This window comes from Dehalococcoides sp. UCH007 (assembly GCF_001010485.1).
In the GTDB taxonomy this organism is placed as follows: domain Bacteria; phylum Chloroflexota; class Dehalococcoidia; order Dehalococcoidales; family Dehalococcoidaceae; genus Dehalococcoides; species Dehalococcoides mccartyi_A.
Window position 1 is genome coordinate 1 of sequence record NZ_AP014722.1, and the last position, 56,893, is coordinate 56,893.

At 49.7% G+C, this 56,893-nt stretch carries 57 protein-coding genes and 2 rRNA genes (1 of these 59 cut by a window edge); 32 read left to right on the top strand and 27 right to left on the bottom strand.

Annotated features, from left to right (window positions below; all coding sequences use genetic code 11):
• Positions 1-258 precede the first annotated feature (258 nt).
• The 3 genes from dnaA (at position 259) to nadD (ending at position 3,799) form a co-directional block, all read left to right on the top strand.
• Entirely contained in the window at positions 259-1,596 is a 1,338-nt protein-coding gene (gene dnaA, locus UCH007_RS00005; RefSeq protein WP_046960709.1) for a chromosomal replication initiator protein DnaA, read from the top strand.
• 326 nt (positions 1,597-1,922) lie between these two features.
• Positions 1,923-3,197 (top strand): GTPase ObgE, encoded by a 1,275-nt coding sequence (obgE, locus tag UCH007_RS00010; protein WP_046960710.1) that lies wholly within the window; start codon positions 1,923-1,925, stop codon positions 3,195-3,197.
• Positions 3,185-3,799, top strand: a complete 615-nt coding sequence (gene nadD / locus UCH007_RS00015) for a nicotinate-nucleotide adenylyltransferase (RefSeq protein ID WP_046960711.1) — start codon at positions 3,185-3,187, stop codon at positions 3,797-3,799. Before obgE ends, nadD begins: the two co-directional genes overlap by 13 nt.
• 81 nt (positions 3,800-3,880) lie before the next feature.
• On the opposite strand, the gene gyrB is transcribed toward nadD, so the two are convergent.
• Positions 3,881-5,809 (bottom strand): DNA topoisomerase (ATP-hydrolyzing) subunit B, encoded by a 1,929-nt coding sequence (gene gyrB, locus UCH007_RS00020; protein WP_023651681.1) that lies wholly within the window; start codon positions 5,807-5,809, stop codon positions 3,881-3,883.
• Between the two features lie 203 nt (positions 5,810-6,012).
• The gene (locus UCH007_RS00025) at positions 6,013-8,199 is read right to left on the bottom strand and encodes a RelA/SpoT family protein (protein ID WP_012881365.1); all 2,187 of its coding nucleotides are present in this window, start codon (positions 8,197-8,199) and stop codon (positions 6,013-6,015) included.
• 110 nt (positions 8,200-8,309) lie between these two features.
• On the opposite strand from UCH007_RS00025, the gene hisS reads away from it, so the two are divergent.
• Entirely contained in the window at positions 8,310-9,584 is a 1,275-nt protein-coding gene (gene hisS, locus UCH007_RS00030; protein ID WP_231854701.1) for a histidine--tRNA ligase, read from the top strand.
• Entirely contained in the window at positions 9,581-10,744 is a 1,164-nt protein-coding gene (locus UCH007_RS00035; protein ID WP_046960713.1) for a saccharopine dehydrogenase family protein, read from the top strand. Before hisS ends, UCH007_RS00035 begins: the two co-directional genes overlap by 4 nt.
• Here UCH007_RS00035 and UCH007_RS00040 read toward each other — a convergent pair.
• The 5 genes from UCH007_RS00040 to pyrF all read right to left on the bottom strand — a co-directional run bounded on the left by UCH007_RS00040 (position 10,741) and on the right by pyrF (position 14,709).
• Positions 10,741-11,379, bottom strand: a complete 639-nt coding sequence (locus tag UCH007_RS00040; RefSeq protein ID WP_082111127.1) for a glycerol-3-phosphate acyltransferase — start codon at positions 11,377-11,379, stop codon at positions 10,741-10,743. The genes UCH007_RS00035 and UCH007_RS00040 overlap by 4 nt on opposite strands.
• Positions 11,380-11,399: 20 nt before the next feature.
• Positions 11,400-12,320, bottom strand: coding sequence for a branched-chain amino acid transaminase (locus UCH007_RS00045; protein ID WP_046960714.1), 921 nt, complete (start codon positions 12,318-12,320; stop codon positions 11,400-11,402).
• 144 nt (positions 12,321-12,464) lie between these two features.
• Positions 12,465-13,637, bottom strand: a complete 1,173-nt coding sequence (gene dinB, locus UCH007_RS00050) for a DNA polymerase IV (protein ID WP_046960715.1) — start codon at positions 13,635-13,637, stop codon at positions 12,465-12,467.
• Positions 13,637-13,825 (bottom strand): DUF951 domain-containing protein, encoded by a 189-nt coding sequence (locus tag UCH007_RS00055; RefSeq protein WP_023651688.1) that lies wholly within the window; start codon positions 13,823-13,825, stop codon positions 13,637-13,639. The genes dinB and UCH007_RS00055 overlap by 1 nt, the downstream gene beginning before the upstream one ends.
• A 71-nt stretch (positions 13,826-13,896) precedes the next feature.
• A complete protein-coding gene (pyrF, locus tag UCH007_RS00060; RefSeq protein WP_023651689.1) occupies positions 13,897-14,709 on the bottom strand; it encodes an orotidine-5'-phosphate decarboxylase in 813 nt (270 codons plus the stop codon).
• A gap of 147 nt (positions 14,710-14,856) precedes the next feature.
• Between pyrF and UCH007_RS00065 the strand changes: the two genes are divergently transcribed.
• Genes UCH007_RS00065 through UCH007_RS00075 form a run of 3 tightly spaced genes read left to right on the top strand, consistent with a single transcriptional unit; the run spans position 14,857 to position 17,717 of the window.
• Positions 14,857-15,552, top strand: a complete 696-nt coding sequence (locus UCH007_RS00065) for a GIN domain-containing protein (protein ID WP_046960716.1) — start codon at positions 14,857-14,859, stop codon at positions 15,550-15,552.
• 38 nt (positions 15,553-15,590) lie between these two features.
• Positions 15,591-16,385 carry a GIN domain-containing protein gene (locus UCH007_RS00070; RefSeq protein WP_023651691.1) on the top strand — a complete coding sequence of 265 codons (795 nt, stop codon included), beginning with the start codon at positions 15,591-15,593 and terminating at the stop codon, positions 16,383-16,385.
• Positions 16,386-16,436: 51 nt separating this feature from the next.
• Positions 16,437-17,717 carry a bifunctional folylpolyglutamate synthase/dihydrofolate synthase gene (locus UCH007_RS00075; protein ID WP_231854703.1) on the top strand — a complete coding sequence of 427 codons (1,281 nt, stop codon included), beginning with the start codon at positions 16,437-16,439 and terminating at the stop codon, positions 17,715-17,717.
• A 12-nt stretch (positions 17,718-17,729) separates the two neighbouring features.
• Here the strand turns inward: UCH007_RS00075 and UCH007_RS00080 are convergent, their stop codons facing one another.
• Positions 17,730-17,945 (bottom strand): hypothetical protein, encoded by a 216-nt coding sequence (locus UCH007_RS00080; protein ID WP_023651693.1) that lies wholly within the window; start codon positions 17,943-17,945, stop codon positions 17,730-17,732.
• A 13-nt stretch (positions 17,946-17,958) separates the two neighbouring features.
• Complete coding sequence (locus UCH007_RS00085) at positions 17,959-18,222, bottom strand: hypothetical protein (RefSeq protein WP_012881376.1); 264 nt, start codon at positions 18,220-18,222, stop codon at positions 17,959-17,961.
• Positions 18,223-18,522: 300 nt separating this feature from the next.
• Here UCH007_RS00085 and dtd point away from each other — a divergent pair, with 300 nt between their 5' ends.
• On the top strand, positions 18,523-18,984 hold the full coding sequence (gene dtd / locus UCH007_RS00090; RefSeq protein WP_023651694.1) for a D-aminoacyl-tRNA deacylase: 462 nt from the start codon (positions 18,523-18,525) through the stop codon (positions 18,982-18,984).
• A gap of 51 nt (positions 18,985-19,035) precedes the next feature.
• The gene (locus UCH007_RS00095; protein WP_023651695.1) at positions 19,036-19,464 is read left to right on the top strand and encodes a Fur family transcriptional regulator; all 429 of its coding nucleotides are present in this window, start codon (positions 19,036-19,038) and stop codon (positions 19,462-19,464) included.
• Positions 19,465-19,515: 51 nt separating this feature from the next.
• Here UCH007_RS00095 and UCH007_RS00100 read toward each other — a convergent pair whose 3' ends face one another.
• Positions 19,516-20,268 carry a hypothetical protein gene (locus UCH007_RS00100; protein WP_046961502.1) on the bottom strand — a complete coding sequence of 251 codons (753 nt, stop codon included), beginning with the start codon at positions 20,266-20,268 and terminating at the stop codon, positions 19,516-19,518.
• 102 nt (positions 20,269-20,370) lie between these two features.
• Here UCH007_RS00100 and UCH007_RS00105 point away from each other — a divergent pair, with 102 nt between their 5' ends.
• Positions 20,371-20,757 (top strand): PH domain-containing protein, encoded by a 387-nt coding sequence (locus UCH007_RS00105; protein ID WP_041917596.1) that lies wholly within the window; start codon positions 20,371-20,373, stop codon positions 20,755-20,757.
• Between the two features lie 82 nt (positions 20,758-20,839).
• Here UCH007_RS00105 and UCH007_RS07770 read toward each other — a convergent pair whose 3' ends face one another.
• The 9 genes from UCH007_RS07770 to UCH007_RS07810 form a co-directional block, all read right to left on the bottom strand.
• Positions 20,840-20,980: a hypothetical protein gene (locus UCH007_RS07770; protein ID WP_010935833.1), complete on the bottom strand. Its 141-nt coding sequence runs from the start codon at positions 20,978-20,980 to the stop codon at positions 20,840-20,842.
• Between the two features lie 56 nt (positions 20,981-21,036).
• On the bottom strand, positions 21,037-23,424 hold the full coding sequence (locus UCH007_RS00110) for a DNA internalization-related competence protein ComEC/Rec2 (protein ID WP_046960718.1): 2,388 nt from the start codon (positions 23,422-23,424) through the stop codon (positions 21,037-21,039).
• A complete protein-coding gene (locus tag UCH007_RS00115; protein ID WP_046960719.1) occupies positions 23,421-23,921 on the bottom strand; it encodes a helix-hairpin-helix domain-containing protein in 501 nt (166 codons plus the stop codon). Before UCH007_RS00115 ends, UCH007_RS00110 begins: the two co-directional genes overlap by 4 nt.
• Before the next feature lie 166 nt (positions 23,922-24,087).
• A complete protein-coding gene (locus tag UCH007_RS00120; RefSeq protein ID WP_023651700.1) occupies positions 24,088-24,753 on the bottom strand; it encodes a potassium channel family protein in 666 nt (221 codons plus the stop codon).
• 4 nt (positions 24,754-24,757) lie between these two features.
• Positions 24,758-25,162 (bottom strand): potassium channel family protein, encoded by a 405-nt coding sequence (locus UCH007_RS00125; protein ID WP_023651701.1) that lies wholly within the window; start codon positions 25,160-25,162, stop codon positions 24,758-24,760.
• Between the two features lie 3 nt (positions 25,163-25,165).
• Entirely contained in the window at positions 25,166-25,594 is a 429-nt protein-coding gene (locus tag UCH007_RS00130; RefSeq protein WP_012881384.1) for a universal stress protein, read from the bottom strand.
• Positions 25,595-25,670: 76 nt separating this feature from the next.
• Positions 25,671-27,116, bottom strand: a complete 1,446-nt coding sequence (locus UCH007_RS00135) for a TrkH family potassium uptake protein (RefSeq protein WP_046960720.1) — start codon at positions 27,114-27,116, stop codon at positions 25,671-25,673.
• A gap of 3 nt (positions 27,117-27,119) precedes the next feature.
• Positions 27,120-28,484: a Trk system potassium transporter TrkA gene (trkA, locus tag UCH007_RS00140; RefSeq protein WP_012881386.1), complete on the bottom strand. Its 1,365-nt coding sequence runs from the start codon at positions 28,482-28,484 to the stop codon at positions 27,120-27,122.
• Between the two features lie 202 nt (positions 28,485-28,686).
• Complete coding sequence (locus tag UCH007_RS07810) at positions 28,687-28,998, bottom strand: cation transporter (RefSeq protein ID WP_231854704.1); 312 nt, start codon at positions 28,996-28,998, stop codon at positions 28,687-28,689.
• A 185-nt stretch (positions 28,999-29,183) separates the two neighbouring features.
• Here UCH007_RS07810 and UCH007_RS00150 point away from each other — a divergent pair, with 185 nt between their 5' ends.
• Positions 29,184-29,813 carry a DUF47 domain-containing protein gene (locus UCH007_RS00150; protein ID WP_023651703.1) on the top strand — a complete coding sequence of 210 codons (630 nt, stop codon included), beginning with the start codon at positions 29,184-29,186 and terminating at the stop codon, positions 29,811-29,813.
• Positions 29,806-30,807: an inorganic phosphate transporter gene (locus UCH007_RS00155; protein ID WP_023651704.1), complete on the top strand. Its 1,002-nt coding sequence runs from the start codon at positions 29,806-29,808 to the stop codon at positions 30,805-30,807. Before UCH007_RS00150 ends, UCH007_RS00155 begins: the two co-directional genes overlap by 8 nt.
• On the opposite strand, the gene UCH007_RS00160 is transcribed toward UCH007_RS00155, so the two are convergent.
• Both UCH007_RS00160 and UCH007_RS00165 read right to left on the bottom strand, forming a co-directional pair.
• Positions 30,804-31,421: a guanylate kinase gene (locus UCH007_RS00160; RefSeq protein WP_023651705.1), complete on the bottom strand. Its 618-nt coding sequence runs from the start codon at positions 31,419-31,421 to the stop codon at positions 30,804-30,806. The two genes, UCH007_RS00155 and UCH007_RS00160, sit on opposite strands and share 4 nt — an antisense overlap.
• Positions 31,402-31,692 (bottom strand): DUF370 domain-containing protein, encoded by a 291-nt coding sequence (locus UCH007_RS00165; RefSeq protein WP_010935846.1) that lies wholly within the window; start codon positions 31,690-31,692, stop codon positions 31,402-31,404. The genes UCH007_RS00160 and UCH007_RS00165 overlap by 20 nt, the downstream gene beginning before the upstream one ends.
• A gap of 208 nt (positions 31,693-31,900) precedes the next feature.
• Between UCH007_RS00165 and UCH007_RS00170 the strand changes: the two genes are divergently transcribed.
• Positions 31,901-32,749 (top strand): sulfide/dihydroorotate dehydrogenase-like FAD/NAD-binding protein, encoded by an 849-nt coding sequence (locus UCH007_RS00170; RefSeq protein WP_012881391.1) that lies wholly within the window; start codon positions 31,901-31,903, stop codon positions 32,747-32,749.
• A complete protein-coding gene (gene gltA / locus UCH007_RS00175; RefSeq protein WP_046960722.1) occupies positions 32,742-34,139 on the top strand; it encodes an NADPH-dependent glutamate synthase in 1,398 nt (465 codons plus the stop codon). The genes UCH007_RS00170 and gltA overlap by 8 nt, the downstream gene beginning before the upstream one ends.
• Here gltA and UCH007_RS07815 read toward each other — a convergent pair.
• The 4 genes from UCH007_RS07815 to UCH007_RS00195 form a co-directional block, all read right to left on the bottom strand.
• Positions 34,136-34,474 (bottom strand): hypothetical protein, encoded by a 339-nt coding sequence (locus tag UCH007_RS07815; RefSeq protein ID WP_231854705.1) that lies wholly within the window; start codon positions 34,472-34,474, stop codon positions 34,136-34,138. The genes gltA and UCH007_RS07815 overlap by 4 nt on opposite strands.
• Positions 34,459-34,983, bottom strand: a complete 525-nt coding sequence (locus UCH007_RS00185) for a nuclear transport factor 2 family protein (RefSeq protein ID WP_046960723.1) — start codon at positions 34,981-34,983, stop codon at positions 34,459-34,461. Before UCH007_RS00185 ends, UCH007_RS07815 begins: the two co-directional genes overlap by 16 nt.
• Positions 34,984-35,053: 70 nt before the next feature.
• Positions 35,054-35,656 carry a class I SAM-dependent methyltransferase gene (locus UCH007_RS00190; protein ID WP_023651709.1) on the bottom strand — a complete coding sequence of 201 codons (603 nt, stop codon included), beginning with the start codon at positions 35,654-35,656 and terminating at the stop codon, positions 35,054-35,056.
• 10 nt (positions 35,657-35,666) lie between these two features.
• Positions 35,667-35,861, bottom strand: a complete 195-nt coding sequence (locus UCH007_RS00195) for a superinfection immunity protein (RefSeq protein WP_012881396.1) — start codon at positions 35,859-35,861, stop codon at positions 35,667-35,669.
• A 141-nt stretch (positions 35,862-36,002) separates the two neighbouring features.
• Between UCH007_RS00195 and UCH007_RS00200 the strand changes: the two genes are divergently transcribed.
• Positions 36,003-36,374: a metallopeptidase family protein gene (locus tag UCH007_RS00200; RefSeq protein WP_023651710.1), complete on the top strand. Its 372-nt coding sequence runs from the start codon at positions 36,003-36,005 to the stop codon at positions 36,372-36,374.
• A 131-nt stretch (positions 36,375-36,505) separates the two neighbouring features.
• Positions 36,506-36,952, top strand: coding sequence for a C-GCAxxG-C-C family protein (locus UCH007_RS00205; protein WP_046960724.1), 447 nt, complete (start codon positions 36,506-36,508; stop codon positions 36,950-36,952).
• Here UCH007_RS00205 and ychF read toward each other — a convergent pair.
• Positions 36,949-38,052, bottom strand: a complete 1,104-nt coding sequence (gene ychF, locus UCH007_RS00210; protein ID WP_023651712.1) for a redox-regulated ATPase YchF — start codon at positions 38,050-38,052, stop codon at positions 36,949-36,951. The two genes, UCH007_RS00205 and ychF, sit on opposite strands and share 4 nt — an antisense overlap.
• Positions 38,053-38,073: 21 nt before the next feature.
• Entirely contained in the window at positions 38,074-38,316 is a 243-nt protein-coding gene (locus UCH007_RS00215; RefSeq protein ID WP_023651713.1) for a hypothetical protein, read from the bottom strand.
• Positions 38,317-38,445: 129 nt separating this feature from the next.
• On the opposite strand from UCH007_RS00215, the gene holA reads away from it, so the two are divergent.
• The 15 genes from holA to cysS all read left to right on the top strand — a co-directional run.
• Positions 38,446-39,474, top strand: a complete 1,029-nt coding sequence (gene holA / locus UCH007_RS00220) for a DNA polymerase III subunit delta (RefSeq protein ID WP_046960725.1) — start codon at positions 38,446-38,448, stop codon at positions 39,472-39,474.
• A gap of 1 nt (position 39,475) precedes the next feature.
• On the top strand, positions 39,476-40,087 hold the full coding sequence (locus UCH007_RS00225; protein WP_041330342.1) for a VTT domain-containing protein: 612 nt from the start codon (positions 39,476-39,478) through the stop codon (positions 40,085-40,087).
• Between the two features lie 33 nt (positions 40,088-40,120).
• On the top strand, positions 40,121-41,125 hold the full coding sequence (locus tag UCH007_RS00230) for an ROK family protein (RefSeq protein ID WP_046960726.1): 1,005 nt from the start codon (positions 40,121-40,123) through the stop codon (positions 41,123-41,125).
• A 121-nt stretch (positions 41,126-41,246) separates the two neighbouring features.
• Positions 41,247-43,862 (top strand): alanine--tRNA ligase, encoded by a 2,616-nt coding sequence (alaS, locus tag UCH007_RS00235; RefSeq protein ID WP_046960727.1) that lies wholly within the window; start codon positions 41,247-41,249, stop codon positions 43,860-43,862.
• A gap of 40 nt (positions 43,863-43,902) precedes the next feature.
• Positions 43,903-44,310, top strand: a complete 408-nt coding sequence (gene ruvX / locus UCH007_RS00240; RefSeq protein ID WP_080663210.1) for a Holliday junction resolvase RuvX — start codon at positions 43,903-43,905, stop codon at positions 44,308-44,310.
• Between the two features lie 20 nt (positions 44,311-44,330).
• Positions 44,331-45,509: a tRNA guanosine(34) transglycosylase Tgt gene (gene tgt, locus UCH007_RS00245; RefSeq protein ID WP_046960729.1), complete on the top strand. Its 1,179-nt coding sequence runs from the start codon at positions 44,331-44,333 to the stop codon at positions 45,507-45,509.
• Between the two features lie 91 nt (positions 45,510-45,600).
• Positions 45,601-46,743: an iron-containing alcohol dehydrogenase gene (locus UCH007_RS00250; protein WP_046960730.1), complete on the top strand. Its 1,143-nt coding sequence runs from the start codon at positions 45,601-45,603 to the stop codon at positions 46,741-46,743.
• Positions 46,744-47,008: 265 nt separating this feature from the next.
• Positions 47,009-49,959, top strand: a 23S ribosomal RNA gene (locus UCH007_RS00255).
• 100 nt (positions 49,960-50,059) lie between these two features.
• Positions 50,060-50,177: ribosomal RNA gene (gene rrf, locus UCH007_RS00260) — 5S ribosomal RNA — on the top strand.
• Between the two features lie 180 nt (positions 50,178-50,357).
• On the top strand, positions 50,358-52,832 hold the full coding sequence (locus tag UCH007_RS00265) for an ATP-dependent Clp protease ATP-binding subunit (RefSeq protein ID WP_023651721.1): 2,475 nt from the start codon (positions 50,358-50,360) through the stop codon (positions 52,830-52,832).
• 122 nt (positions 52,833-52,954) lie between these two features.
• A complete protein-coding gene (locus tag UCH007_RS00270; protein WP_023651722.1) occupies positions 52,955-53,344 on the top strand; it encodes a hypothetical protein in 390 nt (129 codons plus the stop codon).
• Positions 53,345-53,406: 62 nt separating this feature from the next.
• Entirely contained in the window at positions 53,407-54,795 is a 1,389-nt protein-coding gene (gene radA / locus UCH007_RS00275) for a DNA repair protein RadA (RefSeq protein WP_012881409.1), read from the top strand.
• Entirely contained in the window at positions 54,782-55,465 is a 684-nt protein-coding gene (locus tag UCH007_RS00280) for a 2-C-methyl-D-erythritol 4-phosphate cytidylyltransferase (protein ID WP_023651724.1), read from the top strand. Before radA ends, UCH007_RS00280 begins: the two co-directional genes overlap by 14 nt.
• A 5-nt stretch (positions 55,466-55,470) precedes the next feature.
• The gene (gene ispF, locus UCH007_RS00285) at positions 55,471-55,944 is read left to right on the top strand and encodes a 2-C-methyl-D-erythritol 2,4-cyclodiphosphate synthase (protein ID WP_046960732.1); all 474 of its coding nucleotides are present in this window, start codon (positions 55,471-55,473) and stop codon (positions 55,942-55,944) included.
• Between the two features lie 3 nt (positions 55,945-55,947).
• Positions 55,948-56,893: the 5' portion of a cysteine--tRNA ligase gene (cysS, locus tag UCH007_RS00290; RefSeq protein ID WP_046960733.1), read on the top strand. It continues 428 nt past the right edge of the window; 946 of the gene's 1,374 nt are visible here — the first part of the coding sequence; its start codon is at positions 55,948-55,950; its stop codon lies off the right edge, out of view.

Below are 56,893 nucleotides of genomic sequence, written 5' to 3' on the forward strand. Positions count from 1 at the left end.
AACTTTATTTTGATTTATGCACCTATGATGGCAGAAAGAGGCTAAAAACAGACATATCAGTGAGATTTGGAGAGTAAGGGAGTGTCAAGTGACCTTCTATCCCTGCCACAGGCACCTTGCTTGTTGTCAACCGCCATTGTTACTATTTATCTAGTCTTTAACAGATTGGTACTTATTCTTACAGGGGTGGATCATTTTCATGGCAGAGTGCTTACCCCCTTGATTTCAAACACGGTTTAATTACTGGGAGGGATATTTTTGTCTATTCGGCCTGCACAAGAACTGTGGGAAACAGCCCTGGGGGAAATTGAACTTCAGGTAAACAAGCCCAATTTCCGCACCTGGTTTGCCAAAACTGTCGGCCTTAAGTACGACGGCAGTGAGTTTATTATAGGCGTTCCCAATACTTTTGTAGCCGAATATCTAGAGATCAATCAGCGTTCGCTGATTGAAAAAACCCTGATAAATATTACCCACAGCCCGGTTGAGCTGGGTTTCCAGCTTGTCCAGTCCGCTCAGGTGCCGGCTGCCGCTCCTCAAACAGCCAGAGAGAAAACTATTTCTCCTTTTAATCCCCGTTATACCTTTGAATCCTTTATTGTGGGTTCCTGCAACCGCCTGGCTCACGCCGCTTCACTAGCGGCCGCCCAGAATCCCGGCAAGAGCTACAACCCGCTTTATATCTACGCAGAGGCAGGTTTGGGCAAAACCCATCTTTTACAGGCTATCGGCCATCTGGCAAACTTAAACCGCCGCAAGGCTCTGTATGTGAGCGGAGAACAGTTTACCACTGATTTTATATCATCTATCCGAAACGGCCAGACCGAAGAATTCCGTGCCCGTTACCGGGATGTAGACCTGTTGCTGCTGGATGATGTCCAGTTTATCGGCGGCAAGGAGCAGACCGAAGAATGCCTGTTCCATACCTTTAATGACCTGCATAACTCCAACCGCCAGATAGTTATTTCAGCGGATTCACCCCCCAAGTCACTGCCCCAGCTGGCCGAAAGATTGCGTTCCCGTTTTGAGTGGGGGCTGACTATTGAGATTGAACCGCCTGATGAAAAAACCCGCTTTGAGCTTTTACAGCTTAAAGCCGAGCAATCCGGTGCCGAACTTAATATGGATACCCTGGAGTATCTGGCACAGGAAGTAAAGCATAATATCCGTGAATTGGAAGGCAGCCTTAACCGGGTGCTGGCTTATGCCCGCCTGTTAAGGGCAACCATTACCCCTGATCTGGCCGCCAGAGCCCTTTCAGATATCGGCTCACGCCCGATCAGGGAAAACAGCCCTCTCCGTCCCGGTAATATAATTTCAGCCGTATCCCAGGTATTTCAAGTACCGACAACCGAACTTTTGGGTGCCGCCCGTGACAAAGATACGGCTCTGGCTCGTCAGTTTGCCATGTTTATGCTCAAGCAGCAAAATTCGGCCTCTCTGGTAGAAATAGGCCAGTCCCTGGGGGGAAGAAGCGCTTCCACCGTCAGCCACGCCTGCGATAAAATCCAGCTGGAGCTGGAAAACAGCACTTTTCTTCGCCTGAAAATGTCCGAGGTTCAAAACCACCTTTCCCAGCAGCGCCTTTCTCGCTGATATTAACCCTTTTCGCCGTACCGCTTTTCCTTATCCTTATATTTTTCTTTATTTTCATTCTGCCAGCAGGGTGCTTTTGCCGGTTTTTCTATTCTTTTTAGACAGTCTTTCTATAACTTTGTTATATTTTTCGATAACCAGGTTGAATTTTCGATAACTTTAAGGGAACTTTGCTTTGAAAATAAGGCCGGAGGACAGGAATAGCGATTTTACTCGTAAAGCTTTATTATTAGTATTTCTGATATACTTAAAAAATAAACTAGTTAAAGTTTACAGGTTTTCGACAACTCAAGAATTAGATAACTTTTTAGATAAGGTGTTTTTATATGTTTGACAGAGTGGAAATACGGATTAAGTCCGGAGACGGCGGCAGCGGCAAGGTCAGTTTCCGCCGCGAAAAATTTGTGCCTTACGGCGGGCCGGACGGGGGCGATGGTGGGGATGGGGGCAATGTATATCTGGAAGCGGACTCAGGGCTTTACAGCCTTTTAAATTTTAAACATAAACGGGTGCATAAGGCGGCTAATGGCGAGAATGGTATGGGCAGCCGCTGTACAGGCCACAACGGGGCTGACCTGGTGATAAAAGTGCCGGTTGGTACGGTTGCTACTATTGTGGAAGAAAACGGCCAGAAACGGGTTCTGGCTGATTTGGCCGCTGACGGAGACCGTACTCTGGTAGCCCGCGGGGGACAGGGCGGACTGGGTAATACCCACTTTGTTTCATCCACCAACCAAGCCCCCATGCTGGCTCAGAAAGGCCAGCCGGGCGGCGAATATGAGCTGATACTGGAACTGAAACTGATTGCCGATGTGGCTATTATCGGCTATCCGAATGTGGGTAAGTCTTCACTGCTTTCACTGCTTACTGCGGCCAAACCCAGGGTGGCTAACTACCCGTTTACTACACTGTCACCGGTGATGGGTGTAATTCAAAGGCCGGAGGGTGCCTTTGTTATGGCGGAAGTACCCGGCCTTATTGAAGACGCCCATCTTGGCAGGGGGCTTGGTCATGACTTTTTGCGTCATATTTCCCGTACCCGCATGGTTATCCACCTGCTGGACGGGACTTCGGATAACCCCATAGATGATATGATAAAGGTCAACAGTGAGCTGTACCTTTATGACGCCTCTTTGTCGGAACGTCCACAGGTGGTGGCGGTAAATAAAATAGATGACGAACTGGTACAGCTTAGACGGGAAGAGTTGACAGAGATCTTTAAAGAAGCCGGGCTGGAGGTATTTTTTATTTCTGCCCTGACAGGCGAAGGGGTGGAGGTGCTTTTAACTAAAGTAGCTGAAAAGCTGGCTATTCTTAAAGCGGCAGATGCACCTGAAACAGAAACTGACCATGAAATCAAGGTGTTCAGGCCTGCCCCCAAGGGGAAAATGGGTTTCCGTATAACCCGCCTGGAAGACGGCTGGCAGGTTGAAGCGCCTGAAATTGAACGTATTATTGAGCACTCTGATATTGAAGATTTGGAGGTCAGGCGGCAGATAATGGTGCTTCTAAAACACCGGAATGTCCAGCAGGCCTTGATAAAGGCCGGGGCAGTTATCGGCCAAAAGATTATAACCGGCAGGATGGAATGGTATCTTTAAAAACAGGCATATTGGGGGGGACTTTTGACCCCATTCATACCGGCCACCTGATACTGGCCGAAGAAGTAAAAAGCAGGCTGGGGTTGGATGAGATTATTTTTATACCCACCGGCCAGCCATATTACAAAGCGGACAAGACTATCAGCCCGGCAACAGACCGCCTGAACATGGTTAAACTGGCCATATCAGGCAAGCCCTATTTCAGGGTTATGGATATTGAAATAAAACGAAGCGGCCCTACCTATACGGCAGATACCTTAAACGACCTGAAGCTTATTCTGCCCGAAAAAACCGAACTTTACTTTATATTGGGCTGGGATAATCTGGAGGCTTTGCCGCGCTGGCATAAAGCTCCGGAAATAATACGGCTCTGCCAGCTGGTGGCTGTACCCCGGATAGGGCAGGTGAAACCGGATGTAGACGAACTGGATGATAAACTGCCCGGTTTGCAGCAGAGCCTTATTATGCTGTCCAAGCCGGAGGTAGATGTCTCTTCGTCTCTGGTAAGGGAAAGGGTGGAAAACGGACAGGGCGTGGAACATCTGGTGCCGGCGGCGGTTGCTGCTTATATCAAAGAGCACGGTCTGTACCATAGGCAATAAAGCCGCTATTTTAACGTCAGACAAAAAATAAGGGGCTTCTTAAGAAGCCCCTTAGCTGTTTTCAAAGGCTTTATTTCAGCCTTAGATATCCAGATTCTTAACTGTTTTGGAATGGGACTGGATAAAGGCCTTGCGGGGAGCCACTTCACCGCCCATCAGCAGGTTGAAAATCTGGTCAGCCTTGGCGGCATCTTCCACTTTTACTTCAAGCAGGGTGCGGCTTGCGGGATCCATGGTAGTCCTCCAGAGTTGTTCGGCACTCATTTCACCCAGACCTTTATACCGCTGGATATCTACTTTGGTGCTCTTGGTTTGGGAAAGCAAAGTTTCTTTTTCGGCATCATTGTATACCCAGTGTTCGGTGCTGCCTATTTTTATTTTGTAAAGAGGCGGCTGGGCAATGAACAAATGGCTTTCGGTGATAAGGCGGGGCATATGGCGGAAGAAAAAGGTCAAAAGGAGTGTCCGTATATGTGAGCCGTCCACGTCAGCATCTGTCATGAGTACCAGGCGGTTGTAGCGCAATTTTGCGGGGTCAAAATCATTATCTATGCCTGCAGCCAGAGCGGTAATGATAGCCCTGATTTCTTCGTGGGCCAGCATCTTGTCCGGTGAGGCCTTTTCTACGTTTAAAATTTTACCCCGTAATGGGAGTATAGCCTGGAAGCGGCGGTTACGGCCCTGTTTGGCTGAACCACCGGCCGAGTCACCTTCTACCAGAAAGAGTTCACACAGTGAAGCATCCCGTTCCGAACAATCCGCAAGCTTGCCCGGCAGGGTGCCTGTATCCAGAGCACTCTTGCGGATAATAAGATCGCGGGCCTTGCGGGCGGCTTCACGGGCCTTGGCGGCGGTGATACATTTTTCTAATATGCGTTTGGTATCATCAGGGTGTTCTTCCAGATAAAGGGAAAGCTGTTCGGCAACGGCGCTTTCCACGAAGCTCTTTATTTCAATATTGCCCAGTTTGCCTTTGGTCTGTCCTTCAAACTGGGGTTCGGGCAGTTTGACGCTGACAATGGCTACTATGCCTTCGCGCACGTCATCACCCATCAGGTTCGGGTCTGTGTCTTTAAGGAATTTTGACTTGTGGGCGTAGTCATTGAAAGCTCGGGTCAGGGCGGAACGGAAACCGGTAAGATGAGTGCCGCCGTCAATGGTATTTACACAGTTGGCAAAGGTAAGGGTAGAATCCGAGTAGCCGTCATTGTACTGGATGGCTACTTCCAGAATGGTGCTGTCTGATTTTTTGGTTATATAAATGGGCTGGCGGTGGCGCACTTCGCGATTGCGGTTTAAGTGACGGACGAAGCCGGTGATACCGCCCTCAAAATAATACGTACGCTCCTGGTCAGATTGTTCGTCATAAATATATACTTCAAGCCCTTTGTTGAGGTAGGCTATTTCCCGCAGGCGGTCGGTTAGGATCTCAAAGTCATATTCCGTAGTGGAAAATATCTGTGAATCCGCTTTAAATATAGTGGTGGTGCCGGAACCGTCTGATACACCTATTTCTTCCAGCGGGGTGCTGGGCTTGCCGCGTTGGTAGCTTTGCTGGTAGATTTTGCCGTTGCGCCTGACCTTGACCGTAGTCCATTCGGCCAGAGCGTTTACTACTGACGCACCTACCCCGTGCAGACCGCCGGATACCTGATAGGTCTTGCCGCCGAATTTGGCACCGGCGTGGAGTACGGTCATAACCGTTTCCAGGGCGGAAATCTTGGTTACGGGGTGAATGTCCACCGGGATACCGCGGCCGTTGTCTTCAACGCTGACGCTGCCGTCTTTAAACATGATAACCTTAATCCGGTCGCATACCCCAGCCATAGCTTCATCTACGCTGTTATAAACAATTTCATAAACCAGGTGATGCAAACCGCGCTGGTCAGTAGAGCCGATATACATGCCCGGTCTTTTGCGGACAGCGGCCAGACCTTCCAGTACCTGGATATCACTGGCGGTATAGTTTTCTGAATTTGCACCCGGTTTGGCTTTATTTACATCTAACATAATTTCATTTCATCCTGTGGCTTAAAATACATAAAGGAGAGGAGGCAGAGACAAAGGCTCCGTGAAAAGAGACAAAAAAAGAGAGGTTTCAGAGGTGGATTTTGACAGACTCTAAAAGCTTTCATTAGATATCCAATTATAGCACAGAGGGTTAAAGGGGTAAAGAAATCAGCTACAGGCCAGCTTTGGACGGCAGCTGAAAATCAACCGGACCTTGAGCCGTCAGTACCCACCCGGTTGATACTGATTATGCCGCGTATACCCTCCAGTTTGGCCATTAATCTGGTCAGCTGGGAAAGGCTTTTTATCTGGGCTGTCATGGAAAGAGTGGTAGTTTTATCGTCATTTTCAGTTACGGTCATGGAAAGGATACTGATTTTCTCTTCGGCTACCACAGTAGAGACATCCCGTACCAGACCTACCCTGTCCCATGCCTGAATACGCATAGATGCCGGATAAAGTTCCTCTTTGGGCATACCCCAGTCTACGCTCACCAGTCTCTCCCTTTCTTCCTCGTGGAGAATATTGTGGCAGTCTTGGCGGTGTACTGTAACACCCCGGTTACGGGTTACATAACCTATTATATCGTCACCGGGTACAGGGTTGCAGCATTTGGCAATATTGGTTAAAAGAGAACCGGTGCCCATCACTGAAACACTGCTCTGGGAGGAAGGCTTGGCCGTCTGGAGAGGGGGTGCGACCACCCGCGGCTGCTCCTGCTGGCTGAGGAGTTTCATGGATACCTGATGAACTGAAACTGCTCCGTAGCCTATAGCTGCCAGAAATTCATCTGCATTTTCGTATTTGAAGGCTTTGGCCAAAGCCTCACGGTCAACTGTTTTTATGCCGATATGCTTAAGCTCTTTTTCCAGCAGCTCCCGTCCGCGTTCCAGGTTTTCAGTCCGTTCCTGTTTCTTGAACCAGGCCAGTATCTTTTCGCGGGCGTGATGGGTTTTTATATAACCCATATTGGCATTCAGCCAGTCACGGCTTGGGCCGCGGTCCTTTTTGGTGGTGACTATTTCCACTACCTCACCGTTTTTAAGCTGGTAGTCCAGCGGTACCAGCCGCCCGTTTGCTTTGGCACCTATACAGCGGTTGCCCAGTTCGGTATGGATACGGTAGGCAAAGTCTATGGGGGTAGCCCCTTTGGCCAGGTCTTTTATTTCGCCTTTGGGGGTAAAGACAAAGACCTGGTCGTTGAAAATATCGGTCTTGACGGATTCCAGAAATTCTTCGGCACCGCGCATATCCCTATGCCACTCAATAAGCTGTCTCAGCCAGCCGATACGGTCTTCAAAGTTTACGTCTTCTTTACCGGCGGTTTTATAACGCCAGTGGGCGGCCACACCGTATTCGGCAATATGGTGCATCTGGTAAGTGCGTACCTGAACTTCAAGCGGGGTAGTGCCTAAACTCATAACGGCGGTATGCAGGGACTGATAGCCGTTCGGTTTGGGGTTGGCTATATAATCATCAAACGCACCCGGTATGGGGTGCCACAAACTGTGCACAATGCCTATGGCATGGTAACAGTCCGGGATGTCATTTACCAGCACCCTCAGGGCGAGTACGTCATAAATATCTTCAAACTGTTTGCCCTGGGAGGCATATTTTTCCATTTTCTGATAAATGCTGTAAAGGTGTTTGGGGCGGCCGGAAAGTTCCACCTTCAGCCCGTTTTTCTCAAATTCGCTCTGGAGAATGGCACTTACATGTTCAATATAATTTTTACGCTGGGCAAGTTTTGAATCTACCAGATTGGCTACCTGGCGGTAATGGCGGGGGTCAAGGTAACGGAAGGCCAGGTCTTCAAGCTGCCATTTCAGTTCCCATATGCCTAGGCGGTGAGCAAGGGGGGCGTAGATTTCCATAGTTTCTTTGGCAATACTGCGGCGTTTTTCAGCCGAAAGTGCCTGAAGGGTGCGCATATTGTGAAAGCGGTCTGCCAGTTTTATAAAGACCACCCGCAAATCTTCGGACATGGCCACCAGCATTTTGCGCAGGTTTTCAGCCTGACGCAGACTGGCATTGCCGCCGGGGCGGCGGGCGTCTTCTATAGCCGGACCAAGTGCCAGCTTGCTCAGTTTGGTTACCCCGTCAACCAGTTTGGCTACGTCTGGACCAAACTTTTTATCTATCTGCTCCAGACTGATGTTGGCATCTTCGGGTACGTCATGGAGCAGGGCAGCCGAAAGGGTAGAAACATCCAGCTGGAGGTCAGCCAAAGTCAAGGCTACATTTAAGGGGTGTTCAATAAAGGGTTCGCCGGATTTGCGCATCTGGCCGGTATGGGCTGCGGCGGCATAGTTATAGGCTTCCTCCAGAAAAACCAGTTTTTCCGGGGGAAGGTATTTGGATGCCTTTTCTTTAAGATCGGCGAATTCCATCTTGAAATACCGCCCTTGGTTTAATAACTAAAAGTATAGCGCACTGGCAGCGGTGTATACAAAATCTGGCGTCGGGCCTAACTAAAGGCTATAATAGAGAACACTTACAGTTGAAGGAGACAGATAGCTTGTACCAGTCACCCAGAGGTACAGAAGATATACTGCCTGAAGACCAGCCTTACTGGCATTTTGTCAGGCAGCAGGCCGCCCGTATTGCCGCTCTTTACGGCTACCAGCAGACAGATACACCCGTTTTTGAAGATGCCGGGTTGTTTGTGAGGAGTGTTGGCGAGGGGACAGATATTGTTTCCAAGGAAATGTATACCTTTGAAGACCGGGGCGGAGACAAACTGACTTTGCGGCCTGAAGGGACTGCCCCCATTTGTCGGGCTTACCTTGAGCATGGTATGCAGACCCGCACCAAGCCGGTCAAGCTTTATTATCTTAGCTCTATTTTCCGTTATGACCGCCCCCAGGCCGGGCGTTACCGCCAGCACCACCAGTTTGGTTTTGAGGCTATAGGCGAGGCTGATGCTTCGCTGGATGCCGAAGTTATAGAAATGGCCTGGCGTCTTTACAATCTGCTGGGTATCAATGACCTTTCGCTGGAGTTAAACAGCATAGGCTGCCGTGAGTGCCGCCCTGCCTATATTTCGGCACTTAAAGCTTATTACCAGAGGTATGAGGGCAAGCTTTGTTCAGACTGTAAAACCCGTCTGGATAAAAACACCCTGCGTCTGCTGGACTGCAAGCGGGAGGAATGCCAGTGCGTGGCTGAAAATGCTCCCCGCAGCGCAGATTACCTTTGCCCGGACTGCCTTGCCCACTATAACCGTCTGAAGGAGTGCCTGACGGTAGTGGATTTGCCCTTCCATGAAAATTTCCGTCTGGTAAGGGGTCTTGATTACTACAGCCGCACTGTTTTTGAAATCCAGCCCAGTATAGAGGGCGCCCAGAGTACCATTGGCGGCGGCGGGCGTTATGACGGGCTGATAGAACAGCTTGGCGGAGAGTCTACCCCGGCCATAGGTTTTGCTACCGGTATTGAGCGGATTATTTTAAACCTGAAGCGGCAGGGTATTACCCCGCCGTCATTGCCTTCTCCTTCTGTTTTTCTGGCCTATATGGGAGAGGCCGCTTCTCTGGCTTCGGTTGCTTTGGCATCAGACCTGCGTAAAGCGGGTATAGGTATATATCAGACATATGCCCAAAAGAGTATCAAAGCTCAGCTCAGGCAGGCCAACAGTCTGGGTGCAGATTGGGCGGTGATACTGGGTGAAGAAGAACTGAAACAGGGCTGTGCCGTCCTTCGGAATATGAAAGAGGCCGGTCAGGCAACCATACCCCTTGACCAGCTGATTTGTGAGATAAAAAAACAGATATGACAAAGAATATACTAATTATTGGCGGTTACGGCAATGCCGGCAGCTGTATAGCTATGCTCCTCCTTCAGGAGACAGATGCCCGTATTTTTCTGGGCGGCAGGAATCTGGAGAAAGCCAAGTATATAGCCGAAGGCCTGAACCAGTTGGAAAGCATCCAGCGGGTAGAGGGTGTAAAGCTCAATGTGGAAGACCCCCAGAGCCTGAAAGAGGCTTTCTGCGGTATGGACATAGTGGTGGTGGCTTCCAATACGCCCGAATATGCCCGCCAGATTGCTTTTGCTGCTTTGGAAGCTAAAGTTGATTATATTGATATCCAGTATTCAGATCGCAAGCTGCATCAACTGAAGCTGCTCTCCCAGAAGATAAATAATGCAAATCTCTGCTTCATAACCGAGGCCGGCTCGCTGCCGGGTCTGCCTTCGGCTTTGGTGCATTTCAGTCACCAAGATTTTACTACCCTGGAAAAGCTTTCGGTGGGGGCTATTATCTGCCAGAACTGGAAATCAGCCATATCTGAAGAGCGCACCAACGAAGTGATGTGTCAGCTTTCCGATTACCAGCCGTATGTTTACAAGGATTACCATTGGAAACGTCTGGGCTGGTTTCGCCCCGGCACTTCGCGTACCTTTAATTTCGGGCCTTTCGGTCGTTTTTCCTGCAGCCCTATGACACTTGAAGAAATGCGTTCGCTGCCCGGTATGTATCCAAATCTCAAGGAGCTGGGTTTTTATCTGGGCGGATTTAACTGGTTTACCAACTGGATAAGCATACCCCTTTTGAACCTTGGGCTTCGCTTTTTAGGCAAAGAGGCCAAACGCTCTTTGGGCAGACTGATGGTCTGGGGGCTGCGCAATTTTGACAGCCAGCCTTACGGTATGGCTATTAAAGTTTCCGCCAGAGGCGAACGGGGCGGGGTAAGGGAACGGCAGGATATATTGCTTTCCCACAAAGATGCATATATGTTTACGGCTATACCTCTGGTAGCCTGCCTTAAACAGTATATAGACGGCTCTGCCCGCCGTTCCGGCCTGCATTATATGGGACATCTGGTAGATTCCAAGCGTCTGGTGGCAGATATGGAAAAAATGGGTATGACCATCCGTTTTCAAACCCAGCTGATGGACAAACCTCCGGTAGAACGCCCCCGGGTAGAAGCCTAACTGCCCTTATCCGGCCGTTTCCAGTGGTCAACTATCAAATTGCGGCGGTTAGCCGGGTTACGCAGGCTTTTCCTGTTATCCAGTACGAACTTGATGCCTATCATCAAAAAGAGCAAAACGGATATCAGGGTAGCAAATTCGGAATAGCTGCCGTACCAGACTAAAAATGGCAGGCTGAAAAGAGCTATTCCTGTGGCCAAAGCTACGTTTCGGGTAATGGCTAAAGGTATAAAAACTAAAAGTGCCAGTATAAGCAGTTGTTGGGGAAGCCCGTACACAGGCAGTAAAAAGAGCATTGCCCCGAAGGCCGGCCCCAAACCTTTGCCGCCTTTGAAATCCAGCCAGATGGGCCAGTTATGACCAATTACCGCTATAAGTCCGGTCAGGATAACCCACTGGGCGTTTTGGGCAAGCAGGTAATAAGAAACTGAAACCGCCAAAGCGCCTTTGGCCATATCCATCAGCGCTACAGTAATGCCGGCTCCCGCGCCTACTTCGCGGAAGGTATTTAAGCCGCCCACATTCCCCCCGCCCATTTGGCGTATATCCCGCCCGGCTATACGGCGGGTGACCAGATAAGCAGAGGGGATAGAACCCAGCAAATATCCTATCAGGAGTGACAGAACGGTATACATAGTGCCCTCCCAAGGGTTATTTACAGGTTATAAACCGGGGTGCACCAGCTTGAATATTTGGCTATATTGCCCTTTATGGCTTCAAAATATAAATCTTTAAGTTTAGCGGTTAAAGGCCCGATTTCGCCGTTACCCACCTTGCGGTGGTCAATTTCGGAAACGGGGGTTAAATGGGCAGCTGTGCCGGTCAGGAAACATTCCTCCGCCATATAAAGCTCTACCCGGTCAATGCTTCTTTCAAGCACCTCCAGCCCCAGCTCTTTTTCGGCCAGTTCCATAACAGAGTTACGGGTAATGCCGTCCAGTATGCTGTCACAGATGGGCGGGGTGATAAGCTTTCCCTTTCGGACTATAAACAGGTTTTCGCCGCTGCCTTCGGAGACATGCCCGTCAGGGGTCAGCATGATACCTTCGTCAAAGCCGTTTTCCACGGCTTCGGTCTTGGTAAAAGCGTTATTCAAGTAGATGCCGGTTGATTTCAGCTGGGGAGGCATGACGTTATCGTCAGGGCGGCGCCAGGTTGAGACACAGCAGTGGCAGGTGTCCTTGTCTATATATCTGCCCCAGGGTATGGCCACAATCAGCAAATCACATTCCAGATTGTGCAGCCTGACCCCGAAGGTTTCGGAACTTTTATAAGCTAAAGGGCGGATATAAATATCTTCCTTGAAGCCGCACTTTTTTATAAGGTCAATAGTTATCTTGCAAAGCTCGTCCACAGTGTAGGGCAGGTTCATCTTGAGCACTTTGGCACCGGTCAGCAACCGGGTATAGTGCTCCTTCAGGCGGAAAATGTACATCTGCTTCTTTTCATTATTCCAGTTGCCGCGGATACCTTCAAATACCCCGGTGCCGTAGTGCAGGGCGTGGGTCATTACCCCTATCTTGGCATCCTCCAGCGGTATTATCTGTTTTTTAAAGTAAGCATATGACGTTCCCATATTGCGGACTCCTTTCTTTGAAAATAGATTATAGTCCGCCCGGTATTAAAGGACAAGCCGCGTTTGGCTATGGGATTAATCAGGGGAAGATTATTTCAGGTAATAGGGTAAGAGGCAAATACCCGCTCTATGAATAAAAACTTTCTAAAACAAATCTTTCAGCTTGTAAGTCCGCCCGGTTTGGACTGAACCAAAACCGTATTTCTGGCGGATTTTATCCAGAGAGGCGTCCAGTTTTTCCAGCCGGGCTCTGGCCGGGTCTATTTCCAGCTGTTTTTCGGGGCCGCAGAAATCGCTTATACCTACGCCCAGCAACCTGACCGCCTGACGGTCTGAAGTAAGTAGGTTGTTCATCAGCGTAAGTGCGGTTTGGAATATTTCCTGATTGCCTGAGCAGGGGTGATTAAGGTGCTTTTGGCGGGTAAGGGTGGTGAAGTCCGCAAAGCGTATTTTTATCTGAACTACCCGTGTTTGTTTGCCACGTTTACGCAGGGTGGCGGCAATTTTTTCAGACAGATAACCCAGCTTTGCTTCCAGAAAGGTAAGGTTTCGGGTATCAGTCTCAAAGGTGGTTTCACGGCTGATAGATTTGGCTTCGGCAGGCATTTCAACCGGGCGGTTGTCTATTCCCTTGGCGGCATTTGAAAGGTATGGGGCGTATGCACCCAGACTGCTTTTTAAAAATGAAGCAGGCAGCGCAGCCAGCTTACCTAGAGTATCTATACCCAATGATTTCAGGTGATATTCGGTCTTTTTGCCTATGCCCGGCATTACGGATATATCCAAAGGGGCTAAGAAAGCAGCTTCTTCACCTGCAGGTACTTCACACTGTCCATTGGGTTTGGCATGTTCGGTGGCTATTTTGGCCACTACTTTGGAGTTGGCAATGCCGATACTGGCGTTTATACCCAGTTCAGCTGTGATGCGGCGGCGGATTTTACAGGCCATTTCGCCAATACTGCCGTGCAGGGATTCAAAACCGGTTACTTCAAGATAGGCTTCATCCAGCCCCATCGGCTCAAGAAAGGGTGAGAAGTCTGCGAGTATTTGCATGAATTTTTCCGAATACTCACGGTAAAGCTGGTGGGTGCCTTCAATAAATATAGCCTGAGGGCAGAGGTGTTTGGCGGTAAGAAGCGGCATTCCCGAATGGATACCGAGTTTGCGGGCTTCATATGAAGCGGCCGCCACCACGCCCCGCCGTTCGGGTTTGCCTCCTACGATAACCGGTTTACCTTTGAGCTCAGGGCGGATGGCCTGTTCCACTGAAACAAAAAAGGCATCTAAATCCGCATGCATTACCCGCCGGATGGCCATCATTCACCGCGCTTTATCAGACATTTAACCTTTTTTTCAAATAAGGGACGGGGTAACAGCAGATGGTGGCTGCAACACAGACAGGTAATACCTATGTCCGAGCCCGCAAAATCCACCTTCCAGTCCGTGCCGCCGCAGGGGTGGGGCTTACGCAGCTTGTATACATCTCCGGGGAGTATTTCCAGCATTTTACTTCCATGGGGCAGGTGCATTTATCCGGTGTACAGATTGATATAAAAGCAGCTGCCACTTCCGTATATTAAAAACGTTTCCTGTAATGATTTATGGCATCACGCATCTGGTTGGCGGCTTCGGCTGCTCCTTGGGCGAATTCACTGCCGCTTCGGGCATAAAGTATGCCGCGGGAAGCACAGATAAGAGCCAATTCGCCGTTGGGGTTAGTTCCGTTTTCTACGGTAGCTTTCAGATCTCCGCCCTGAGCGCCTATGCCCGGTATAAGAAAAGGCAATTTGGGGTAGCTGAGGCGGAGATTTTTCAGCTCTTCCTGCTGGGTTGCACCCACTACCAACCCTATATTCTCATAGCGGTTCCACTGTAAGGCCTTGTCTGCCACTACTTCATACAGAAAGCGTTTTTGTCCCAGATATTCGGTTTTGAGCATCTGAAAATCTGTTGAGCCCTGGTTGGAAGTGCGGCAAAGAATAAATATGCCCTTATCCTGATATTCAATAAACGGTTCAAGGGAGTCATATCCCAGATAGGGGCTGACTGTTACGCCGTCACAGCCCAATTCGTCAAATACAGCTCTGGCATAGGCTTTTGAGGTGTTGCCTATATCTCCCCTTTTGGCATCCGCTATGGTCAGAAGTTCCGGCGGAATAAGATTGCAGGTTTCGGATAACATTTCCCAGCCCTGTTTGCCCAAAGCTTCGTAAAAAGCCAGATTTAGTTTGTAGCCGCAGACAAAAGGTGCGGTGGCGGCGATAATCTCGCGGTTAAATTCCAGTGCCGTCATGCCCACCGGCATAAGTTTCGGGTCAGGGTCTAATCCCACGCAAAGAAGGCTTTTATTTCTGTTTCCAGCCTGTTTCAGTTTTTCTAAAAACTTCATGTGTTAAGTCCTCTGGAAAGGATATTATCAACAGTAATGCCTTACAGTCAAGAGAATAAAGTCAGTAACTTTGTTCTCCGGTATATTTAAATGCCCTTTACAGGGTGGTAACATAAAACGGGAGAATAAACATGGAGGTATATGTCCATGAAGAAGGAATTTGCGAATAAAGATTTTCGGCAGATAGAGGCCGGGCATGGTTTTGAGATAAACCTGATACGGGCAGATAGTTTTGAAATATGGCTGGACGCACCTGAGGACGGGTTTAAGAATATTGAAATAAAACAGGAGGGTGATAAACTGTGGCTGATGTACAGCCCCAGTATTTTCAGCCTGAAAAACCTGCTGCCGGGCTGGTATCTGCCCAGAGCTACGGTAAAGATGCCCCTGTTAGGCGGGCTTTACGTAAACGGGGCAACCCGAGCCAGACTGGAAGGCTTTGATACCGACGGAAAACTGGAAATACGGCTAAGCGGTGCCAGCCAGCTTGAGGGTGAAGTGAAGGCCGGAGAAGCCTTGATAAAGGCTGAAGCGGCTAGCGAGATAAAGCTCAAGGGTGTTTTCAAAAAACTGAAGCTGGAACTGGAGAGCGGCAGTAAGGTGCAAATGGAAGGCTGGGCGGAGGAACTGGAGGCAGAAGCCATAGGAGTAAGCCGTATTGTACTGGACGGTATGGTCTGTAAGCATGCCAAAGTAAAACTGGAAAATGCCAGTCAGGCAGAACTGCGGGTTGAAGAAGTGCTGAACGTGAAACTGAATGGTGCTTCCGAATTAAAATATGCCGGAAGCCCATGCTTCAACGAAGTGGAAATAAAAGGTTCATCCAGCCTGAGCAAAAACTGATAAAATGGTATAATCAATCTCCTTCAAGGAGGTTTCAGGTGAAAAAAGCAGGTCTGTTGTGGTTGTCTATATTTCTTGTATTAACACTTGCTTTGCTTGGGGGAGGGTGTATTCCGGGGGTTGACGGATTTATTACGGGCAACGGTGCGGTAGAGAGCCGGGCCTTTGATTATACTGATTTCAACCGGGTAGAAATATCAAATGTTATTACGGCTGATATCTCCTGTTCAGATTCTTTTGAAATATCTGTTTCAACCCATGAAAATATTTTTGAATATCTGGAACTGGAGAAAAGCGGTCAGACTCTTAGGATTGGTCTGAAAGACCACTTCAGCTTTACAAATGTAAAAATAGAGGCCAGTATTTGCCTGCCGGAGCTGGTGGGGCTGAATATTTCAGGTGCTTCCGAGGCTGTTGTAAGCGGATTCAATTCAGTGAATGATTTTACGGCTCTGGTTACCGGCGCTAGCCGCCTTGCTCTGCGTAATATGAGGGTAGGGCAAAGCAGTTTTTACATAAACGGTGCCAGTGTTGCCAGCGGAGATTTGGTTTGCGGCAATGCCGGTATAGAGGTGTCCGGGGCTTCCCGCTTGGAACTTTCGGGGCAAGGCGGTGATATAAATGTGCTGGCTGAGGGTGCCAGCACTGTTAATCTGGAAAAGTTTCTGGCGGCAAGTGCCATAGTTGAGGCTGCCGGTGTAAGCAATATACGGGTATACACCAACGGTGATTTGTACATAAAGGCCAGCGGTGTCTCTTCGGTAAAATATTTCGGTACTCCGGTTATCAAAAATATAGATATCTCGGATATTTCTTCAGCAGGCAAAGGTTAGGGGGATACTCTGGAAGAGAGTTACCGGCAGGCTTTAAACTTTATACTGGGGTTGACAGATTATGAATCTGCCACCAGCCGGGCGGCTGCCAATTATGATCTCCGGCGGGTGGTGGAGCTTTTAATGAGGCTCAGAAACCCTCATATGGGTATTCCGGCTGTTCATCTGGCCGGTACCAAGGGCAAAGGCAGTACGGCTGCCCTGATTGCTTCGGTTATGTCTGTGGCCGGTTACCGTACCGGTCTGTACACTTCGCCCCATCTGCTGGATTTCCGCGAACGTATTCGTCTGGATGGCAAGATAATTTCCAAAGCCCATTTGGTGCGGCTGATGGCTTCCATCAGCCCTCTGGTAGAAGAAATGAATGACCATGCCTATCTGGGTAAGATAACTTCGTTTGAGGTTATGACTGCGCTGGCGTTTGAATTTTTCCACCGCCAGCAGGCTACTTTTCAGGTAATTGAAACCGGGCTGGGTGGCAGGCTGGATGCTACCAATGTTATTACCCCCAGCCTTTCTGTTATCACCCCTATAAGTCTGGACCATACCGAAGTGCTGGGTGATAGCTTGGAAAAAATATCTGCTGAGAAAGCCGGCATTATTAAACAATCTGTGCCGGTGGTGTCTGCCGCCCAAAGACCGGAAGTTATGGCAGTTATCCGCGAACGCTGCTGTAAAACCGGCTCAAAACTTATTGAGGTGACTGACGGCTACAAGGCCGAACTTTTAGGTTACACTGCCCAAGGTCAGTCACTCAAACTTAGCGGTCGTCAGGCTGAATACCGGCTGTGTCTGCCGCTTTTAGGGCATTACCAGCGTCAAAACGCCCTTACCGCCCTGGCATCTCTGGAGGCGCTGGTAGAAGAGGGCTTTAAAATAAGCCCCGAAGATATAACCGAGGGGTTCGGGCAGGCCAGATGGCCGGGGCGGTTTGAGGTTATCAAGGGCAATCCTCTGCTGATTATTGACGGCGCCCACAATCAGGAAGCCGCTGCCGAACTCCTGCTTTCACTGCAAGAATATCCCCCGGCTGCCAAAGTAGAAAAAGAAAAAAGGGTGCTGGTCTTCGGCACTTCCTTTGATAAAGATGCCGGTGCTATGGCGGATTTGCTTTCCGGGTATTTTGGAACAGTGATACTGACCCATTCCCTCCACCCGCGGGCTATGAAACCGGATTTGCTGAGGAAAGCCTTTGACGGGCGTGGGCTTAAGGTACTTGAGGCAGACAGCGTGCCTAAAGCTTTGGAACTGGCAGGCAGGATAGCTCTGGCAGATGGTCTGGTATGTGTTGCCGGTTCTCTCTTTGTTGCCGCCGAGGCTTTAAAAGGGTAGAGCCAGCCCCGCTCAGGAACTGGCTCTGAGTAACTCTATCAGTTTACTTTTCTTGTCCGGATAGGGGATAACCTCTTCCTTCAGTTTTTTCCAGGTCTCCGGGCAGCTTTTGTATTCTATTCCCAGAAACTGGTGGATTATTTTATCCAGTTCCTTTCGTTTTTCTCCCTGCGGGTCTACCCCGGCGGCCAGAAAAATATCCCCTATATGCCTGAAATAGCAGGACATGGTTTGCTCCTTGTTAAGGCAGTTCGGCAAATACGTTGCTTAATGCCTCGTCCGGCAGCATATTCTCCAGTACTTTTTCCATAGCCATAGTATGGCTGCACATACCCCAGGCGGCAAAGAAATTACAGGTGCAGTGCCATTTACCGTTAATATATTCGGTGGTGTGGATATCGTTTTCTCCGCGGAATTGGACGGATAGCTGGTTAAACCTTATGCGGTCTTTCTCTTGGGCATAGCGTTTGGCTTTTTCTATTTTGCCTATCAGGCTAGACTGCATTTCGCCACCTCCTAAAATATTAAAGGCACTGGTCAAAGCTGACCGGTGCCTTATACCCGAAGTTTATTTAAATGATAAAAAATGAGAATTTTCAGCATCTGCTCTCACTCTCGCTTTTACTATATATATTGTAATCCCTGCGTGTGCCGGAAGTCTATAAGTAATAACACCAGATGCCGTCTTATAGCGAGTTTGTTTGTGCCTGATAGCTCTCTGTAAGTAGTTATTTCTCTATTATACTTCTTATTTCGTTTTGCCAGCTGGATAGTTTAAAATAAGGCGGCATGGAGGCAGGCAAATATGAAAGCGGTAATCCAGAGGGTTAGCCGGGCATCTGTAATGGTAGGCGGAGAGACCGTGGGCGAAATAGGGCCGGGTTTGGCGGTGCTGCTGGGCGTGGCCGAAGGGGATACGCAGGCAGATGCCGAATACCTGGTATCCAAGATAATAAACCTGCGTATATTTGCTGATGGCGAAGGCAAGTTTAATCTGTCTTTAAAAGACCTTTGCCGTGAGCTTTTGGTGGTCAGCCAGTTTACCCTTATTGCCGATACCCGAAAGGGCCGCCGCCCCAGTTTTGTTGAGGCCGCCCAGCCAGAGGAAGCCGACCGTCTATATAACTTGTTTATCCGCCTTTGCCGTGAAGAAGGTGTGCAGGCGGCAACCGGGAAGTTCGGGGCTATGATGATGCTGGAAATCCATAATGACGGCCCGGTGACTATTATTCTGGACAGCCGTGACCGTTTGAACCCCCGCCAGTAGAGGCAGTTGCAAGCAGTTGCAATAATAAGCTCTAACTGCTAGACTAGCTGTATGCATAAACAAAATTCTATAGCCGGTGAACTGGCAAATGACGGTTTTCGCCTGACCCCCCAGCGGGTGCTTATTCTGGAGGCTCTGGATATGGCTGAAGGGCATATGAGTGCCGAAGATATCTACGCTGAGGTGGGGCAGGAATACCCCAATATAAATATTTCCACTGTTTACCGCACCCTGGAGCTTTTAAAGGGGCAAGGTCTGGTGCTGGAAACAGACATGGGTGACGGGCGTTTACGCTACCATAGTGTCAATAAGGGTTCACGCCATTATCTGGTTTGCCGTAAATGCGGAAAGATAACCGACCTGAGCGAAGATATGGTCAGAGAGCAGGAGCAGAGTATCTTAAAAAAGTATGGCTTTGCGGCTGATTTTAAAAATCTGGTTATTTACGGACAGTGCCAGAAGTGCGGTGATTCGGCCTGAGAGCCGGGTTTTTGGTATCGGATATATTCACCGCCTTTAAAAGGCGGTTTTTTATTCGTGTATAACTGCGTTCGGGCTGGGTTGGAAGGGGTGGGTGCGCAGCACCAGTGAGTACAGATGAGGATACTGGGATTTTAAGTGGATAAGGTATTTTATCCACTGGTTAAGCAGCAGGGCATACATACGCTTTACATCATTGGCAATATGGGCTTTGTCAGTTTCCGGCAGATTTTCAAGACTCTGGCGGGCATCCAGTTCCTCTCCCAGATGAAAACTTGCCCAGAGCAGGTCGGTAAAATCATCTTTTTCCAGCAGGTTAGGGTTTTCAAGCAATGTCAGCATAAAAGAGCGTTTGGCGTCCAGCAGGTTTTTAAGGTGCTGAAGGTCCAGTTTGCCGGGGTTCGGCATATGGCTGAAATGGGCAGAGTAAGTAAGCGCTTTTTTAAATTCGGCATTTGACCAGTTTTTATCTACTGCCATCTGGGAAGAAATCTGCTCAGGGTTATCAAAGCTGTCCAGCAGTTTTCCCAGCAGGGCATTGCCCAGTTCGCTGTAAAAAGCCCCCACCACCATGTTCATTTTTTGGGAAAGGGCGTGTTTTTCCCGGCTGGTAAGAATACGCTCAATCACAACTACCACCAGAAAGACTTCCAAAGGGATAAAAGCCAGATCCCCCAGCATATAGATAAATATATGGTGGCTGTCCTGAAAAATAAAGTAATGGAGAAGGTACAGCATGGTTGAAGCCGTAAAGCTTATTATGGCTACGGCAATGATAAAACGGCCGAGCTTACGGTTTTCCATAGGGTTATTTAACTTGATAGCCGCCTGCTTGTCAATATATACAGGATTGACCGCCCTTACCCCCTCAATTACAATGTTGCCAGACCAAAAAAGGAGGCTGATATGGCAAAGCATGCACCCGATATGGCGGTGGATAAAAAAGAACAGCTGGAGCAGATTGAAGGTATCTGCCTGCCGGATGAGCTTATTCATGCTGTTTTTGACCTTAAAGGGCAGGGCACCGGATTTATCGGCCTGACCAGCAAGCGGATAATTTACTATGATAAGGAGTTTGCCAAAAAGGCTAAGGCTATTGTTAGTATACCTTACAGCCGGGTGACAACGGTGGGCAGTGAAGACAAGGGCGGGTTTATATTCCGCAAGGGTTTTATGGTGAGTGACAAGCTCTATGTGGGTGTATCTGGGCAGGAGGTCAAAGAGTTTGAATTTCGGGGCGGGGATAAAGCCCACCATGCCCATGATATCATTATGACCTATATGCTTGATTAAAAAACATTTGGCAGGGCGAACGTTCACCCTGCCATATAATAAACTTGCCCGCATGCAGGACAAGCAGACCAGGCTAAAGCGGTTATCTTAAGCCGTAATAGTCGGCCTGCAGGCTTGCACGGCTTCTGTTCCAGAGGTAGGCATATTTGGCCTTGGGGGGCATAAAAAGCCACTTGAACTGGAAAATGGTGCGTTCAATTTGCTCAGCAATTCTGTTAGCCATTTCATTTCTCCTTTCCGGTGTTCGTTACTTAATATAACGCAACGGGCAGGGAAAGGTTACGGCTGAAAAATATAAAGGCTTTGGCCGTCAGTGGCAAAATCCAGGCTGCCCCATATATCTGTGCTGTAGATACGGTTTTCGGCTATGACCAGGCTCAGGCGGGACAGGGTTTCGGGGTGGGGGTGTCCGTAGCGGTTGTCCGCACCAGCTGAAATCAGCCCGAAAACGGGCGATGTTACATTTAAAAACTCTGTACTGGAAGAATATTTTGAGCCATGGTGGGCTACCTTCAGCACAGTAGTATTCTCAAGCAAGCGGTCGGTTATTAGCTGGTATTCTGCGGGGGTTTCAATATCGGCACAAAAAAGGTAGTTTATCTGCCCGCAGCTTAAGGTCAGCACGGTGCTTTGGTTGTTGTCCCTATCCGCTTCTTTACTGAGTAACCCTTCAAACGGGCTTATTACTTCCAGAACCGCTTTGTTCGCCAGAGTTATCTGCATACCTGTTTCGGCAGTTCTGGCCGGAATAGCCTTTTCTTCAATCAGGTTTTGATAGTTTTGGTAAAGGGCGTCCTGACTTTGAGTTTGAGGCAGGAGTACCTCAGTTACGCTGTAACGTTCCAGCACTTCCAAAAGCCCGCTTAGGTGGTCTGAATCAGGGTGGGTCAGGATAACCATTTCTATATTGCGGTCAAAAAACGGCAGGTGTTTATCCAGTTCATTGCAGAGGGCTTGGGGGCTGGGGCCGCCGTCTATAAGTATATCCTGATTCTGGTACTGGATAAGTATGGCATCACCCTGCCCCACATTCAGAAAGTAAACGTGCATTTTCTGGTCAGCTGACGGGTTCAGGCCGAAAGAAAATACCAGCACCGGTACGGCCATGCCTGCCAGCACCCAGCGCAGTTTAATTGCCAAAGACGGGTTGGCATGTAGGCGGGCGGGGATTTTCAAAAAGTGTTTGTATGCCCGGTAAAGTACCCCCAGCAGGAAATAGTAAATACCCATCAGTATTGCCCCCGGGCGGATACCGGCTAAGAGCATGCCCGGAAGTGAGGCGGTCAGGGATACTACTGTAAGCATATAGCGGCAGGGCAGCCAGGTTAGGTAGCCCATAAACACCGCCCCGGCCGGAAAGACCAGCCCCAGCAGGGCAGTTAGAAAAGACAGTACTATAATAAACGGCATGGCCGGCATGGCCAGCAAGGTAGCCACCGGCCCAATAAGGGATATATTTTCAAAATAATAAAGCAGCACCGGCCAGATACCGGCAATAGCGGCCAGGGAAACCCCCAGCCCGTCCAGCACTATACCCAGAGCTGTCCTGAGTATGCCTTCGGAAAGGCCGAAACGCTCTAGCAGCCTGAGGTTGAGTTCCTTTAGCACAGGGTAAACCAGTATCAGCCCCAGCATAGACATGAAACTGAGCTGGAACGAAACAGACCACAGGATGGAGGGTGAAAAGGCCACCATAACCGCCGCCGCCAGGCATAAGGCGGGCATGGCATTTTTCTGCCGCCCCAGCAGCTCGGCGGAAAGAAATATACTGGCCATAATCACTGCCCTGACTACCGGCGGGTCAAAACCGCTGAGCAGGGAGTACCCCCAGATAAGTATCAGGGTCAGGTATATATAAATATAGCCCCTTTTGCCCAGTACCCAGCCCAGAGCCGTAAGGAGTATGCCGGAGAGTATGCTTAAGTTAGCCCCGGATATAGCCAGCAGGTGGGTAGTGCCGGATATACTGAACTCTGTCTGGATATCTTCGGGTATGCCGCTTCTCTCGCCCAGCAGTATTCCCTTAGCTAGCGAGGATTCAGGTTCGGGCATAGCTTTGCTAAGGCTGCCAGAGAGGCTCTGGCGAAAGCTGAATATAGCTGCCATTACCGGGTTTCCGTTCCCCTCTGAAAGGAGGGTTATTTCAGGGTAGACCATGACCGAGTATATCTGCTGGTTTGCCAGATAGGCTTTGTAATCAAACCCTTCAAAGTTTTCCGGGGTTTTTAAATATCCGTTTATCTGAATTTCTTCGCCGTAGTTGTATTCGGGGTAGCTTGGCAGGGTCAGAAGGATATTTCCGGATACACCCTGCCAGCCGTATGTGGTTGCAATGCTGCTTACGTTCAGTACTATCAGGCTGGTGCGGTCACGGTTGTCAGGGTTTTCGGTTATTACGCCCTTAAGTTCCAGTTTACCGCTGTCATTATAGTAGCTCAGCTGGGAAGGGTCCGAATTGGTGTTAATCTGGCTGTCCGAAAGTAAAATCCCGCCGGAAAGTGCCAGAACACCCAGACTAAGGCCCAGCAGCAGGCGGTATCTTTTTCTAAAGATAAGCCAAAACCCGCCTAGCACTGCTGCCAGCATAATAAACGGCAAGACAGGCAAATCCAGGCGGCTTAAAGCCACCCCGCCAATTAGCCCCAGACTGATAAGGCTGATAATCACGGCATATCTGCCGTTTCAAAAACGCATATCAGGTCTTTTATCTGGTCATAAAGGCTCTGGCTGAAGCCGGGAATCAGCATCAGTTCCAGAGTATTTTTAAAGCCCCCGTTTTGGTTGCGGTAGGTGATAATATCGTTTGCCCTTGCTTCGCCTATGCCTGGCAGGGCAACAAGCAGCCAGATTTCCGCCCGGTTCAGATCTATTTTCTGGGCTGCAGATGCTGATACAGGCGGATTGAAACTGAGGTAGACAGTTGCCAGTTCGGAGTTATCCATTAATCCGCCTGCGGCTTCAAGCAGGCTCTGAAGGGTATCCCGGGTGTTTCCGGGGTAAATACCCGGCAGCTTGATATTGCCCGAAATATTTATCTCAAGCTGGTTCTGGCTAATCTGGGAGGGAGTGTATACTTCAAGCGGTGCAGTTTCCGAACATCCCTGGGCGGTTATAAGTGAAAGGGCAAGTCCCAGTAGCAGAGCAAATTTTTTGGTTACCTTCATATGTCCTCCCGAAGCTGAAAAGAGATATAAATGTTTCTAGGCTATACCAAAAGGATTTGCCCGTCAATATATCCGGATAGAAAGCCGGAAAGGCCTGAGGTTGAAATTTGGGATGAACAAAAAAGCAAGGTTTGAAATGCTCAGAGCAGAAAAAATGAGGGAGGCTTTAGGCGGTGGAGGTCAGAATATCACGTATCTCAGCTTCGTTAACAGCCGAAGTGACTATCATAAACTGGTCACCTGCCTGAACAGTGGTTTCGGGACGGGGCAGTATCGGCTTGCTGTCCTTGCGGACTATCAGAGAGATAATGGTTTGGGGTGGCAGTACCAGCTCGTGTATCTGCTTGCCTACCGTTAAGGCATTTTCAGGTATGCGTATATCTATAATTTCAAGGTCTTTGCCGTGTAAGGTTAGGAGGTGGGTCATGGCGTGACTGGGAACTTCATGTTCAATATGCTCCAGGATAATATTGGTGGAATTTACAGTGGAGTCTACTCCCAACTGTTTGAAAACAGACTCGTTCTTGGGGTTTCTGACCCTGGCAATAGTACGGGGTACATTAAACTTATATTTGGCAACCTGACAGGCTACCAGATTGTCTTCGTCATCTCCGGTTACGGCAATAAGCAAATCAGCTCTGGAAGTACCGGCCTCGGTCAGAACAGCGGTTTCGCAGCCGTCACCGTGCAGGCAGACACTGCCCATTTCTTTGTTGATACCGTCACACAGGGAGGAGTTTTTTTCGATAAGAAGCACCTCGTGCCCGTCATTAAGGAGGGCTTTTAAAAGGTAATAACCCAAACGTCCGCCGCCAATTACTACAACATACATAGATTTATTCCTTGCCTTCTATCTTGTCTTTGAGCATTTGGGCGAAGATAGTGGTTGGGCTTATGGCATCCAGCCCAAGCAGGGTGTAAAGGTCACGGCGGAGGGGGTCATATATGCGGCATACCACTTTTGGTACGTTGAAAATCTTTTTGGCTATCTGGGCGGCCATAATATTGCGGTTGTCACCCTGAGTAACGGCTACAAAGGCATCTGCGGTTTCAATGCCCGCTTTCTTCAGGGATTCTTCATCCATGCCATTGCATAAAAGGGCTGTACCCTTGAAATCTGCCGGCAGGCGGCGGAAGCTATATGCGTCTACATCCAGCGAGATAACTTCGTTGCCTTCTTTATCCAGCATGGTGGCCAGCTGGGCGCCAACCCGCCCGCAACCCATTATGACTACTTTCATCTTCTACACCTTGCGCTGATGATAAACTATTACCCGGCAGGGAGCGTTTTGGAGTATATAGGGCAGTACATCGCCCATGCAAAACTCCCCGAAACGGGTTTTATAGCTAAGACCTATCAGTATAAGGTCTATTTCTTTTTCTACAGCTTCGTCAATAATGGCATTGGCTACTTCGCGTGCCTGAAGAAGGTCTGTTTCCAGTTTTACACCCTGTTTTTCAGCTATTTCTTCGGCTTTGGCCAAAATGCCTTCAGCCTTGGTTATGGCAGATGAAAGCTCGGCGTCGAGAGGTAAAGCCCGTTCAACCGGAATAATATGAACAGCAAATACCCTGGTTTTGCCGGAAACTTTGGATATAGTGCAGGCTAAGCTTATAGCCTCTTCGTCAGTTTCCGTGCCGTCTACAGGTACCAGTATACGTTCAAATTCCATAGTTTATCGGATAGCCCCTCATTTCCATAAAGTTCATTATAAACTGCAGTTTAATACTTTACAACTAAGGGGGTACTTAACGCCAGCGCCAGAAGGCCGGTACGAATAAAACCAGCAGGGTGAAAAGCTCTATTCTGCCCACCAGCATGGCTGTAAGCAGCACCACTTTGCCGATGCCGGGTATATCCGCATAGCTGGCCATGGGGCCGACAGTGCCCAGCGCCGGACCTATATTTCCCAAACAGGAGGTAATGCTGGATAGGGCGGTAACAAAGTCCAACCCTATAGCACTCATTATCAAAAAGCCTGCCCACAGGGTGGCAAAGTAGAGTATAGTCAGGCCTACCGAACGGGAGATAAGCTTGTCCGAAATAACATTACCGCCTATTTTAATTGGTATAACGGCGTTGGGGTTGAAGGTAAGCAGGATACGGCGGTAAGTGTATTTAAATAAAACCAGCAGCCGGATTACCTTGAGGCCGCCCCCGGTGGAACCGGCAGATGCGCCTACTACCATAAGCACCAGTAAAATAGCCTGCGAGAAGTGAGGCCACTGGGCGAAATCGGCGGTAGCAAACCCGGTGGTAGTCATAACCGAGGCTGTCTGGAAGCTCGCTTGGCGCAAGCCCTCAAAAATATTTATGCCGGCATTAGCTACCAAGTCCCAGTTTATAAGGAGTATGCAGCCTACCAGAATACCTATATATAACTTGAACTCCGGGTTGCCGAAGAATTTGGCAGGGCGGCCTTTCCAGAGCAGGTAGTAATAAAGTCCGAAGTTTATCCCGCTGGCTACCATGAAGAAAATGAGTATAAGCTCTACTGCCAGGTTGTTATACACTCCGATACTGCTTACGGGTGCGAAACCGCCGGTTGGGGTAGTAGTCAGGATAATATTAAAGGCATCAAACCCAGGCAAGCCGGCAATCACAAGGGCTATAAAGCCGGCTACCGTAAAACCCAGATAAAGCAGCCACAATGTCCTTGCGGTATCACGGATACGTGAAGTCAGCCGTTCCTGCTGGCCGGGTGTTTCGGCTTCCATAAGTTGGGAAGCACCGATACCCAGCATGGGCAATATGGTCACAAACAGCATGATAATGCCCAAGCCGCCTATCCATTGGGTCAGGGAACGCCAGACAAGTATGCCCTGAGGCAGGTTTTCTACATTGATAAATACACTGGCACCAGTGGTAGTCAGACCGCTCATAGCTTCAAAAATACAATCTATGACACTGGGCAGAACCCCTGAAATGATAAAGGGAAGCGAACCGAAAAGAGCGGCCATAATCCAGCTTCCGGCTACGATAGCCAGAGATTCACGCAGGCTGATACGCCTTTCGGTTATGGGGGTGAAACGCCACATCAGAAACCCGGCGCTAAGGGTAACTATAATGGAAATGCCGAATGCCAGCTGGTCCGGCCCTGCATTTATCAGACTGAAAATAAAGGGGATAAACATGAAGCCGCCCACGATGGCAACAACCAGCCCCAGGTAATGGAGAACGTTATTTATTTTCATGGCTTATTTAAACAGCTTCTCCACGTCATGCAGAACATTTAGCTGGGAGACAACAATAACATGGTCTCCGGCATGGATAACAGCTTCATCAGGAGGGATGATAACCTGATTGTTCTGGACAACCGCCCCTATGGTGGCTTCCTTGGGTATATCCAGCTGGTTAACCTTTTGGTTTATAATGCTGGCCTGCGGGCTGACTACAAATTCCACCGCTTCCAACTGGCCGCTTTCCAGCAATGCGGCGGCAATAGCTCCGCCGGAAAGTACAAAGTGGGCTATTTTGCGGGCGGTAATAATCGCCGGAGAACCGGCAACATCTATATCTACAGCTTCGGCCAGCGGTATATAGGAAGGTTTGTTGATAACGCTCAGGCTTCGGTCCACGCCCAGGTTTTTAGCTACCAGACAGCTTAAAATATTGAATTCGTCATTTTCGGTAGTGGCTACAAAGGCATCTGCTGAAGGTACGCCCTGTTCGGTCAGAAAATCCCGGTCGGTAGGGTCTCCCCTCAGGACCACTGCTTTTTCCAGCCGGATAGCGGCTTTCTGGCTTTTTTCCTCATCAGGTTCTATCAGCTTTACATCAACGTCATGGTCTGCCAGTCCTTCGGCTACCAGCAAACCTATCTGGCTGCCGCCCAGTATGAAAACGCTATGGGCAGGGCGTTGAATAGCGCTAAACATCCGTCCCAGATAATCCATATTGTCACGTTCGGCAACTAAGTAAAGAGCATCTTCATTTTCTAAAACCAGTTCAGGTTGGGGTACGAGGAGGGCTTCTTTACGGGCGATGGAAGCGACCACGCAGGGTTTAATAAAATTTAACTCACCAAGGGTTTTACCGGCCATGGGTGAGCCTTCAATAGTAAAGTTCCGTATCTGAACCAGACCGTTAGCCAGCTGTTCCACCGGAGTCGAATAAAAACTGGACAAAATACCCAGTATCTCACGAGCCATTTCAACTTCGGGATTTATAAATACATCTATCCCCAGTGACTTGGGGCGGATAATCCGTCTGGCAGACAGGGTGGACTTGGCGGGAGGTATAAAATAACCGGTGTATTCGGAATTACGGATTCGGGCGGCTGTAGTGGCGGCACCCATCTCTTTGGCAATGAAGCAGATAACCATATTGGTTTCGTCACGGTCTGTTACCGCTAAAACCAGATCTGCCCTTTGAACCTCGGCATCACGCAGTATGCGGGGAATGGCGGCATTGCCGAAAATAGTTTTAATGTCCAGCTGCCGGTTAAGGTATTCAACAGCTGTTTCAGACTGTTCAATAACTACCACTTCGTGGTCTTCTACGACCAGCATGGAGGCTATATTAAAACCTACCGTGCCGCCGCCGGCAATCACAATATACATTTTCTAGTCTCGCTGTTTGCTTATAGAGTTTCTGAATTGTTTCAGATGGCTTATAAGCGAACTAATCCGGCTTTTCTGTTTTCTCTCCACCCGGAAAACCTGATGATGACAATGTTCACGGCGAGAGATGGGTTTAAGTATTTCTTCTTTTAGCATATTCTCAAAAATATATTTCTATAATGGCACCTAGGTTACCTAATGGTCAAGTGTATTTTTCAGGCTTAGGCATTTTAGGCAGTTGCAGGGCTGCTGTCAAATAATAGATATTTTCAGCTTTGAGTGACATTTTAATGGTGTTTATGAGAATGAGGTTGCTGATATATTTCCAATTGGCAGGGCGTTTTGCCTGCATTAAAGCAAAATAGCTCAGGGAAAGGGCTAATACATCCGTCAGGACATTTCCGGCATCGCTTAGCAGAGCTAAACTGTTAGATGCCAGCCCTCCGATAAATTCGGCGAAGAGGATAATGCTGGAAAAAATAATTCCCAGTCTCAGCTTATTACTGACCGGCATGGGGTTTTCAGAGGCAATTTTATTACTTGAGATGAAGGGCATAAGTCAATAATAGCAGAATTATTATAAACCTTAGTGTTGGCGGGATTTGAGCTTTTTCTTGATTTTGACCACCCAAGACCCTATCATATATATCGTAATGAAAGAAAAAATAAATGAGATGCCGTGTTGGCATAGGAGGACAGTTGCCTAAAATCAGTATTATTCCAAGGGAGGAAAAGTTCTTTGACCTGCTTGAGATGAGTGCAAAGAACATGGTAAGTACTGCCCATGAATTAGACGAATTGGTTAATAACTGGGTAGATGTGGATGACAAAGTTGCCCGTATAGCAGATTTGGAACATGAGGGTGACAGTATTGCCCACCAGATTATAAACCTTCTCCACCGAACATTTGTTACCCCTTTTGACCGCGAAGATATTGCTTTGCTTGCTCACACTATGGATGATGTTACCGACTTTATTCATTCGGCAGCGGATTTCATGTTTATTTACAAAACCGGGCGTCCCGGTGAACGTGCCAAAGAATTGGCTGGTATTATTGTGCTGGCAGCCAAGGAAGTTTCACTGGCTGTGCCGCATCTTAGGTACAAGTCTGAGATGAAGCAGGTTATTGCCCATTGCGTAGAGATAAACCGCTTGGAAAATATGGCGGATGTGGCTTTCAGGGCAGCTTTGGGAGAGCTTTTCACGGATTCAAAGGACATGGCAAACATTATTAAGTGGCGTGAGATATTTGAACATATGGAAACGGCCACTGACAGGTGTGAAGATGTAGCCAATGTTCTTGAGGGGGTTGCTCTGAAGAATGCCTGATGCCTCGTTTATTCCTTATCTTCTTATTATTCTTTTAGCTATAGGCTTTGCTTTTGTAAACGGTACTAATGATACGGCCAATGCTATTGCCACTGTGGTAGGTACGCGTGTTTTGTCTCCACGCAAAGCCATAATAATGGCAGCGCTTGCCAATCTTGTGGGTGTTTTTACCGGTACGGCTGTTGCCCGGACTATCGGCAAAGGCATACTGGGGCCTGAGTCACTTACCTACGAAACAGTTATTGCCGGACTTGTAGCCGCAGTCATTTGGTCTACTGTGGCTACTCGCAAAGGTCTCCCGGTCAGCCTGACGCACTGTCTGGTGGCTGGTCTAGCCATGGCCGGGGTTGCTATGGCCGGGGTTGGGGCGGTAGATTGGGGCATTCTTTTAAAAATTATTGCAGCTGTGGGTATTGCCCCCATTATGGGTATGGCAGGTGGTTACCTGCTTATGGTTGCTCTGCTCTGGATATTCAGGCGGAGTGTTCCCTCCAAGACGCATGGCCTTTTTTCTCATCTGCAGATATTTTCAGCCGCTTTTATGGCTTTCAGCCACGGGCGGAGTGACGGACAGATGCCGATGGGTATTATTGCACTGGGCACGGTGCTTTATACCGGCAATGCCGGTCTCTGGGATGCGATACCTCTTTGGATTATTGTTCTTTCGGCTTTGTCCATAAGCGCCGGAACGGCTATTGGCGGCTGGAGGGTTATCCAGACAGTAGGTGTGCGGATGACCAATTTGCGGCCAATAAACGGGTTTGCGGCTGAAACTGCTGCTGCTACCGTTATCCAGATAGCCGCTTCAATCGGCATTCCTGTTTCCAGCACCCATGCCATTTCTTCGGCTATCATGGGGGTGGGAGCTACCCGCAGGCTTTCAGCAGTGCGCTGGGGCGTGGCGGGAAATATAGTGGGAGCATGGCTGCTCACCTTTCCTATTTGCGGCGCTTTAGGCTTTCTGGTAGCCGGTTTGTTTAAGCTTGTGTTCTAGAGTTCAATAGAACGGGGATGTATGCGGCAGTGTTCGGCTGCAATAATAGACATAATTTCCCGGACAGCATTATCAATCTCCCCCTCTGGGTTGACTACCACGTAGTCAAAGTCGGGGAGTTTTTCTATTTCAAGCGGGGCTGTAGCCAGCCGCCGCTTGAGGGATTCGGGTGACTCCGTCAGGCGTTGTTCCAGACGGCGGGTAAGCTCTTCCATATCCGGGGGCATCAGGAAAATAAATACCGCATTCGGGACTATTTTTTTAATGCTGGCCGCACCCTGTACGTCCACCTTTACAATAACGTCAAAACCGCGGGATAAAGCCTGCCTGATAGGTGCTTTGGGTACACCGTAAAAATTTCCGTATACATTCGCCCATTCCAGCAATTCATTCTGCCCGATAAGCTGCTGGAACTCCGAAGGTTTGATAAAATTATAGTCAACTCCCTCAGTTTCGGTTTCCCGTTTGGGGCGGGTGGTAGTAGTGACAACATAAGTCAGAGGCAGTTTACGTTCTTTCATGCGGGCCAGAACTGCATCTTTGCCTACGCCGGAAGGACCGGAAACAACTAACAGCAGGGGTTTTTCAGCCTTATTAAAGTTCCAGTTTGTCATCAACCAGCTCAGGCTTTACCGCACCGCCGCGGCTAATAGAAAGGCGTCCGGTAATGGTTTCAGGGGCAAGCGCCGCCAGTACGATATGCCCGCTGTCAGTGAATATAACCGCCTTGGTCTTGCGGCCGTTGGTCATGTCTATTAAAAAGCCTTTAGTCCGGCTTTCCTGTATAATACGTTTAATAGGGGCGGAACTGGGTGGGGAAATGGCAATAACCCTGTTCATGGCCAGAATATTGCCGAAGCCGATATGGACAAGTTCAATAAACATGCTATTTCCTTAATGCTTAATAAGGCAACCAGAGGTAAAACGCTTAATATATTATAACTTTATCAAGCTAAATTCAACTGGGTCTGGTTTGAAGTAAGGCGTCATTTAATGATAAATTATCATAGGTTTTTATATTTACCTGTAAATTGGCACTAATACTCATAGATGCTTCTGGGTTTTGTCCAGCGGTATACTGGCAAGGAGAGGTATGTATACGATTGTTGAGCGGCAGGATTTGTTGCCCAAGGTACACTTGCTGAAGATACAGGCACCTAAAGTAGCGGCTGCGGCTGCTGCCGGACAATTTGTGATTTTAAGGATTGATGCTGAGGGAGAGCGTTTCCCTCTGACTATTGCGGACTGGGACGTTAAGGCGGGCACGGTTACGGTTATTTACATGGAGATAGGGGCATCCACCCGCAAGCTGGCCAAACTGGGTGCTGGTGATGCCATACTGGATTTTGCAGGCCCTCTGGGCAAACCTACCGAGATTGAAAATTTCGGGACAGTGGTCTGCGTAAGCGGCGGCTTTGCCATGGCTACTATTGTACCCATTGCCAGGGCTATGAAAGAAGCGGGCAACCGGGTGATAAGTGTGGTGGGTGCCAGAAGCAAAGATTTGTTTTTCTGGCATGACCGCCTGGAAAAATATTCGGACGAAATGATAGTCTGCACTGATGACGGTTCTGCCGGTATCAAGGGGGTTGTTACCGAACCCCTGCGTGACCTCCTTGCCTCCAGTACTAAAGTGGACCGGGTAATAGTGATAGGCCCCAGTGTCATGATGAAATTCTGCTCAAAAACCACTCAGCCTTTCGGGGTTAAAACTATTGTGAGCCTAAACCCCATAATGATAGACGGAACGGGTATGTGCGGCTGTTGCCGGGTAAGTCTGGACGGGCAGACCCGTTTTGCCTGTGTGGACGGGCCGGAGTTTGACGGGCACAAGGTAGACTGGGATGGGCTGCTGGTACGCCAGAAATCTTACGTGGCCGAAGAGGCTGTGGCCGCCGAGAGATGCCGCTGTAAGGAAGAGGGGTGCGGAAACCATGGCTAAAGCTGGACTGAACAGAATGGATATGCCTAAACAAGCAGTTAGCGACCGTATTCAAAATTTTTCCGAAGTAGCCACCGGCTACACCCCGGCTGATGCCCATACCGAAGCTGCCCGCTGTTTGCAGTGCAAAAAGCGTTATTGCGTAGAGGGTTGTCCGGTAAATATAGATATTCCGGAATTTATTTTGGCTTTGCGGGACGGGAATATGCCCGAAGCCGCCAGGGTACTTAAAAAGACCAACAGTTTACCGGGGGTCTGCGGCAGGGTATGTCCCCAGGAAACCCAGTGCGAACAGGCCTGCATACTAAATAAAAAAGAAGCCTCCATAGCTATAGGCCGTCTAGAGCGTTTTGTGGCTGACTGGGAACGTGAACATTCGGCTGAAGTTAATTTGCCTAAGAGCCTTAAACCAAAGAGCGGTAAAAAGGCGGCGGTGGTGGGTGCAGGCCCGGCCGGACTTACGGCGGCGGCTGAGCTTGCCCGTTTAGGGCATGATGTTACCCTGTTAGAATCTCTGCATACGGCAGGCGGGGTGCTGATGTACGGCATACCCGAATTCCGTTTGCCCAAAAACATAGTGCAGGGTGAGATAGAATACGTAAAATCTTTGGGAGTAAAGCTGGAGTTAAACTCGGTGGCAGGGCGGCTGTTTTCTCTGGATGACCTTTTTAAGCAGGGATTTCAGGCTGTTTTTCTGGCAACCGGGGCAGGCTTGCCCCTTTTCCTGAATGTACAAGGTGAAAACCTAAGCGGGGTATATTCGGCTAACGAATTTTTGACCAGAGTCAACCTGATGAAGGCTTATAATTTTCCATCCTCAGATACGCCGGTTAAAAAGGGCAAAAAGGTGGCGGTGATTGGCGGCGGAAACGTGGCCATGGATGCTGCCCGCTGTGCCTTGCGTCTGGGGGCGGAAGAGGTGAGTATCGTCTACCGCCGTTCGGAGCTGGAACTGCCAGCCCGCAAAGAGGAAGTGGACAATGCCCGCGAAGAGGGTATCAAATTTCATTTTCTGACCAGCCCGGTCCGCTTTTTGGCTAACGAACAGGGGCAGGTGCGGGCTATGGACTGCCAAAAAATGGAGCTTGGCGAACCTGACGCCAGCGGCCGCCGCCGTCCTATACCGGTGGATGGCAGTGAATTTGAAATGGATATAGATTTAGCTATTATTGCTTTAGGTACACGCCCAAATCCTCTGGTTATGCAGTCCGCCCCGGATTTACAGGTAAATGCCAATGGCACTGTAGCGGCTGATACAAGCGGACAAACCTCACATAAAGCAGTTTGGGCCGGCGGGGATATCGTAACCGGCTCTGATACTGTTATAAGTGCTATGGGAGCGGCCAAACGTTCAGCGGTTGTTATAGACGAATATCTCAGAAGCCTTTAATTCCGGCGGCTCAGCAGTAACATAATAAATATTACCAGCACCCACTTCCAGACATACTCCAAAGGGTCAGCTGTAAGTTTGATTACCAGGCTCAGGTTTTGGTCAAGTGAGGCTGTAATCTGGCTGATAAAGCTGTGCCAGGCCGGTATAAAACACAGCACCAGCATGGCAAATACATAACAGAGCAGGGCAGAGCGAAACACGTTCATACCCCAACCGCCTTTCTTTCGGGCAGAGGCTGTCTGCCTGTCTGCCGCACCGTTTGAAAGAAAAACCCCCGCCTTTGTGACGAGGGTTTGATTTGTCCACAAAGTTTGGTTTACATATAGTTCCATTCGGGAGGGGCATCTTCGCCCTGTTCGGGTTTTGCAGCTTCATTTTCAGCTGCGGGTTTTGGTTCTTCGGCCGGCTTTTCGGCTTCAGGCTGGGGGGGAGGTCCTTCGGGGAATTCAAGTTCCGTAGGAGCAGACAAATGCATACCGCTCCAATGCCAACCGTTGTCTGCCTTTTCCATAACTCCGCTTAAGTAAAAATCAAAATCCTTCTGGTTTTCCCCGTTTTTACAGGTATAGGTTACATGGGTATCCAGCCAGGCAACCGGGCCGTTGCCTTTGATAGTAGTAAACCCATATTTAAATTTTACCGGAGTGGCTTTGTCCAACAAGGTTTGCATCCAGCGTTTAAAACCATTCTGCCCAAGGCCGACATTGTCAGGGCAGGGCCCCACGGTGAGTACATTGGGTTCGCTTTCTACCAGTGCTTCCATGTCTTTGGTTTCAATGGCTTCTTTCATGGCATCCAGTACCTGGTTAATCTCTTTGCGGACTTCGGGGTCTATCTTCATGTTAAGTCTCCTTGGATATTATACGGCTCTGATACTCGGCCATTATTTTTATAGCATTTGACTGTTTCTGTCAACTGATTTTAGCTTTGGTAACTGTTAACAGACCATAACTGATAGATTGGGTATCTTCGGTTTTGATATCCAGTTTTTCAAGCAGGGCGGGCACGCCGCCGTTTTTCAGATAGTGGCGGAAATTACGGTAGTGGTCGCCGCCGGCTATACGTTCTATAGTTCTTATCACCCAGCCGGGAAAACTGGCCGGTAGGGGGCAGGTGTAGTCAGCTATCAGTATATAACCTTCGGGTTTGACCACCCGTTTCATCTCAGCCAGTATCTCCATGCGGGTTTGGGCGGGTTTGTCATGGAGTGCCAGTGTGGTGGAAGTATAATCAAAGCTGGCATCTGTAAATGGCAGGTGGCGGGCATCTGCCTCGGTAAAATAACCGGCTTGGTCCGGGTCATAAAGGCGGCGGGAGAGACTCAGCATATCAGGGCTGAGGTCCAACCCAAAACCTAAAATACCCCGTCTGCGGTATTCGCCTACCTGGGCACCCGAACCGGAACAAACGTCCAGCACCCGTTCACCCGGTTTTATGCCGCCGAATTCGGGTATAAAACGTCTTACGCCCCGCAGAAAAGGGTCTATGACAGTTGAGTAGTTTATTCCCAACATAACGCAGGGGCTACTTTTTTACTGACCAGACCAGGGCGATTACCCAGCCGATAAAAGTCCAACCGAGGAGGAAATTCAGCAGGAAGATGGCCAGAGTATTGCGGCGGTGATTGGCTAGGGCGATTATGGTAGGCAGGAAATAAAATGCCAGACTGATTGCAAAAGAGATAAGCCCGAAAATTCCGCCAAAGAAAAAATCAAACACTTTAATACTCCTTGATAATTTAAAATAGTTATTATGAAAAGATTAGCCTAAAGAAGGGTTATTTACAAGACAGGGGGCAGCTTTTGACCGGAGCGGCGTTTCGGGCTGTTATTTCGGTTGAGTTCGGGATATTATAAAAATATGGATACTGAACAGTTTAAGCACATAGTAGCCGAAGCAGTGGATAGCCTGCCGGAGGAATTTTTAGAACTGCTGGATAATGTTGAAATAATGGTGGCTGACCGCCCCAGCCGTATCCAGCGCCGTAATTTGGATATGCACCGGGGTGAAGAGCTGCTGGGACTTTACGAGGGCGTTCCCCTGACCGAACGCCATGCCTCTTATGGTATGGTTACCCCTGACCGCATTACTATATTCCGGCTGGCCATACTGGATATGGTTAAGACTGAAGAAGACATAAAAAACGAAGTCCGGCGGGTGGTTAAGCACGAAGTTGCCCATCACTTCGGCATAAGTGACGAACGGCTGGAGGAAATGGGCGGCCCGGTTTAGGTTTCAGCCGTTTTTTAATATGATAGTGCGGTGAAGATCTGCCCGGCGAAGTGTTTTTAAGTTGCCTGCAAAATAAGGTATATTTATATTTTATGCTCTTTACAGACATATATTTCAGGAGAATAAAATCCATGAGTGATACAGCCGCTTCAGCCCAGAGCCTGCATGAGCAGGGTTTTAACTGCGCCCAGTCTATTTTAGGTGCTTTTGCCCCGTCTCTGGGTATTGAATCTGGGACAGCCTTTAAACTGGCTTCTGCTTTCGGCGGGGGCATGGCGGGGCGGGGAGACAGCTGCGGGGTAATCAGCGGCGGGCTGATGGTAATCGGGCTGAAATTCGGGCAGACTTCGGCTGAAAATAAAGCGGCCAGAGAAAAGTGCAACCGCCTGGGCCGTGAATATATAAAGCAGTTTGAAGCCGAATTTGGGGCAACGGCTTGCCGTGACCTTATCAAGTGCAATATCGGCACTCCGGAGGGGGCAAAACTGGTAAAAGAAAAAGGCCTCCGTGAAGGCCTTTGTTCAAACCTGGTTTACAGCGGGGCGCAAATGCTTTCCGCCCTTATAGAGCAGGCTTAGACATTAAACAGGAAGTTGGCGGTGTCCCCGTCCTGTACTATATAGGTTTTACCTTCCAGTCTCAGCTGACCGCGTTTTCTGACCTCTGCCAGTGAACCGGCCGCAAGCAGGTCATTTACGTGGACAATTTCCGCCCGTATAAACCCCCGCTCGATATCAGAGTGGATTTTACCGGCGGCTTTCTGGGCTATAGTCCCGCGGGTAATAGTCCAGGCGCGCACTTCGTCAGGACCTACGGTAAAAAAGGATATAAGGTCTAAAAGCTCATACGAAGCCCTTATGGTGCGGTCCAGCCCGGTCTCTTTAAGCCCGTAGCTGGAGCGGAACTCGGCGGCTTCGGCCTCGTCCATGTTTATCAGCTCGGCTTCCAGTTTGCCGCACATTACAATCACCCGGTAATTTTTGCCTCCGTAGCGGCCGTTGAGTTCGGCCTCCATTTCGGCGGCTTTGGGCAGGTCATCTTCGCCTATATTTATCACCATAAGCACCGGTTTACTGCTTAGAAACTGGTATCCGGAGAGTATTTTGGCTTCTTCTTCGTCCAGTTCAATATCACGGGCGGGGATATCTTTCTCCATGGCTTCTTTGATTCTGGCCATGAGCTCTTTTTCCCGCTCCAGAGCGGCTCTTTCCGGGGGTTTGGCACCTTTCATCTGGCTGCCAATGCGGTTAAGCCTTTTTTCAATAATGGTCAGGTCTGAAAAAATAAGCTCGGCATTCATGGTGGTCAGGTCACGTTCTGCGTTCAGGCCGCCGGCGGGCAGGGGAATGGCGGTATCTTCAAATGCCCTAATGACATTCAGCAGGGCATCTACGTTTTGCAGCTGGGTTAAAAGTTCACCTGAAAAAGAGCTGTCTTTGGTGCCGCCCTTAAGGGAAGCCCCCACGTCAAAATATTTTATTTCAGCCGGGGTGAGTTTCTTGGGGTGAAACATCTCCTCCAGCGGAGTCAAACGGGCATCGGGCACTTTCACTATGCCTACGTTAGCCGAACTGCTCTGTGAATAAGAGCCGGTGGCGGCGTTACTGCGGGTGGCGGCGTTGAAAATGGTAGTGCGGCCGCTTTTGGCCAGACCTATTATACCTATTGTTACTGCCATATATTACTTTCGCTTTTGCTCCTAGATATCGTTCTTGCGGCTGTTTTTAAGTACGTCCCGGGATACCTTCAAGGCCAGGTCACGTTCACCGTAGCTTGCCTTGGTATTGCAGGCTATGTCCAGCAGGGCGCAGAGAGCCTCGTAGGAACCAAAGCGGGCAATATGTTTAATGGTCTGTTCCCTTATTTCAGGGGCTATTTCCATATCATTGGCAATGGCAATATGTTTGCGGAGTTCGTAGGGCATTACAACTTCTTCGGGCATTGTTTCAAATCCTCCAAGTGTAGCTTACGGGCAGATTGTAACATAATGCAAGGCAGTTTTGCACTAAACTTCAAAGGTTACGCGCCCGTTTCGTTATGCTACAATATCAGCCGAAGGTGGCTGTTAAATTTGCTGTATATTTTTACCGGCAGTGATGATTTTTCCCTGAAAGAACGCCTGAAGCAGATAAAACTGGCTTTGGGTGATGAGTCTTTGTCCTCTGCCAATACCACCATGCTGGAGGGCAAAAACCTGACGGCTGCCGAACTTCAAAACTATGTGCAGACGGTTCCCTTTTTAGCCCCTGCCCGGCTGGTCATAGTAAATGGCCTGCTGGAGAGGTTTGAAGGCTCAAAAGGTAAAGCTGCCGCTAAGGATACCGCAAGCAAAACCAGCCCGGATGAATTTGCCCGGGCGCTGTCTAATCTGCCCCCCACAACCCTGGCGGTGCTTCTGGACTATACCTCCTCCAAAGACGGTGACTACCGTGAAAAAGAAAAAGTATCCTCTTTGGCCTCAAACCCCCTTTTTAAGCTGGTAAGCCCCGGTGCCGAGGTAAAGCACTTTGCACCTTTATCCGCTCAAAATTTGCCCGGTTGGGTAATGCAGCGTGCCAAACAGTCTTCTATCCAGATGTCTGTTCCGGCTGCCCGTTTGCTGGCCCGTTTTGTGGGGGCGGATTTGTGGGCACTTTCCTCCGAGATTGAGAAACTGGGGTTGTATGCCCAGGGGCGGGTGATAGAGGAAGCAGATGTTGAGAATATGGTGGGTTATGCCCAGGAAGTAAATATATTTGCTCTGGTGGATGCCGTACTGGACCGCAAGGTTAAAGACGCCCAGCAGTCTCTGGCGGCTTTTACTGCCGGCGGCGGGTCACCCGGTTTTTTGCTGTTTATGCTGGTACGCCATCTGCGGCTGATGGTGCGTTATACCGCCCTTAAAAAACGGGGGCTGAAAGAGGCCGAGATTTTTAAAGCTATGGGCGGCTCTGAGTACGCCCTTAGGAAAATAGCCTCTCAGGCGGCCTGCCAGAACATGGACAGCCTTAAATCTATGTACTCCAAACTGCTGGAAACAGACTTTAATATAAAAACCGGCCGCTTTGAACCTGAGCTGGCCATGGGTTTGCTGGTTGCCGAACTTTGCGGGAGAAAATAGCTTGGAAGAAAAACGAAAACAGTCACTGAAAGAACAGTTGAAAGCCGTAAACTGGGGCAGCCTGCTGCTGACCTTCGGGGCTCTTATAGCACTCAGCTTTCTGCTGGCTTGGGGGCTGAATTCGCTGGTGGACAGTCTGGAAATACCCCTTGATGAATATGCCTGGCTGACCTATCTGTTGGTTTTTGTTATGTCTATACTGGCCAACGCTACCGTAATAGCCCCGGTGCCCTTTGCTATTTCCATAATGGTTGCGGCCGCTACCAATTTTAACCCGGTGATGGTAGCCCTGTTTGGTGCTTTGGGTGGCAGTCTGGGTGAAATGAGCGGTTATTTTGCCGGCCGTCTGGGCAAGAAACTGGCTATTCCCGAAGGGCTGGTGGGTTACAGCCGGGTGGAAAGCTGGATACAAAAATACGGGGCTTGGGCAATTGCCTTTCTGGCTGCCCAGCCGGTAGTGCCTTTTGATGTGGGCGGGCTTATTGCCGGGTTGGCACGCATGCCCGTTCACAAGTTTTTGCCAGCTCTTTTTCTGGGTAAATTCCCCAAGTATATTGTGATGGTGTATGCCGGAATAGGCCTGATAGACTGGCTGCCTTTCCTGAAGAGCTAGGTGCTTATTTAGCTTTAAAAGTAAGGGGGCTTTGTGAACCAAAGTAATTTAGAGGTCATACTTAAGCCCTGTTTGTGCCTGGATATAGGCGGCAGTAAAATCCGCTCGGCGGTAGTGACCCATGACGGACGGGTGGTGGCCTGGGAACAGGAGCCTACCTGCGCCCGGAACGGGGCGGAGGGTGTATTTGAGAATATATGCCGGGTGCTTGAGCGCCTGCTTGAGCGTAACAACCTTTGTCTTTCCCAGTTTGAGGCCCTTTCTGCGGCGGTAGCCGGGGGCATAGATATGCCAAACGGACTGGTTACCCAGTCTCCCCATCTGCCCGCCTGGCGGGATGTACCCCTTCGGGATATGCTAGCAGAGCGTTATCTTGAAACTTTCCTCATAAATGATGCCTCGGCCGCCGCTTTGGCCGAACACAAACTGGGAGCGGGGCGGGGGGTTAAAAACCTGGTTTACCTGACGGTCTCCACCGGTATCGGGGGCGGTATTATTATAAATGATGAGCTTTATCTGGGGCAGAGCGGCTGTGCCGGTGAAATAGGTCATATGTGTCTGGATATAAACGGTACTGAAGATGTCTGCGGCAATGTAGGCTGTCTGGAAACGCTGGCTTCGGGTACGGCTATTATCCGCAGGGTTCAGGCTGAACTTGCCGGGGGTGAGTCTTCCCTGCTTTCAGAGCGGTTTAGGGCGGATTATTCGGCTTTGACGGCTGAGGATATTGGCCTGGCGGCTTCCGAAGGTGACAGGCTGTGCCAGGGGGTTATCCGCCGGGCAGGCGAATATTTGGGAATAGGGCTGGCCAGTATTGCCAATATATTTAACCCTGAGCTTATTATACTGGGGGGCGGGGTTTCCAAACTGGGGGAGATTTTTATTGAACCTGCCCGCAAAATGCTTTTCAAACGGGCTTTCCGTCTAGCGGGGGATGATGTCCGGCTGGTTGCTTCGTTTCTGGGGGATAATGCCGGGGTGACCGGGGCGGCACTTTATACCTACGGCTGTCTGGGGGACGGAAATAAAACCCCTTAGGGCTGAACAGGTATTATATATAATATAGAAGACCCCCTGTCTATTTATTAAAATTGACAGTATAACGGGCTTAAATTAAAATCGTATTTATCTTATCTATCTTGAAATGGCAGGTGCGGCTTTGTTTAGCAGTGATGAATTACGCGAAAATTATCTGAAATTTTTTGAGGAGAAGGGGCATAAAAGGATTGCCAGCTCTTCTCTGATACCCCACAATGACCCCACCCTTCTTTTAACTACCGCCGGCATGGTGCAGTTTAAGCCCTATTATCTGGGGGTGGCCAAGCCGGAAAACCCGCGTATGATTTCCTGCCAGAAGTGTTTCCGCACTACCGATATTGAATCCGTGGGGGATGCCAGCCACCTGACCATGTTTGAAATGCTGGGCAATTTCAGTATCGGCAATTACTTTAAAAAAGAGGCTATTGCCTGGGCTTGGGAATATGTGACCCAAAGGCTTAATATACCTGCCGAAAGACTCTGGGTGACAGTTTATCTGGATGATGATGAGGCTATTGCCCTCTGGAAGGAACAGGGAGTACCCGAAGGGCGGATAGTCCGTCTGGGTGCGGCTGATAACTTCTGGGGGCCGGCCGGGGATTCAGGCCCCTGCGGCCCGTGCAGTGAAATCCATTATGATTTCGGGCAGGAAATGGGCTGCGGCAAGGCTGATTGCAATCCCTCCTGCAAGTGCGGCCGTTTTTGTGAAATATGGAATCTGGTATTTGTCCAGTTTAATCAGGATAAAAGTGGCAAACGCCAGAATCTGCCTGCCCCCAGCATTGACACCGGGATGGGGCTGGAACGCTTAACTATCCTGATGCAGTCCAAGAAAAACGTATATGAAACCGATATATTTGCCCCCATTGTAGAAAAAGCCTGTCAGCTTTCGGGTAAGAAATACGGGTGTGATACCGCAACGGATAGAGCTTTACGGATAGTCTCCGAACACAGCCGGGGCATTACCTTCCTGATTGCAGACGGGGTTATCCCGGATAAGGCAGGGCGGGGGTATGTGCTTCGCCGCCTGCTTCGGCGGGCAGTCCTTTTCGGACGCAGGCTGGGTCTTGAAAAACCCTTTCTGGTGGACATGGCCGGGGCTGTTATTGCCCGCATGAGCGGCATTTATCCCGAACTTAAAAAACGCCAGACCTATGTACTGGAGATGATAGCCAGTGAGGAGGCTCGTTTTTCGGAAACGCTGGCTACAGGGCTTGAGCTTCTGGAAGAAATAGTCCGCCAGACCAAGGGCGGGCAGATTTCCGGTCAGGATGCCTTTAAACTGTATGATACTTACGGTTTTCCGGTGGAAATGACCACCGAAATAGCCGCCGAGAGGGGCTTGAGTGTAGACCTTGGCGGGTTTGAAGCCGAAATGGAAGTCCAGCGTACCAAAGCCCGTTCCAGCCGCAAGTTCAGTTTTGATGCGGCGGCTACCGCCGAGGCAGTCAAGAATATGCGCCACGGGGAAAAGACCTGTTTTGTGGGTTACGAACTTACCCGCCAGAAATCAACTGTTATGGATATTTTGACCGAAGGCGGCAGTGTTGACAGCATAGAAGAGGGTGATGAGGCCAGTATAGTGCTGGATGAAAGCCCTTTTTATGCCGAGATGGGCGGACAGGTGGGTGATACCGGTGAGATTATAACCGGCGGCGGGCGTTTTGAGGTTAAAAATACCCTTCACCTGCCTAACGGGGTTTTTCTGCATCAGGGCAGGGTAATAAGCGGCTGCCTGAAAATATCTGAGTCAGCCGCTGCCCATATTGACGAAGAACGCAGGCGGGATATTGCCCGTAATCATACTGCCACCCATATACTCCAGACAGCTCTCAGACAGGTGCTGGGTGAGCAGGTTCAGCAAAGGGGTTCGGTGGTGACGCCTGAGCGCCTCCGCTTTGACTTTTCCCATTTGAAACCCATGACCAAAGACGAAATTCGCCGGGCAGAGGAATTTGTAAATGACAAAATCCGCCGCAACCTGCCGGTTTATGCCGAAGAAATGCCCTACCGCCATGCCCTGGAAGAGGGTGTAACCGCTCTTTTCGGGGAAAAATACGGTGACAGGGTGCGGGTGCTTAGAGTAGGGCGTCCGGCTGTTTCAGCCGAACTCTGCGGCGGTACCCATGTGAGTGCCAGCGGCGAAATAAGCCTGTTTAAAATAGTCAGTGAGAGCAGTGTGGGGGCAGGCCTTCGGCGGATTGAAGCTGTAACCGGGCGTGAGGCTGAGGCTTATATTAACCTTCAGCAGGACAGCTTATCCGAGCTTTCAGGTATGCTGGAAGCTGCGCCTGAGGAATCTCCCCGCAAACTGGCTGAACTTAAAGAAGAAATAGATACGCTTAAGAAAACAGTCCAGAATCTGGAACGCCAGATGTCCCGCGGAGAGGCGGAAGAGCTGCTTTCCAAAGCTGAAGATTATAAAGGGATTAAACTGCTGGTCAGCCGCATGACTTCGGTCAATGCGGATACCCTGCGTGAAACGGCTGATTTCCTGCGGGACAAGCTGGGCAGCGGGGTAATAGTGCTGGGTACGGTTACTGAAGACAAGCCTTTTTTCCTGTGCATGGTAACGCCGGACCTTATTGAGAAAGGTTATCATGCCGGCAATATAGTCAAAAAACTTTCCCAGATAGCCGGCGGCGGCGGCGGCGGCAAGCCGAATATGGCTCAGGGCGGCGGGCGTGACAAAGCCAAACTGGACGAAGCCCTGCAGGCTGTAAAGGGAATGCTATAAAGAACTGCTGCGGAGGGCTAAAATAGGCCGTATACTGGCTCTGGACGTGGGCGACAAGTGGATAGGGGTGGCTTTGAGCGACCCCTTGCGGATACTGGCTTCGCCTTTGGTTATCCTCCGGCGTGACAATGATGTAAAGACAGTGGAAAACATTGAAGCTTTAATCAAAACCCACCAGCCGGATTTGCTTGTTGTCGGCTTGCCAGTATCTCTGAACGGGACTATCGGGCCTCAGGCGGAAAAGGTAAAGGCCTTTAGCGGGCTGCTTTCGCAGAGTTTAAATACCGAAATTGTTTTCCGGGATGAACGCTTTTCCACAGACGAAGCCCGCCGCAAAATGAATGACAGCGGCAAAAATAATAAAACTGTCCGGGATGATGCGGCCGCGGCCGCAGTTATTTTGCAGGACTATCTGGACGAGACTAATCCGCCCTGCTTCCAGCCTTAAATATTCAAGGAGCATAATTTTTGGATAAATCCTTTATATTAAATAAAACCAGCCCCCGCAGTTCTGCCCGCCGCGGCCAGCTGCTCACAGCCCACGGCAAGGTGGAGACGCCTGTTTTCTGCCCGGTAGGCAGCCAGGCCACTGTAAAAACCCTTACCCCCGAAGACTTAAAATCTGTTAACGTAAATATGATATTGTCCAATACTTACCACCTGTATCTCCGCCCCGGCATACCCGTGGTCAAAGAGATGGGGGGACTGCACAAATTTATGAACTGGGACGGGGTTATTCTGACTGACAGCGGTGGCTACCAGATATTTTCACTGGCCAATCTGCGAAAGCTGGATGAGGGCGGAGTCAGTTTCCGTTCCCATATAGACGGCAGCACCCGTTACATCACCCCCGAAGATGCGGTCAGCTTCCAGCAGGACTTGGGTTCGGATATTGCCATGGTGCTGGACGAATGTCCCCATTCCGAAGCCTCCGAGAATGAGGTTTTGGCGGCTATGGAACGTACCCACCAGTGGGCAAAACGCTGTCTTGCCGCCCATACCCTGAAAAGCCAGCACCTTTTTGCCATTGTTCAGGGGGGGCTTTCCCCCGTACTCAGGCAGCAGTCTGCCGAATATCTGGCTTCGCTGGATTTCCCCGGTTATGCCCTGGGCGGGCTTTCTTTGGGTGAGCCTAAGGATATTACCTTTGAAACAGTCCGCCATACCCTGCGTTTTCTGCCCGGAAACAAGCCCCGCTACCTGATGGGAGTGGGTGCGCCGGAAGATTTGCTGGAAGGGGTAAGCTGCGGGATAGATATATTTGACTGTGTACTGCCTACCAGAGTGGCCCGCAACGGGGCTTTTTTCAGCCGCCTGGGCAGGCTTAATATCCGCAATGCCTCTTTTGCCACCCAAAAAGGGCCGGTTGACCCGGAGTGTAACTGCTATACCTGCCGCAATTATTCGGCGGCCTACCTGCATCACCTGTTCCGCTGTGAAGAAATTCTGGCCTACCGGCTGGCTACTATACATAACATTGCCTTCCTGAGCAACCTTATGCAGGAGGTGCGTACTTCTATTGAAAAAGACTGTTTTGAAGAGTTTAAAGGGGATTTCCTGGCCCGCTATCAGCCTACCAACGAATCTGTCCGTATTGAGCAGAAACAGAAATGGCTCTCCGCCCGCAGCGGTGAAACCCCTTCCTAGTTATTAACTGATGGCTGTCTTGCGGCAGGGATAAAAAACGGGAGGTCAGGGGAGCTGTTTTAACAGTGCTGTTTTCTGTTATTATATTTTTATGATAACAACATTTGAGCTATCCACCCGCATTATCTTCGGGGTGGGTAGCATAAGCAGCCTTAATCACGAAGCTTCACTGCTGGGCAGGCATGCCTTGCTGGTTACTGGTAAAGAAGCGTTACGCCGTTTAGGCATACTGGAACGGGCTACGTTTTTGCTGAAAGAGGCCTGTATTCAAACCACTTTGTTTGACAGGGTAGAGCCCAATCCCCGCTCTTCTACAGTCGACGCCGGTATTGCCTTAGCCAGAGAAAAAGGGATAGACCTTATTATTGCTCTGGGCGGCGGGAGTGCCATGGATGCCGCTAAGGCTATTGCTTTCGGTCTGGCCTGTGATGGATTTGTCTGGGATTACATAAAACAGGGAGAGTACCCTGAGGGTGATTTTCTGCCCCTTATAATGATACCTACCGTTGCCGCCAGCGGCTCGGAGGCAAACGGGAATGCGGTTATTTCAAACTGGGAAAAACATGAAAAAAGGGTTATTTCCGATAGTCGCCTTCAGCCTAAAGTGTCTCTGGTAGACCCCCTGCTGACACTCAGCCTACCTCCCCGCCAGACAGCCCAGGGAGGAGTGGATATTTTTTGCCATATAGCAGAGCCTTATCTCACCGCCGCAGACTCCTCCCCTTTGCGTGACGGTCTGGCCGAACTTGCTATGCGTCTGGTGGTGGAGTATTTGCCCAAGGCGGTTAAGACCCCGCATGACCTTCAAGCCCGCACCCAGCTTAGCTGGCTTTCAACCATTGCCTGTTCCCAGTTCATGTCACTGGGCGGCAAAAGCGGCAATATGACCATGCACGGTTTGGAGCATGCCTTAAGCGGTTACTATGATATTGCCCACGCTGACGGTTTGGCTGCCCTTTTGCCGGCTTACATGAGAAACCTTTACCCTGTTCGCCGCCACCGCATAGAAATGCTGGGGGAAAAAGTATTCGGGCAGACAGACGGGATAGCAGAAGTTGAAAACTGGCTCAAAAAAAATAATATGGGTTTCAGCCTGAAAGAGCTGGGGGTTTCCGAAGCTAAAATAGATGAAATAGCGGCGGCTGCAATCGTGATGTCACCCTGGGTGAAAAACCACCCCGGTCTCCTTGACAAGAGGGTAGTCACAAGTCTATACTCTACTGCTTTTAATTAAGCGCCTTTTAAATAGCTTAAAAATCTGAAAAAATCTCCAAGGTTTTTCCCGCTGAACGTGGGGCCGCCCTTGACAGCGGCTAAAGCAATGGGATATAATACCCTTCGCCTCTGAATGAGGCAGAGAGATAAATGATAAAAATAGCTACATAGAAATTAGTTTAAGGTGAATCCAAGCTCGCGGCTTGGTAATGTTACCAAGCCGCTTTATATTTGTTACGCACTTTAAAAACTGAATACTACGGGTTAATATCAATTCCGAAGCAGGTCAAGCAGGTAAGGGCACATGGTGGATGCCTTGGTATCAAGAGCCGATGAAGGACGTGGTAAGACTGCGATAAGCCTCGGTCAGCTGTCTAACAAGCTTAGCCGGGGATTTCCGAATGGGGCAACCCGCTCAGGCAAAACCTGAGTACTCCCAGCTCAACACATAGGCTGGGTAGAGGTAAGTGGGGGAAGTGAAACATCTCAGTACCCCGAGGAAAAGAAATTATTCTCCTAGTAGCGGCGAGCGAACGGGGATGAGCCCAAACCTTGTAATCTTAGTGGTTCTGTGACCTATGTTTACAAGGGGTTGAAAGAAGAATCTGGTTTGTGCAGAGCAAGCCGAGAAGTTACAAACCTAACCCTATTAGAAGGTCCCTGGAACGGGCAACCACAGAGGGTGAGAGTCCCGTAAATTAAAGGGTGTAGGCTTCTGATTCTTTCTTAAGTACCACGAGACTCGTGGAATCTCGTGGGAATCCGCCGTGACCACATGGCAAGGCTAAATACTCTTGATGACCGATAGTGAACTAGTACCGTGAGGGAAAGGTGAAAAGCACCCCGAGAGGGGAGTGAAATAGAACTGAAACCGTGTGCCTACAAGCAGTCAGAGGAGCGTAAGCTCTGATGGCGTGACTATTGAAGAATTATCCGACGAGTTACTCAGTGCAGCTGGTTAAGCAATTAAGTTGCGCAGCCGAAGCGAAAGCGAGTCTGAATAGGGCGTTTTAGTTGTACTGAGTAGACCCGAAGCCGGGTGATCTATCCATGGCCAGGGTGAAGTGAAGGTAATACTTCGCGGAGGCCCGAACCAGTCAACGTGGCAAAGTTGTTGGATGAGCTGTGGATAGCGGTTATATGCCAAACGAACCCGGGGATAGCTGGTTCTCCTCGAAATGCATTTAGGTGCAGCCTCAGGCGTTCATTAATGGAGGTAGTGCACTGGATAGACTAGGTGGGAGAGATCCTGTCAACTCTAACCAAACATCGAATGCCATTAATCAAAGCCTGGGAGTGAGACTATGGGGGCTAAGCTCCGTAGTCAAAAGGGAAACAGCCCAGACCATCAGCTAAGGTCCCTAAGCGCAGGCTAAGTGGGAAAGGAAGTAGCATTGCCTAGACATCCAGTAGGTTGGCTTAGAAGCAGCCACCCTTTAAAGAGTGCGTAATAGCTCACTGGTTGAGTGGTGTTGCGCCGACAATCCAACGGGGCTTAAGCCTGTCACCGAAGCTATGGATCTACCTATATGGTAGATGGTAGAGGAGCGTTCCCTCGGCAGTGAAGCAGGAGTGTAAACAACTGTGGAGCTTAGGGAAGTGAGAATGTCGGAATGAGTAGCGCAAGGCGTGTGAGAAACACGCCCACCGTAAACCTAAGGTTTCCTACGCAAGGTTAATCCGCGTAGGGTTAGTCGGACCTAAGCCGAGGCCGAAAGGCGTAGAGCGATGGACAGCAGGTTATTATTCCTGCACCACCGTTGTGGAGGTAAAGGGGGGACACAGGAGGATAGATCAGGCATGCCCATTGGACATGGCGTGTCGCTGAACCCTAGACGTTTCAGAATAGGCAAATCCGTTCTGGAGTTAAGTTGAAGTTCAGTGGAAGGTGCGGAGAGATCCAAGCCAATCTGGTTGAGTCCAAGCTGTCGAGAAAAGCCTCGTTACTGTTGAAGCAATGGTGACCGTACCGCAAACCGACACTGGTAGGTGGGGGTAAATGTCCCAAGGTGATCGAGATAACCCTCGTTAAGGAACTCGGCAATCTAGCCCCGTAACTTCGGGAGAAGGGGTGCCCTCGCGAGAGGGTTACAATAAAGTGGCTCGAGTGACTGTTTAACAAAGACACAGGTCTCTGCAAAAGCGAAAGCTGAAGTATAGGGGCTGACACCTGCCCAGTGCTGGAAGGTTAAGGGGAGGAGTTAGGGCAACCGAAGCTCTGAACCGAAGCCCCAGTGAACGGCGGCCGTAACTATAACGGTCCTAAGGTAGCGAAATCCCTTGTCGGGTAAGTTCCGACCCGCACGAAAGGTATAACAACTTGAGCGCTGTCTTAACGAGGGACTCGGTGAAATTGAATTACCCGTGAAGATGCGGGTTTCCCGCGACTGGACAAAAAGACCCCGTGGAGCTTTACTATAACTTGCCATTGAGTCTGGGTTTATCATGTGTAGGATAGGTGGGAGGCTGAGAAGCCAGGGCGCTAGCCTTGGTGGAGCCAACGTTGAAATACCACTCTTGATGGATCTAGCCTCTAACTCTAGAACAAGCTAGAGGACAGTGGCTGGTGGATAGTTTGACTGGGGCGGTCGCCTCCTAAATTGTAACGGAGGCGCCCAAAGGTTCCCTCAGGGTGGATGGAAATCACCCTAAGAGTGCATTGGCATAAGGGAGCTTGACTGCGAGACATACAAGTCGAGCAGGGACGAAAGTCGGGCAAAGTGATCCTACGGCACCGAGTGGAAGGGCCGTGGCTTATCGGATAAAAGCTACCCCGGGGATAACAGGCTTATCTTGCCCAAGAGTTCACATCGACGGCAAGGTTTGGCACCTCTATGTCGGCTCGTCGCATCCTGGGGCTGGAGTAGGTCCCAAGGGTCCGGCTGTTCGCCGGTTAAAGCGGCACGCGAGCTGGGTTCAGACCGTCGTGAGACAGGTCGGTCTCTATCCGTCGTGGGCGTCTGGAGATTTGAGAGGGTCTTTCCATAGTACGAGAGGACCTGGAAGGACAGACCAATGGTGTGTCAGTTGTTCTGCCAAGGGCATTGCTGAGTAGCCAAGTCTGGTTTGGATAAGCGCTGAAAGCATCTAAGTGCGAAGCCGGCCTCAAGATTAGATCTCCCATCCCGGGCAACCGGGGGTAAGACCGCAGGTAGACTACCTGCTTGATAGGCTGCATGTGTAAGTACGGTAACGTATTAAGCTGAGCAGTACTAATGGTCGAGGGCTTGACCTGTTTCTGAATTGATATAAACCCATGTATTCAGTTAATATAGTGTAAACAAATATCGCTTGGATCAAGGTTAACAAGTGAATTAATAGCGTGCATCCGCTCCCCTGGTGGTTAGAGCGGGGTGGTACCACCCGTTCCCGTCCCGAACACGGTCGTGAAACGCCCCAGCGCAGACGATACTTAGGAGGCAACTCCTTGTGGAAAATATGCCACTGCCCGGGGAGCTTTGCTTTTTTCTTCACTTGAAAGCAGAGCTCCATTTTCCCCTCTGATATTTAGTTAAAAACTAGGCCCGTTAAGGGTCTTTTTTTATTTCAAAGCTAATGCACCCTATTTGCCTTTACACTTTCTTTTTGGCTGAGCTATAATAAGAGTACTAACCGAGTGAAAGTAAAAAAATTATGTCTAGTAGATTTGATAAATTTTCTGAAAGAGCGCGCCGGGTTCTTACCTATGCACAGGAAGAGGCCCAGAGCCTTAACCATAACTATATCGGTACCGAGCATATTCTGCTGGGGCTGGTAAGGGAAGAAGAAGGCGTGGCTGCTCGAGTACTGGTCAACATGGAAGTAAATTTGGCCAAAGTACGTTCTGCCGTTGAATTTATACTTGGGCGGGGCGAACACCCGGCTACCTCTGAAACCGGTCTTACCTCCAGAGCCAAAAAGGTAATAGAACTGGGTATTGATGAAGCCAGAAACTTGGGGCACAACTATATCGGCACTGAGCACCTGCTTTTAGGTTTACTGCGCGAAGGCGAAGGAGCAGCAGCCGGTGTGCTTGAGAGTTTCGGGGTTACTGTTGAAAAGGTACGCACCGAAGTGGGGCGTATTTTAAATCAGGGCTTAAATAAACCTAAAACCAGCCGTACAACTCCCAGCCGGACCCCCCAGCTTGACCAGCTGGGCTTTGACCTTACGGCTGCTGCCAGAACCGGCAAGCTTGACCCGGTTATCGGTCGTGCCAAAGAAATAGAGCGGGTCGTTCAGATTCTTTCCCGCCGTACCAAAAATAACCCCGCACTTATCGGCGAACCCGGTGTCGGCAAAACCTCCATTGTAGAGGGGCTTGCCCAGCGGATTGTTTCGGGTGACGTGCCGGAAACTCTGGAACAAAAACATATAATTTCTCTGGACGTGGCCTCACTGGTAGCTGGTACTAAATACCGGGGTGAATTTGAGGAACGGCTCAAGAAAGTTATTGAAGAGATTAAAACCGCAGGCAATATAATCCTGTTTATAGACGAATTTCATACCATGGTGGGTGCCGGTGCCGCCGAGGGTGCGGTAGATGCCGCTAATATCCTCAAGCCCTCGCTGGCCAGAGGTGAGGTACAGGTAATAGGGGCAACCACCCTGGATGACTTCCGCAAGTATGTTGAACGGGATGCCGCACTTGAGCGGCGTTTCCAGCCGGTGCTGGTGGAAGAACCGGCCATAGAAGATACCCTGAATATTCTTCGCGGCATAAAAGAGCGCTACGAAGAGCATCATAAGCTTATCATCAGCGAAGAAGCTATTGCCGCTGCCGCCAATATGGCTGCCAGATATATACCTGACCGCTTTTTGCCGGACAAGGCTATAGATTTGGTTGACGAAGCTGCTTCACGGGTGCGGATAAAGAAGCGCACCAAGCCGGTCTCTCTGAAAGAGATGAAAGCCATAGAAGACAGCTACCGCCGGGATAAAGAAGCCGCTTTGGCTACCCAGCAGTATGACTATGCCTCCGAATTGCGTGAGCGTGAGCTTCAGATAGCTGAAAAGATACGCCGCATGGAAGACGAGTGGCAGAACGAACAGGCTATGGACAAGCCGGTAGTGGGCGAAGAAGATATTGCCCAGGTGGTCAGCATGTGGACGGGTGTTCCGCTGGTACAGCTTACCGGTGACGAAACCGAACGTCTTTTACATATGGAAGAAGCCCTGCATGAGCGGATTATCGGCCAGGAAGAAGCTATTGTTACCATATCCAAGGCTGTCAGACGGGCACGGGCCGGTCTTAAAGACCCCCGCCACCCCATCGGCAACTTTGTTTTCCTCGGGCCTACCGGCGTGGGTAAAACCGAGCTGGCACGGGCACTTGCCCAGTTTATGTTTGGTTCGGAAGATGCTTTGGTTCGGCTGGATATGTCCGAATTTATGGAAAAATTTGCCGTATCCCGTCTGGTGGGTGCGCCTCCCGGATATGTGGGTTATGATGAGGGCGGTCAGCTGACTGAAGCCGTTCGCCGCAAGTCGTACTGCCTGATACTGTTGGACGAAATAGAAAAAGCTCATCCTGATGTTTTCAACATACTTCTGCAGATATTTGATGACGGCCACCTGACAGATGCCAAGGGCAGAAGGGTGGATTTTCGGAATACCATTATTATCATGACCTCAAACATTGGGGCTGAGCTTATCCGCAAGGGCAGCGGGACTATCGGTTTTGCTACCCAGACAGATGAATCAAAGGCTCAGCAAACTAACTTTGAGCATATGAAAGACAAGCTGCTGGGTGAGCTCAAGAAGAGTTTCCGTCCGGAGTTCCTGAACCGCATTGACAGCGTGGTGGTTTTCCACTCGCTGAACAAAGAGCAGATTCGCAGCATTGTTGACCTGATGCTTAAGAGTGTTATCAAGCAGATGTCTGAAAAGGGTATCGGGCTTGAAGTGACTGAATCTGCCAAAGACCTGCTGGGCAAGAAGGGTTATGATGAGGTTTATGGTGCAAGGCCGCTGCGCCGCACTATACAGACCATGATAGAAGATCGTCTGTCCGAGGACCTTCTGCGGGCTAAATTTAAAGCCGGGGATAAAGTGATAGTGGATACTGCTGAAGATGAAATAATTGTCCGTCTGGCAGAGCCGGCTGAGCTTAGTCAGGCTACTTCGTAAAGGCTGGGCAGGGTGTAATTGATTATTTAAAAGGGGAGCTTTTAAAGCTCCTCTTTTTATTTTCTGGTAGAAAATAGGGCTTTGGCAGAAAAACTAATAGGACGCAGGGAGAATGCAAAACGGTGGCGTGTCCTTTACCCGAAGAGTTAAAAAGGAAACTGAATAACGGTTTGCTTCTCATGCGGACAGGCATGTGGGTTACCATATTCCTCAGCCTGCTGCATGGGTTTATTCTGCTGGAGTACCAGGCTTTTCAGATTGCCCTGATAGTTGCTTTGGGGGCTGGGTTTATAATGTGGTTGGGTATTATGCTGACTATGCGGATGCCTATGGCTGGCGGAGTGTTAGGTCTATGCTTTTCGCTTCCGCTTGCGGTGCTTACCGGGTATTATCTTTTCCAAGGGGTGTTGGTGGCGCCTTTGGCCGGGCTTTTATTCGGGAGTATATTTTATCAGGGCGGCTGTCTGGTAGTTATCGGTTCTTATGAATCATATCTCCGCCGGAATATCTGAAACTATTTTAAGCATCAGGGTTATCCTTGCTTTAGCGGATTAAATTGTGTAGTCTTTTGTATATGGAAAAAAGCCGTAGAGTTTATGTTTGTTCCAACTGCGGGCGTGAGAGCCTGAAGTGGCTGGGGCGCTGTCCCGGCTGTCAGGAATGGAATACCCTTGAAGAAACAACGGTTGTTTCACCTGTAGGACGTAAAAATGAACCTGCCCGTGTTATCAGCCCGGCGGCTGAGCTTTCCAGTCTGCAGGCAGCCGAAACCACCCGGCGGAGTTTATCTATTTCGGAGTTCAACCGGGTATTAGGCGGCGGCATAGTGCCGGGTTCGCTTATGCTTTTGGGTGGTGAGCCGGGAATCGGCAAATCCACTCTTCTTCTTCAGGTGGCGGCTTCGGTAGCACAAAGCGGCGGTAAGGTAGTATATGTTTCAGGGGAAGAAAACCCCGCTCAGATAAAAATGCGCGCCCAACGTCTTGGTATCAGCGGCGAAGGGCTTTTCCTTATGGCTGAGACCGACCTTAATGCCATTCTGGCTCAGCTTTCAGTCCTCAGCCCGTCATTGGTCGTTATTGACTCTATCCAAACTGTATTCCTGCCGGAGCTTGAGGCCGCACCCGGTGCTATAAATCAGGTGCGTGAATCAGCCCTCCGCCTTATGCAGTGGGCTAAAAGCAGCGGTGCCAGTGTATTTATAACAGCCCATGTTACTAAAGAAGGCAATATAGCCGGGCCGCGCATATTGGAACACATAGTAGATGTAGTCATGTACTTTGAGGGAGAGTCCCAGAGTGCTTACCGTTTAGTGCGTTCTGTCAAAAACCGCTTCGGTTCCACTAACGAAGTGGGTATATTTGAAATGAAAAGTGAAGGTCTGGTAGAAGTAGCTAACCCTTCCCAGATATTTTTATCAAATCGCCAGACAAACACGGTAGGCTCGGCTGTAACCGCTGTACTGGAGGGCAGCCGTCCTTTGCTGGTTGAGGTGCAGGCACTTACCAATACCACCAGTTTCGGCCAGCCGCGCCGCACTGCCAACGGGGTGGATTTTAACCGCACCCTTATGATAGCTGCGGTCCTCTCCAAACGCCTGTCCATGCGTTTAGGTACGCAGGACATTATTGTAAACGCCACCGGCGGTATCCGTTTGGATGAGCCGGCTGCAGATTTGGCTATTGCACTGGCTATTGCTTCCAGTTACCGGGATATCGGCGTATGCCCCGAAACTATCGCTCTGGGAGAGATTGGTCTTTCTGGGGAAATGCGGACTATTTCCCATCTGGAAAGGCGTCTTTCCGAGGCCAGCCGTTTGGGTTTTAAAAGGGCTTTGGTACCGGCCGGTGCTAACTGCCACAATGTACATAATATCCAGATAATTCCGGTTTCAACTGTCAAAGAGGCAGTGAGGCTGGCACTTACCGGGGTGAAAACGGAGACGGAAGATGTTTTTGAATGAAAAAGTCGGGGCAGTTATTGTAGCTGCCGGTCAGAGCCGCCGCATGGAGGGACAGGACAAAATATTTGCCTTGCTCGCCGGGAAACCTGTTCTGGCTCACACCCTTTCGGTTTTTCAAAAATCCCCGGAAATAGATGATATTGCTCTGGTTATGGCCGAACACAATATTGAAAAAGCTAAAGAGCTGATCAAAGAATATAATTTCAGCAAGGTAATTGCCGTATGCCCGGGCGGCGAACTCCGTCAGGACTCTGTCTGTTCGGGGCTGACTGCCTTGTGTGATTGCGGCTGGATAATAATTCATGACGGGGCGCGTCCCCTGCTTGATACTGCTTCCATACCCGAAGGACTGGAAGCTGCTAAACTCTGTGGTTCGGCTATTGCGGCCGTACCCCTCAAAGACACCATTAAAGAAATATCCCCGGAAGGGCTGGTAGAAAAAACCCTGCCCAGAGAAAAACTGATATCTGTCCAGACGCCCCAGGTATTCCGGGCAGACATTATCCAGAAAGCCTATCGCAGAGTGGGTGTAACCGCAACGGATGATGCCCAGCTGGTAGAAAAACTGAAGCTTCCTGTCAAGATATTCTCTGGTGCATATGCTAATATAAAGATAACCACACCCGAAGACCTGCTTATGGCAGAAATACTGCTGAAGAAAGGACGGTGAGCATAATGCGTGTTGGAAACGGTTATGACGTACATCGTCTGGCACCGGGGCAGAAGCTGGTGCTGGGCGGGGTGGAAATTCCTTTTGAGTGTGGGCTTATTGGCTGGAGTGATGCGGACGTGCTTACCCACGCCATTATGGATTCGCTTCTGGGGGCGGCGGCACTGGGGGATATAGGGCTTTACTTCCCGCCGGGTGACCCCAAGTTCAAGGGCATATCTTCACTTAAACTCCTTGAGCAGGTAACAGCCTTGCTGGCTGAAAAAGGTTTCGGGATAATAAACGTAGATTCAGTTATAGTAGCGGAGGAACCAAAGCTACGTGGCCATGTAGATACCATGCGTAAACACCTTGCCAAGGCCATGGGAATAGACCCGGGGCGGGTAGGGATAAAAGCCAGCACTTCGGAGCAACTCGGCTTTGTAGGCCGCGAGGAAGGCATGGCAGCCTGGGCAGTGGCCCTCGTAGACGAAAAATAGACTATGAAAATATATAACACTTTATCCGGCAAGCTGGAAGAATTTATTCCTCTGGAAGATGGCAAGGTAAAAATGTATGTCTGCGGCATAACCCCGCAGTCAGAGCCGCATATCGGCCATGCCATGAGCTATATAAACTTTGATGTAATCCGCCGTTACCTCAGCTACAAAGGTTACCGGGTAAAATATATCCAGAATTTCACAGATATAGATGACAAGATAATTGCCAAAGCCAACGCTCAGGGCATAGAGCCTTCTACCCTGGCCGAAAGAAATATAGGGGTGTTTCTGGATGCCATGGCCGCACTCAACATAACTCCGGCAGACTACTACCCGCGGGCAACTCAGGAAGTGCCCAAGATAATAGAAATGGTCTCCGGACTTATAGAAAAAGGCTATGCATACGAGGCAGGCGGCAGTGTCTACCTGCGGGTGCAGCAGGTGGAAGGATACGGCAAACTGTCCCACCGTACTCTGGAACAGATGATGGCCGGTGCCCGGGTGGAAATTGATGAAGAAAAAGAATACCCTATGGACTTTGCCCTTTGGAAAGCCACCAAGCCTGGTGAACCTTCCTGGGAAAGTCCCTGGGGATTGGGACGCCCTGGCTGGCATATTGAGTGTTCGGCCATGTCTCTGCGTTATCTTGGAGAGCAGATAGATATACACGGCGGCGGGCAGGACCTTATCTTTCCCCACCATGAAAATGAAATAGCCCAGTCAGAGTGTTTTAGCGGGGTCAAACCCTTTGTAAAATATTGGCTGCATAACGGCCTTCTCAAGCTTGGCGAAGAAAAAATGAGCAAGTCGCTGGGTAATCTGGTTACCATAAAAGAAGCCCTCAGCCACTATTCGGCTGATGCCCTGCGTATTTTTGTGCTTAGCTCCAGCTATCGTAATCCACTTACTTATTCTGAAGAAGCCCTGGAAGCGGCCGAAAAAGGGGCGG

Bases quoted from the DNA above. Each gene is read 5' to 3' on its own strand.
- UCH007_RS00130 (WP_012881384.1), bottom strand. From the start codon at position 25,594: ATGGAATTTGAACGTATACTGGTACCTGTAGACGGCACGGAAACTGAC.
- gyrB (WP_023651681.1), bottom strand. From the start codon at position 5,809: ATGTTAGATGTAAATAAAGCCAAACCGGGTGCAAATTCAGAAAACTAT.
- UCH007_RS00185 (WP_046960723.1), bottom strand. From the start codon at position 34,983: ATGAAGATAGACCCCGAAGTCCGCAAAGAGATTAACCAGGTACTGGAT.
- UCH007_RS00105 (WP_041917596.1), top strand. From the start codon at position 20,371: ATGGCAAAGCATGCACCCGATATGGCGGTGGATAAAAAAGAACAGCTG.
- nadD (WP_046960711.1), top strand. From the start codon at position 3,185: ATGGTATCTTTAAAAACAGGCATATTGGGGGGGACTTTTGACCCCATT.
- UCH007_RS00170 (WP_012881391.1), top strand. From the start codon at position 31,901: ATGTATACGATTGTTGAGCGGCAGGATTTGTTGCCCAAGGTACACTTG.
- UCH007_RS00095 (WP_023651695.1), top strand. From the start codon at position 19,036: ATGCATAAACAAAATTCTATAGCCGGTGAACTGGCAAATGACGGTTTT.
- UCH007_RS00040 (WP_082111127.1), bottom strand. From the start codon at position 11,379: ATGTATACCGTTCTGTCACTCCTGATAGGATATTTGCTGGGTTCTATC.
- UCH007_RS00025 (WP_012881365.1), bottom strand. From the start codon at position 8,199: ATGGAATTCGCCGATCTTAAAGAAAAGGCATCCAAATACCTTCCCCCG.
- UCH007_RS00155 (WP_023651704.1), top strand. From the start codon at position 29,806: ATGCCTGATGCCTCGTTTATTCCTTATCTTCTTATTATTCTTTTAGCT.
- UCH007_RS07810 (WP_231854704.1), bottom strand. From the start codon at position 28,998: ATGCCGGTCAGTAATAAGCTGAGACTGGGAATTATTTTTTCCAGCATT.
- UCH007_RS00100 (WP_046961502.1), bottom strand. From the start codon at position 20,268: ATGGAAAACCGTAAGCTCGGCCGTTTTATCATTGCCGTAGCCATAATA.
- dinB (WP_046960715.1), bottom strand. From the start codon at position 13,637: ATGGCCATCCGGCGGGTAATGCATGCGGATTTAGATGCCTTTTTTGTT.
- UCH007_RS00115 (WP_046960719.1), bottom strand. From the start codon at position 23,921: ATGAAGGTAACCAAAAAATTTGCTCTGCTACTGGGACTTGCCCTTTCA.
- UCH007_RS00080 (WP_023651693.1), bottom strand. From the start codon at position 17,945: ATGTCCTGCTATTTCAGGCATATAGGGGATATTTTTCTGGCCGCCGGG.
- UCH007_RS00085 (WP_012881376.1), bottom strand. From the start codon at position 18,222: ATGCAGTCTAGCCTGATAGGCAAAATAGAAAAAGCCAAACGCTATGCC.
- UCH007_RS00200 (WP_023651710.1), top strand. From the start codon at position 36,003: ATGGATACTGAACAGTTTAAGCACATAGTAGCCGAAGCAGTGGATAGC.
- ispF (WP_046960732.1), top strand. From the start codon at position 55,471: ATGCGTGTTGGAAACGGTTATGACGTACATCGTCTGGCACCGGGGCAG.
- UCH007_RS07770 (WP_010935833.1), bottom strand. From the start codon at position 20,980: ATGGCTAACAGAATTGCTGAGCAAATTGAACGCACCATTTTCCAGTTC.
- UCH007_RS00125 (WP_023651701.1), bottom strand. From the start codon at position 25,162: ATGAAAGTAGTCATAATGGGTTGCGGGCGGGTTGGCGCCCAGCTGGCC.
- pyrF (WP_023651689.1), bottom strand. From the start codon at position 14,709: ATGAAGTTTTTAGAAAAACTGAAACAGGCTGGAAACAGAAATAAAAGC.
- UCH007_RS00045 (WP_046960714.1), bottom strand. From the start codon at position 12,320: ATGGGAACGTCATATGCTTACTTTAAAAAACAGATAATACCGCTGGAG.
- UCH007_RS00160 (WP_023651705.1), bottom strand. From the start codon at position 31,421: ATGACAAACTGGAACTTTAATAAGGCTGAAAAACCCCTGCTGTTAGTT.
- gltA (WP_046960722.1), top strand. From the start codon at position 32,742: ATGGCTAAAGCTGGACTGAACAGAATGGATATGCCTAAACAAGCAGTT.
- UCH007_RS00280 (WP_023651724.1), top strand. From the start codon at position 54,782: ATGTTTTTGAATGAAAAAGTCGGGGCAGTTATTGTAGCTGCCGGTCAG.
- dtd (WP_023651694.1), top strand. From the start codon at position 18,523: ATGAAAGCGGTAATCCAGAGGGTTAGCCGGGCATCTGTAATGGTAGGC.
- UCH007_RS00055 (WP_023651688.1), bottom strand. From the start codon at position 13,825: ATGCTGGAAATACTCCCCGGAGATGTATACAAGCTGCGTAAGCCCCAC.
- UCH007_RS00250 (WP_046960730.1), top strand. From the start codon at position 45,601: ATGATAACAACATTTGAGCTATCCACCCGCATTATCTTCGGGGTGGGT.
- UCH007_RS00165 (WP_010935846.1), bottom strand. From the start codon at position 31,692: ATGTTTATTGAACTTGTCCATATCGGCTTCGGCAATATTCTGGCCATG.
- trkA (WP_012881386.1), bottom strand. From the start codon at position 28,484: ATGTATATTGTGATTGCCGGCGGCGGCACGGTAGGTTTTAATATAGCC.
- UCH007_RS00190 (WP_023651709.1), bottom strand. From the start codon at position 35,656: ATGTTGGGAATAAACTACTCAACTGTCATAGACCCTTTTCTGCGGGGC.
- UCH007_RS00065 (WP_046960716.1), top strand. From the start codon at position 14,857: ATGAAGAAGGAATTTGCGAATAAAGATTTTCGGCAGATAGAGGCCGGG.
- radA (WP_012881409.1), top strand. From the start codon at position 53,407: ATGGAAAAAAGCCGTAGAGTTTATGTTTGTTCCAACTGCGGGCGTGAG.
- UCH007_RS00035 (WP_046960713.1), top strand. From the start codon at position 9,581: ATGACAAAGAATATACTAATTATTGGCGGTTACGGCAATGCCGGCAGC.
- UCH007_RS00205 (WP_046960724.1), top strand. From the start codon at position 36,506: ATGAGTGATACAGCCGCTTCAGCCCAGAGCCTGCATGAGCAGGGTTTT.
- UCH007_RS00120 (WP_023651700.1), bottom strand. From the start codon at position 24,753: ATGTATGTTGTAGTAATTGGCGGCGGACGTTTGGGTTATTACCTTTTA.
- UCH007_RS00135 (WP_046960720.1), bottom strand. From the start codon at position 27,116: ATGAAAATAAATAACGTTCTCCATTACCTGGGGCTGGTTGTTGCCATC.
- obgE (WP_046960710.1), top strand. From the start codon at position 1,923: ATGTTTGACAGAGTGGAAATACGGATTAAGTCCGGAGACGGCGGCAGC.
- ychF (WP_023651712.1), bottom strand. From the start codon at position 38,052: ATGGCAGTAACAATAGGTATAATAGGTCTGGCCAAAAGCGGCCGCACT.
- UCH007_RS00265 (WP_023651721.1), top strand. From the start codon at position 50,358: ATGTCTAGTAGATTTGATAAATTTTCTGAAAGAGCGCGCCGGGTTCTT.
- UCH007_RS00215 (WP_023651713.1), bottom strand. From the start codon at position 38,316: ATGCCCGAAGAAGTTGTAATGCCCTACGAACTCCGCAAACATATTGCC.
- UCH007_RS07815 (WP_231854705.1), bottom strand. From the start codon at position 34,474: ATGGAACTATATGTAAACCAAACTTTGTGGACAAATCAAACCCTCGTC.